50 protein-coding genes, 3 tRNA genes and 1 pseudogene (1 of these 54 running past the window's edge) are annotated in these 57,671 nt (G+C 68.4%); 18 read left to right on the forward strand and 36 right to left on the reverse strand.

From position 1 onward, the window contains the following. Positions 1-306: 306 nt before the first annotated feature. Both RZO50_RS10000 and rpsT read left to right on the forward strand, forming a co-directional pair. Positions 307-1,053, forward strand: coding sequence for an alpha/beta fold hydrolase (locus tag RZO50_RS10000; protein WP_322599593.1), 747 nt, complete (start codon positions 307-309; stop codon positions 1,051-1,053). Positions 1,054-1,163: 110 nt separating this feature from the next. Then, positions 1,164-1,424: a 30S ribosomal protein S20 gene (gene rpsT, locus RZO50_RS10005; protein ID WP_322599594.1), complete on the forward strand. Its 261-nt coding sequence runs from the start codon at positions 1,164-1,166 to the stop codon at positions 1,422-1,424. Positions 1,425-1,508: 84 nt separating this feature from the next. Here rpsT and holA read toward each other — a convergent pair whose 3' ends face one another. From holA to RZO50_RS10030, 5 genes and pseudogenes are all read right to left on the reverse strand, one after another. After that, on the reverse strand, positions 1,509-2,546 hold the full coding sequence (gene holA, locus RZO50_RS10010) for a DNA polymerase III subunit delta (protein ID WP_322599595.1): 1,038 nt from the start codon (positions 2,544-2,546) through the stop codon (positions 1,509-1,511). A 519-nt stretch (positions 2,547-3,065) separates the two neighbouring features. Continuing rightward, a pseudogene (locus RZO50_RS10015) lies at positions 3,066-4,883 on the reverse strand (ComEC/Rec2 family competence protein); the annotation flags it as partial. After that, the gene (locus tag RZO50_RS10020; protein WP_322599597.1) at positions 4,883-5,482 is read right to left on the reverse strand and encodes a ComEA family DNA-binding protein; all 600 of its coding nucleotides are present in this window, start codon (positions 5,480-5,482) and stop codon (positions 4,883-4,885) included. The pseudogene RZO50_RS10015 and the gene RZO50_RS10020, both read right to left, overlap by 1 nt. A gap of 87 nt (positions 5,483-5,569) precedes the next feature. Further along, positions 5,570-8,164 carry a leucine--tRNA ligase gene (leuS, locus tag RZO50_RS10025; protein WP_322599598.1) on the reverse strand — a complete coding sequence of 865 codons (2,595 nt, stop codon included), beginning with the start codon at positions 8,162-8,164 and terminating at the stop codon, positions 5,570-5,572. Positions 8,165-8,224: 60 nt separating this feature from the next. Beyond that, positions 8,225-9,535: an anthranilate synthase component I family protein gene (locus RZO50_RS10030; protein WP_322599599.1), complete on the reverse strand. Its 1,311-nt coding sequence runs from the start codon at positions 9,533-9,535 to the stop codon at positions 8,225-8,227. 36 nt (positions 9,536-9,571) lie between these two features. Here RZO50_RS10030 and RZO50_RS10035 point away from each other — a divergent pair, with 36 nt between their 5' ends. Genes RZO50_RS10035 through RZO50_RS10050 form a run of 4 tightly spaced genes read left to right on the forward strand, consistent with a single transcriptional unit; the run spans position 9,572 to position 12,898 of the window. After that, a complete protein-coding gene (locus RZO50_RS10035; RefSeq protein ID WP_322599600.1) occupies positions 9,572-10,258 on the forward strand; it encodes a DedA family protein in 687 nt (228 codons plus the stop codon). A gap of 5 nt (positions 10,259-10,263) precedes the next feature. Beyond that, positions 10,264-11,301 (forward strand): App1 family protein, encoded by a 1,038-nt coding sequence (locus RZO50_RS10040; RefSeq protein WP_322599601.1) that lies wholly within the window; start codon positions 10,264-10,266, stop codon positions 11,299-11,301. Between the two features lie 32 nt (positions 11,302-11,333). Continuing rightward, the gene (locus RZO50_RS10045; protein WP_322599602.1) at positions 11,334-12,047 is read left to right on the forward strand and encodes an SOS response-associated peptidase; all 714 of its coding nucleotides are present in this window, start codon (positions 11,334-11,336) and stop codon (positions 12,045-12,047) included. Next, a complete protein-coding gene (locus RZO50_RS10050; protein ID WP_322599603.1) occupies positions 12,044-12,898 on the forward strand; it encodes a 3-methyladenine DNA glycosylase in 855 nt (284 codons plus the stop codon). The genes RZO50_RS10045 and RZO50_RS10050 overlap by 4 nt, the downstream gene beginning before the upstream one ends. An 8-nt stretch (positions 12,899-12,906) precedes the next feature. Here RZO50_RS10050 and RZO50_RS10055 read toward each other — a convergent pair whose 3' ends face one another. Further along, on the reverse strand, positions 12,907-14,097 hold the full coding sequence (locus RZO50_RS10055) for a glycoside hydrolase family 3 N-terminal domain-containing protein (protein ID WP_322599604.1): 1,191 nt from the start codon (positions 14,095-14,097) through the stop codon (positions 12,907-12,909). Between the two features lie 516 nt (positions 14,098-14,613). Here RZO50_RS10055 and RZO50_RS10060 point away from each other — a divergent pair. Both RZO50_RS10060 and RZO50_RS10065 read left to right on the forward strand, forming a co-directional pair. Then, on the forward strand, positions 14,614-16,347 hold the full coding sequence (locus tag RZO50_RS10060; protein ID WP_322599605.1) for an AAA family ATPase: 1,734 nt from the start codon (positions 14,614-14,616) through the stop codon (positions 16,345-16,347). Positions 16,348-16,771: 424 nt separating this feature from the next. Then, positions 16,772-17,278: a hypothetical protein gene (locus RZO50_RS10065; RefSeq protein WP_322599606.1), complete on the forward strand. Its 507-nt coding sequence runs from the start codon at positions 16,772-16,774 to the stop codon at positions 17,276-17,278. A 218-nt stretch (positions 17,279-17,496) separates the two neighbouring features. Here the strand turns inward: RZO50_RS10065 and RZO50_RS10070 are convergent, their stop codons facing one another. The 12 genes from RZO50_RS10070 to rplU form a co-directional block, all read right to left on the reverse strand. Next, positions 17,497-17,736, reverse strand: a complete 240-nt coding sequence (locus RZO50_RS10070; protein WP_322599607.1) for an excisionase family DNA-binding protein — start codon at positions 17,734-17,736, stop codon at positions 17,497-17,499. A gap of 648 nt (positions 17,737-18,384) precedes the next feature. Beyond that, complete coding sequence (locus tag RZO50_RS10075; RefSeq protein ID WP_322599608.1) at positions 18,385-19,629, reverse strand: tyrosine-type recombinase/integrase; 1,245 nt, start codon at positions 19,627-19,629, stop codon at positions 18,385-18,387. 112 nt (positions 19,630-19,741) lie between these two features. Then, positions 19,742-19,817, reverse strand: a tRNA-Ala gene (locus RZO50_RS10080). 103 nt (positions 19,818-19,920) lie between these two features. Next, the gene (gene rsfS, locus RZO50_RS10085) at positions 19,921-20,298 is read right to left on the reverse strand and encodes a ribosome silencing factor (RefSeq protein WP_322599609.1); all 378 of its coding nucleotides are present in this window, start codon (positions 20,296-20,298) and stop codon (positions 19,921-19,923) included. Then, positions 20,298-21,263 (reverse strand): hypothetical protein, encoded by a 966-nt coding sequence (locus RZO50_RS10090; protein ID WP_322599610.1) that lies wholly within the window; start codon positions 21,261-21,263, stop codon positions 20,298-20,300. Before RZO50_RS10090 ends, rsfS begins: the two co-directional genes overlap by 1 nt. Continuing rightward, on the reverse strand, positions 21,260-21,856 hold the full coding sequence (gene nadD, locus RZO50_RS10095; protein WP_322599611.1) for a nicotinate-nucleotide adenylyltransferase: 597 nt from the start codon (positions 21,854-21,856) through the stop codon (positions 21,260-21,262). The genes RZO50_RS10090 and nadD overlap by 4 nt, the downstream gene beginning before the upstream one ends. A 10-nt stretch (positions 21,857-21,866) precedes the next feature. Continuing rightward, positions 21,867-22,091, reverse strand: a complete 225-nt coding sequence (locus tag RZO50_RS10100) for a hypothetical protein (protein ID WP_322599612.1) — start codon at positions 22,089-22,091, stop codon at positions 21,867-21,869. Between the two features lie 57 nt (positions 22,092-22,148). Next, positions 22,149-23,408, reverse strand: a complete 1,260-nt coding sequence (locus RZO50_RS10105) for a glutamate-5-semialdehyde dehydrogenase (RefSeq protein WP_322599613.1) — start codon at positions 23,406-23,408, stop codon at positions 22,149-22,151. A 9-nt stretch (positions 23,409-23,417) separates the two neighbouring features. Beyond that, on the reverse strand, positions 23,418-24,251 hold the full coding sequence (gene proB / locus RZO50_RS10110) for a glutamate 5-kinase (RefSeq protein WP_322599614.1): 834 nt from the start codon (positions 24,249-24,251) through the stop codon (positions 23,418-23,420). After that, positions 24,248-25,756, reverse strand: coding sequence for a GTPase ObgE (obgE, locus tag RZO50_RS10115; protein ID WP_322599615.1), 1,509 nt, complete (start codon positions 25,754-25,756; stop codon positions 24,248-24,250). The genes proB and obgE overlap by 4 nt, the downstream gene beginning before the upstream one ends. 82 nt (positions 25,757-25,838) lie before the next feature. Then, positions 25,839-26,096, reverse strand: coding sequence for a 50S ribosomal protein L27 (gene rpmA, locus RZO50_RS10120; RefSeq protein ID WP_194424704.1), 258 nt, complete (start codon positions 26,094-26,096; stop codon positions 25,839-25,841). A 20-nt stretch (positions 26,097-26,116) separates the two neighbouring features. Next, a complete protein-coding gene (rplU, locus tag RZO50_RS10125) occupies positions 26,117-26,425 on the reverse strand; it encodes a 50S ribosomal protein L21 (protein WP_322599616.1) in 309 nt (102 codons plus the stop codon). A gap of 180 nt (positions 26,426-26,605) precedes the next feature. On the opposite strand from rplU, the gene RZO50_RS10130 reads away from it, so the two are divergent. Then, positions 26,606-26,878, forward strand: a complete 273-nt coding sequence (locus tag RZO50_RS10130; RefSeq protein ID WP_322599617.1) for a DUF4031 domain-containing protein — start codon at positions 26,606-26,608, stop codon at positions 26,876-26,878. A gap of 21 nt (positions 26,879-26,899) precedes the next feature. On the opposite strand, the gene RZO50_RS10135 is transcribed toward RZO50_RS10130, so the two are convergent. After that, positions 26,900-29,410, reverse strand: a complete 2,511-nt coding sequence (locus RZO50_RS10135; RefSeq protein ID WP_322599618.1) for an Rne/Rng family ribonuclease — start codon at positions 29,408-29,410, stop codon at positions 26,900-26,902. Positions 29,411-29,717: 307 nt separating this feature from the next. On the opposite strand from RZO50_RS10135, the gene RZO50_RS10140 reads away from it, so the two are divergent. Continuing rightward, positions 29,718-30,335 (forward strand): vitamin K epoxide reductase family protein, encoded by a 618-nt coding sequence (locus tag RZO50_RS10140; protein ID WP_322599619.1) that lies wholly within the window; start codon positions 29,718-29,720, stop codon positions 30,333-30,335. Between the two features lie 52 nt (positions 30,336-30,387). Here RZO50_RS10140 and ndk read toward each other — a convergent pair whose 3' ends face one another. Genes ndk through ileS form a run of 4 tightly spaced genes read right to left on the reverse strand, consistent with a single transcriptional unit; the run spans position 30,388 to position 35,877 of the window. Beyond that, complete coding sequence (ndk, locus tag RZO50_RS10145) at positions 30,388-30,801, reverse strand: nucleoside-diphosphate kinase (protein WP_322599620.1); 414 nt, start codon at positions 30,799-30,801, stop codon at positions 30,388-30,390. Next, positions 30,802-31,200 carry a DUF4233 domain-containing protein gene (locus tag RZO50_RS10150; RefSeq protein ID WP_322599621.1) on the reverse strand — a complete coding sequence of 133 codons (399 nt, stop codon included), beginning with the start codon at positions 31,198-31,200 and terminating at the stop codon, positions 30,802-30,804. Next, a complete protein-coding gene (locus RZO50_RS10155) occupies positions 31,193-32,548 on the reverse strand; it encodes a bifunctional folylpolyglutamate synthase/dihydrofolate synthase (protein ID WP_322599622.1) in 1,356 nt (451 codons plus the stop codon). The genes RZO50_RS10150 and RZO50_RS10155 overlap by 8 nt, the downstream gene beginning before the upstream one ends. Next, complete coding sequence (ileS, locus tag RZO50_RS10160; RefSeq protein WP_322599623.1) at positions 32,545-35,877, reverse strand: isoleucine--tRNA ligase; 3,333 nt, start codon at positions 35,875-35,877, stop codon at positions 32,545-32,547. Before ileS ends, RZO50_RS10155 begins: the two co-directional genes overlap by 4 nt. Positions 35,878-36,199: 322 nt before the next feature. Here ileS and valS point away from each other — a divergent pair, with 322 nt between their 5' ends. Both valS and RZO50_RS10170 read left to right on the forward strand, forming a co-directional pair. After that, positions 36,200-38,764: a valine--tRNA ligase gene (gene valS, locus RZO50_RS10165; RefSeq protein WP_322599624.1), complete on the forward strand. Its 2,565-nt coding sequence runs from the start codon at positions 36,200-36,202 to the stop codon at positions 38,762-38,764. 80 nt (positions 38,765-38,844) lie between these two features. Then, positions 38,845-39,012 (forward strand): hypothetical protein, encoded by a 168-nt coding sequence (locus tag RZO50_RS10170; RefSeq protein WP_322599625.1) that lies wholly within the window; start codon positions 38,845-38,847, stop codon positions 39,010-39,012. A 10-nt stretch (positions 39,013-39,022) separates the two neighbouring features. Here the strand turns inward: RZO50_RS10170 and RZO50_RS10175 are convergent, their stop codons facing one another. Then, positions 39,023-39,235 carry a hypothetical protein gene (locus RZO50_RS10175; protein WP_322599626.1) on the reverse strand — a complete coding sequence of 71 codons (213 nt, stop codon included), beginning with the start codon at positions 39,233-39,235 and terminating at the stop codon, positions 39,023-39,025. Then, a complete protein-coding gene (locus RZO50_RS10180; RefSeq protein ID WP_322599627.1) occupies positions 39,232-39,858 on the reverse strand; it encodes a helix-turn-helix domain-containing protein in 627 nt (208 codons plus the stop codon). The genes RZO50_RS10175 and RZO50_RS10180 overlap by 4 nt, the downstream gene beginning before the upstream one ends. 91 nt (positions 39,859-39,949) lie before the next feature. Between RZO50_RS10180 and RZO50_RS10185 the strand changes: the two genes are divergently transcribed. Further along, positions 39,950-42,001 carry a M3 family metallopeptidase gene (locus RZO50_RS10185; RefSeq protein WP_322599628.1) on the forward strand — a complete coding sequence of 684 codons (2,052 nt, stop codon included), beginning with the start codon at positions 39,950-39,952 and terminating at the stop codon, positions 41,999-42,001. A gap of 47 nt (positions 42,002-42,048) precedes the next feature. Here the strand turns inward: RZO50_RS10185 and clpX are convergent, their stop codons facing one another. From clpX to RZO50_RS10210, 5 genes are all read right to left on the reverse strand, one after another. Beyond that, positions 42,049-43,317, reverse strand: coding sequence for an ATP-dependent Clp protease ATP-binding subunit ClpX (gene clpX / locus RZO50_RS10190; protein ID WP_322599629.1), 1,269 nt, complete (start codon positions 43,315-43,317; stop codon positions 42,049-42,051). A 159-nt stretch (positions 43,318-43,476) separates the two neighbouring features. Beyond that, complete coding sequence (locus tag RZO50_RS10195; protein WP_322599630.1) at positions 43,477-44,148, reverse strand: ATP-dependent Clp protease proteolytic subunit; 672 nt, start codon at positions 44,146-44,148, stop codon at positions 43,477-43,479. A 29-nt stretch (positions 44,149-44,177) separates the two neighbouring features. Continuing rightward, positions 44,178-44,765, reverse strand: coding sequence for an ATP-dependent Clp protease proteolytic subunit (locus RZO50_RS10200; RefSeq protein ID WP_071043308.1), 588 nt, complete (start codon positions 44,763-44,765; stop codon positions 44,178-44,180). A 147-nt stretch (positions 44,766-44,912) separates the two neighbouring features. After that, positions 44,913-46,289, reverse strand: a complete 1,377-nt coding sequence (gene tig, locus RZO50_RS10205) for a trigger factor (protein ID WP_322599631.1) — start codon at positions 46,287-46,289, stop codon at positions 44,913-44,915. Positions 46,290-46,355: 66 nt separating this feature from the next. Beyond that, a tRNA-Pro gene (locus tag RZO50_RS10210) sits at positions 46,356-46,429 on the reverse strand. Between the two features lie 132 nt (positions 46,430-46,561). On the opposite strand from RZO50_RS10210, the gene RZO50_RS10215 reads away from it, so the two are divergent. Then, positions 46,562-46,635, forward strand: a tRNA-Gly gene (locus RZO50_RS10215). A 20-nt stretch (positions 46,636-46,655) separates the two neighbouring features. Here the strand turns inward: RZO50_RS10215 and RZO50_RS10220 are convergent. Next, complete coding sequence (locus RZO50_RS10220) at positions 46,656-47,189, reverse strand: gamma carbonic anhydrase family protein (protein WP_322599632.1); 534 nt, start codon at positions 47,187-47,189, stop codon at positions 46,656-46,658. A gap of 161 nt (positions 47,190-47,350) precedes the next feature. On the opposite strand from RZO50_RS10220, the gene RZO50_RS10225 reads away from it, so the two are divergent. Then, on the forward strand, positions 47,351-47,836 hold the full coding sequence (locus tag RZO50_RS10225; RefSeq protein WP_322599633.1) for a Dps family protein: 486 nt from the start codon (positions 47,351-47,353) through the stop codon (positions 47,834-47,836). Between the two features lie 57 nt (positions 47,837-47,893). Here RZO50_RS10225 and RZO50_RS10230 read toward each other — a convergent pair whose 3' ends face one another. The 4 genes from RZO50_RS10230 to RZO50_RS10245 all read right to left on the reverse strand — a co-directional run bounded on the left by RZO50_RS10230 (position 47,894) and on the right by RZO50_RS10245 (position 52,251). Continuing rightward, entirely contained in the window at positions 47,894-49,390 is a 1,497-nt protein-coding gene (locus RZO50_RS10230; RefSeq protein WP_416211591.1) for an amidohydrolase, read from the reverse strand. An 82-nt stretch (positions 49,391-49,472) separates the two neighbouring features. Continuing rightward, a complete protein-coding gene (locus RZO50_RS10235) occupies positions 49,473-50,471 on the reverse strand; it encodes an Fpg/Nei family DNA glycosylase (protein ID WP_322599634.1) in 999 nt (332 codons plus the stop codon). Next, positions 50,471-51,016: a ribose-5-phosphate isomerase gene (locus RZO50_RS10240; RefSeq protein WP_322599635.1), complete on the reverse strand. Its 546-nt coding sequence runs from the start codon at positions 51,014-51,016 to the stop codon at positions 50,471-50,473. The genes RZO50_RS10235 and RZO50_RS10240 overlap by 1 nt, the downstream gene beginning before the upstream one ends. Positions 51,017-51,039: 23 nt before the next feature. Then, positions 51,040-52,251: a ferrochelatase gene (locus RZO50_RS10245; protein ID WP_322599636.1), complete on the reverse strand. Its 1,212-nt coding sequence runs from the start codon at positions 52,249-52,251 to the stop codon at positions 51,040-51,042. Between the two features lie 126 nt (positions 52,252-52,377). Here RZO50_RS10245 and pepN point away from each other — a divergent pair, with 126 nt between their 5' ends. The 3 genes from pepN to RZO50_RS10260 all read left to right on the forward strand — a co-directional run bounded on the left by pepN (position 52,378) and on the right by RZO50_RS10260 (position 57,160). After that, complete coding sequence (gene pepN, locus RZO50_RS10250; RefSeq protein ID WP_322599637.1) at positions 52,378-54,924, forward strand: aminopeptidase N; 2,547 nt, start codon at positions 52,378-52,380, stop codon at positions 54,922-54,924. Between the two features lie 81 nt (positions 54,925-55,005). Further along, complete coding sequence (locus tag RZO50_RS10255; protein ID WP_322599638.1) at positions 55,006-55,473, forward strand: globin; 468 nt, start codon at positions 55,006-55,008, stop codon at positions 55,471-55,473. A gap of 25 nt (positions 55,474-55,498) precedes the next feature. Beyond that, positions 55,499-57,160 carry an FAD-binding dehydrogenase gene (locus RZO50_RS10260; protein WP_322599639.1) on the forward strand — a complete coding sequence of 554 codons (1,662 nt, stop codon included), beginning with the start codon at positions 55,499-55,501 and terminating at the stop codon, positions 57,158-57,160. A gap of 6 nt (positions 57,161-57,166) precedes the next feature. Here RZO50_RS10260 and RZO50_RS10265 read toward each other — a convergent pair whose 3' ends face one another. Next, a protein-coding gene (locus tag RZO50_RS10265) for a hypothetical protein (RefSeq protein ID WP_322599640.1) crosses the window boundary here: on the reverse strand, positions 57,167-57,671 show its 3' portion. Its footprint extends 164 nt past the window's final position; the window shows 505 of its 669 coding nt (coding positions 165-669); its start codon lies beyond the right edge, outside the window — the gene reads right to left on this strand; its stop codon occupies positions 57,167-57,169.

Consider the following 57,671-nt stretch of genomic DNA (forward strand, 5'->3'; position numbering starts at 1 on the left):
GATCGGCGGCACCCTCGCCATCACACGCCGCCGCACCACCACCGCATAACCCCGCACCACCCACACCCCCAGGGCCCCGGCCTCCCACAAGGAGACCGGGGCCCTCCCACACCCCCACCCCCCACACCCCCCGGAACCATGTCCCACAAAACGCCGGCAACGCACCCCTCAGCCGACACAAACCGGGACACACCCCCACACCATCCAGAACCATGTCCCACAAAACGTCGACATAGACCTCTATCACCGCAGAAAAGGGGACATGCCCCGGGACCGCCCGGCCAGGGAGCGGCCTAGGCTGAGGACATGGCGGTTCAGGTCGTGCTGGTGCACGGGATCCGGACGTCCGCGACCATGTGGCGCGCGCAGGTGGAGCACCTGGAGCGACGCGGCATCCCGGTGACCGCCGTCGACCTCCCCGGGCACGGTTCGCGTATGCACGAGGTGTTCACCCTCGACGAGGCCTTCGCCACCATCGACCGGAGTGTGCGCGCCGCCGCTGCGCATGGTCCCGTCCTTCTCGCCGGCCACTCGATGGGAGGCCTGCTGTCGATCGACTACGTCGGCGCAGAGGATCCCCCGCCGGTAGCCGGGTTCATCGCAGCCGCGTGCACGGCGATCCCCCGCGGAGCAGGCCTGGCCACGTACCGCATGCTGGCGCGAGGGTTCGACGCTCTCCCAGACCGCGGGATGTGGCTCACGAACCGGGTGCTCGACGCGACCCTCCCCGCCGAAACCCGCTACGACTTCGGCGCGGGCGGATACGCCCTCGCCGCGCAGGACGTCGCCCTGCGCACCCTGTCGGTGCTGGACCTGTTGACCGCGCTCGATCGCATCTCCGTGCCGATGTGGTTCATCAACGGCCAGTACGACCAACTGCGGATCAACGAGCGCCTGTTCACCCGGATCGCCTCCCACGCGGAGTTGATCGTCGTCCCGCGGACCACGCACCTGGTGACTGCGATGCGTCCTCGCGTCTTCAATGCCCTGCTCGATCTGGCCATCGCGACCCTCGAGAAGCCGAGGTCAGAGGAATCCGCACAGACCTGGTAAGATAGGTGTTTGGCTTGCGTGTGGGTTCCCACCCTCACGACCGCCGTGCGGCATCCCTCTCCTGCCACTCGGCATTCCACCGATCACTCCGAACGAAAGATACGTCGAACGTGGCGAACATCAAGTCGCAGATCAAGCGCAACAAGACCAACGAGAAGGCGCGCGAGCGCAACAAGGCCGTCAAGAGCGAGCTGAAGACCGCGGTGCGTCGCACCCGTGACGCCGTCGCCTCGGGCGACAAGGCCGCGGCGACGAAGGCCCTCGGTTCGGCGACCAAGAAGCTCGACAAGGCCGTGAGCAAGGGCGTCATCCACAAGAACCAGGCGGCGAACCGCAAGTCGGCGATCGCCAAGCAGGTCGCTTCGCTCTGAGCGAGCCTCCGCTCGTCGAAGGCCCGTCCCGGATTCGGGGCGGGCCTTCGACGTGTGTTCCGGCCCACCGCGCGTCGATGAGAGTCAGTCGCCGAACGGCGCTCGCGTGGCGATCACCGTCACGAGCCGCTCCACGGCGAAGACCGGGTCGCGAGAAGCCCCTTTGACCTCGGCGTCCGCCCTCGCGGCCGCCTGAATCGCGATCTGCAGGGCCGCCTCATCCCATCCCGCAAGGTCGCGGCGCGCGCGATCGACCTGCCAGTCCTTGAGACCCAGCCGGGCCGCCAGAGCGCCGGAGGACTCACGCACGCCATAGACGCGCGCCATCGTCCGCAGCTTCGACGCGATGGCCGCCACCAGCGGCACCGGGTCCGCGCCTGAGGCGATCGCGTGTCGCAGCGACACCAGCGCGTCGCCATAGCGACCGGCGATGGCTGTGTCGGCCACGGTGAACGCCGACGTCTCGACTCGTCCGCCGTAATAGCGCTGCACGACCTGTTCGGTGATGTCTCCCGCCACGTCGGCGATCAGCTGCTGACACGCGGCCGCCAGCTCGGTGACGTCGTCGGCGAACGCCGAGGTGAGTGCGCGCAGGGCAGCCGGCTGGATGCGGCGACCGGCGGTGGAGAACTCGCCCGCGGCGAAGTCGTATCTCTCGGCATCCCTCTTGATCGCGGGACACGCGACTTCCACCCCACTGCCCTGGCCGGAACGGACCGCCTCGAGCAGCTTCTTGCCCCGAACGCTCGCGCCGGTGTGCCGCAACACCACGGTCGCACCGTCCTGGGGGGTCTGGAGGTACGCGAGCGCCTCGACGAGGAATGCATCCGAGCATCGTTCGACCCCGCTGACGCGGACCAGGCGCGGTTCACCGAACAGCGAGGGCGACGTCATCGCAAGCAGCGTGCCCGCCTCGTAGCCGTCGGCACGGATATCGGAGACCTCGAGACTTGCGTCTTCGGCCTTCAGGTAGTCGCGTATGCCGGCGATCGCGCGCTCGGCGCAGACCTCTTCCGGCCCCGACACCAGCACCACGGGTGCGGGCTGGGGCGATCGCCACGACAGTTGCGGAATCGCCGACTTCGGCGCCGACGATGATCGGCGGCGGGGGGACGGCGGCATGGGTCCAGCCTATCCGCCGGCGCCGACGTCGCCCCGCTCACGCCACACGACCAGCCGGTCATCCTCGCGCCACACGGCGACGATCCCGTGCCGGTCGGTCCGGGCGATGACGCCTCCCCCGTCGGCGACGAGCGCGAGGGCCTCCGCCCGCGGATGCCCGAACGGATTGTCAGCACCCACGGTGTACAGACCCACCCGCGCGGCGACACGGTCGTACAGCGTCGCACTTTGATCCGCACTGCCGTGGTGTGCGACCTTCACCACGTCGAACCGAGACCCGATCGCGGGCAGCAGACGTCGCTGCGGGTCTTCGGAGAGATCCCCGAGCAGAAGCGTCGCAGGAAGCCCTCCACCCGTCACGGCGAGCACCACGCTGGCGTCGTTCCCCGGGACGCCGACCGACTCCGTCGGCCACAGGACCTGCCACCGGGCGGAGCCGACCGCGCCGGAGTCCCCCTCCTGCACCTGCCGGATCTGCGCACCGGCAACGCTGAGAGATGAAAGCATCTCGGCATCCTCCGCGGTGTCGGGTGGGCCATGGATCACGACGGCCGCGCGGCCGCGCACGACCTCCCACGCCCCGACGTGGTCGTGGTCGAAGTGCGTGAGCACGAGAAGATCGAGACGGTCCACTCCTGCTCGGTCCAGACATCGGCGGAGCGCGTCCGGATCGGGCCCGGTGTCGACGAGGACGATCCGTTCGTCGGACCGAAGGAGGATCGCGTCCCCCTGGCCCACGTCGCAGGCGAGGATCTGCCATCGCGGCGGCACGGTCAGCGGGCCGAGCAGCCCCGCGAGCGCGACGGTACCGGCGAGGATTCCCCCCACCGCCGCGAGGAGGCCACGGCACGCCGCGCGCACCCGACGCCTACGCACATCGTCCCCCCGCAGACCGAGCGCGAGACCTGTCGCCGCCGAGAGCGCCGCGAGCAGCAGCGCTCCGCCGGCCCCGCCGATCCAAGGAAGCTGATCGCCCGGGAGTGCGCTGACCGTCGCTGCCGTCGCGGCGATCCAGGCCGCGGGGAGCCAGGCGATCGCGGCCAGCCCCGCGGCCAGCACCGGGATCGGCGCGGCCAGACAGGCCGTCAGACCGAGCACGGTCACCGCCGGCGCCGCCGGCGCCGCCAGCACGTTCGCGGCGACGCCGTAGACCGGCACCGAGGGCGAGATGAGGATGAGCAACGGCCCGCACGCCAGCTGCGCGGCCAGCGGAACGGCCACGGTGAGGGCCAGAACCGGCGGCATCAGCCGCTCGAGTCCACGAGCCAGCGCACGCGCGAACAACAGCAGGGAGGCGGTGGCCGACGCCGACAGGGCGAACCCGAGCGACCCCGCCAGCCACGGATCCACCGCCAGGCAGGCGCACACCGCGGCGGCGAGGACGGCGATACCCTGCGCGGGACGTCCGAGCAGGAGCGCAAGCATGGCCACAGCCGCCATGCCGGCGGCGCGCACCACACTCGGCTCGGGCGTGACCAGCACGACGAAAGCGGCGAGGGCGATCATGGCGACGAGGATGCGGGCCACGCGGCCGGCCCCTGCCGCCGCGGCGATCCCGAAGGCGATGCCCACCACCAGCGCGCAGTTCGCACCGGATACCGCCGTTAGGTGCGACAACGACGACTCCTTCATCGCGGCGTCCAGTGCCTCGTCCACCAGCAGGGTGTCCCCGACGGCGAGGCCGGGGACCAACGATGCTCCCGCGGTGGGCAACCCCTCGACGGCGTCGAACAGCCCCCGTCGGAGGTCGCTCGACACCCGCAACATGCCCGTCGCGGGCTCTCGCACCGTCAACCCGCCGCTCGCGTGCAACCGCATCACGGCGCGCGTGCCGGGATCGCTCGGTCGCGCGGAGCCGACGGCCTGGATGCGCGCGCCGACATCCAACTCCGCGGCTCCGACGATGTCCTCGGGGTCCGCGATGATCTGTATCGGCGCCGAGACGCGCTGCTCGCCCGCACCGGAGTCGACCCGCACCGACACCGCGTCGAAGGCGAGCTGGTCGCCACCCCATCGTTCGAGCTTGCCGGTGACGGTCGCCACGACGTCCACGGGGCCCGGTGCCCTCGTCGCCTCGAGGGCTCGCTCGCGCGGCTCGATCGCCGCCCACGAACCCGCTGCCGCGATCATCGACGCGAGGGCGGTGAGAACGACCACCGCCGCCGCTCTCCTCACCCGTGCTCGCGCTCGCTCGCGCCGCGTGAGAGTGGTCGCCAACGCGACCGCGGCAACAGCCGCACCGACCACGACGGGTGCGGCATCGGGGTGAACGATCACGAGTCCGGAGACGGCCCAGGTGACCGCCGCGGCAGGAACGAGCGTCCACCCGCGCGCCATCACACGACGACCAGGTCCCGAAGCCCCGCGAGCACCTTCTCCCCGATGCCCGCGACGGCCAGGAGATCCTCGACGCTTTCGAAGGGGCCGTTGGCCTCTCGCCACGCGACGATGCGGCTGCCGAGTGCGGGCCCGATGCCCGGCAAGGTCTCCAGTGTCGTGAGATCAGCGGTGTTCAGGTTGATCGACCCGCCGGCGACCGCGCCCGGTGTCCCGGGCACGTCGCGAGGCGTCTCCCCCACCTCGGGAACGTGGAGCTGCTCGCCGTCGGTGAGCGGCCGCGCCAGATTCACCGCCGCGGCGTCAGCCTTCTCGTCGAGGCCCCCCGCCGCGGCGATCGCATCCATCACACGCGACGCGTCGTCGAGCACATACAGGCCCGCGACGGCGACCGCGCCGGAGACGTGCACGTACAGCTTGGCCGACGACGGCTCCGGCTCCGCGTGGGACGACGCAGCGACCGGGACCTTCTCGATCGGAGCGGACGCGGTGCGCACGATTCCGATCACCACCGTCACCGCGAGCGCGCAGAGGACGAGCATCACGAGGCCGCCCAGGCCCCACCTCCGCGCGGTCGGCGTCTCGATCGGTGTGGGCACGACCCCACGCTAGGCGCGGCGCCCGGACCGACCGACGCATCGGTCCGGGTCCGTGGAGGGCCATCTCGCAGGCCCCCTTGGGGAGGATCAGTTCGCGCTGAAGCTGACGACCTTCGGTGCACGCACGACGGCGCGCGTGATGGTCATGTCGCCGAGTGCGCGGATGACCCGGGCATCCTCGCGGGCGAGCTTTTCGAGGGCATCGGGCTCGATGCGTGCCGGCACCTCGAGCGTCGCCCTGACCTTGCCGTTGATCTGCACGACCGCGGTCACCGAGTCCTCGACGAGGAGCGTCGGGTCGGCCGTGCGCCACGTCACAAGGCCCACGAACGGCTCGTAGCCGAGCGTCTCCCACATCTCCTCGGCCGTGTGGGGGGCGAACAGGTCGAGGATCATCGCCGTGGCCTCCGCGGCCTCGCGAACAGCCGGGTCGGCGGCACCGGCCCCGGTGTCGATGACCTTGCGGGTCGCGTTGACCAGCTCCATGAGGCGGGCCACGACGACATTGAACTTCGTCTGCTCGACAAGAGTCGGTGCGTCCGCGAGGAGACGGTGGGTGATGCGGCGCAGCGCGGGGTCGCCGTCTTTCCACACGACATCGCGCTCGCTGGCGACATCCTTCGCGACCCGCCACGCCCGCGAGAGGAACTTCTGCGCGCCGGTGGTCGACACGTCGTTCCAGTCCTTGTCGTCTTCCACGGGACCGGCGAAGGCGAGCGCCACGCGCAGCGCATCCGCGCCGTGCGCGTCGAGCTCGTCCTGGAAGACGACGAGGTTGCCCTTGCTCTTGGACATCTTCGTGCCGCCGAGGATGATCATCCCCTGGTTGATGAGGCTTGAGAACGGCTCAGTGAAGTCGACGAGACCCATGTCGTACAGCACCTTGGTGATGAACCGCGCGTAAAGGAGGTGCAGGATCGCGTGCTCGACGCCACCGATGTAGAAGTCGACCGGCGCCCACTTCATCGCCTCCGCCGAGGAGAAGGCTTCGTTCGGGTCGCCGGGCGAAAGGAAGCGCAGGAAATACCACGAGCTGTCGACGAACGTGTCCATCGTGTCGGGGTCGCGTCGGGCGGGTCGCCCGGTCTCGGGGTCGACGGTCTGCACCCAGTCGGTGGCTGCGCCGAGCGGGGACGTCCCCTTGGGAGCGAGGTCGAGGCCCGCCGCGTCAGGCAGGACGAGCGGCAGCTGGTCACCGGGAACGGGCACGATGCGCCCGTCGTCCGTGTGGATCATCGGGATCGGGGTGCCCCAGAATCGCTGGCGCGAGATGAGCCAGTCGCGCAGTCGATAGGACTTCGAGGCGCGACCCGACCCCTTCGCCTCGAGCTCGTCGATCATGCGCGCGATGGCGTTCCGCTTGGACAATCCGTCCAACGATCCGGAGTTGACCATTCGTCCTTCGCCGGCCAGCGCGACCCCGGTACGCGCCGGGTCGATGTCATCCAGCGACGGGTCGTCGGCGAGCGGGTCGATCGGATTGCCGTCGTCGTCGAGCTCGATCACCGGCATCGCACCCGTGATCGGCGCCGTCGTGTCGACCACGACCTTGACGGGCAGATCGAATGCACGCGCGAAGTCGAGGTCGCGCTGATCGTGCGCGGGGACGGCCATGACGGCACCGTGGCCGTAGTCGGCCAACACGTAGTCTGCCGCCCAGACCGGCAGACGCTCACCGTTGGCCGGGTTGACCGCGTAGCGCTCGAGGAAGACACCCGTCTTGGGTCGATCTGTCGCCTGACGCTCGATCTCGGTCTGACGGCCCACCGACTCGACGTACTCGGCGAAGGCTGCCTGCACCTCCGGGGATGCACCGGCGGCGAGGTCGGCGGCAAGGTCGCTGTCGGGGGCGACGACGAAGAAGGTCGCTCCGTGAAGCGTGTCGGGACGCGTCGAGAAGACGGTGACCTTCTCGGGGTGCCCCTCGATCTCGAAGTCGATGTCGGCGCCCACCGAACGACCGATCCAGTTCCGCTGCATGCGGATGACCTTCTGCGGCCAGCGTCCCTCGAGCTGGTTGAGGTCATCGAGCAGGCGGTCGGCGTAGTCGGTGATCTTGAAGTACCACTGTTCGAGCTTCTTCTTCACGACCACGGCGCCACTGCGTTCGGATGTCCCATCCGGCAGCACCTGCTCGTTGGCCAGCACCGTCTGGTCCACCGGGTCCCAGTTCACCGACGCGTCCTTGCGGTAGGCGAGGCCGCGCTCGTGGAGGCGCTGGAACAGCCACTGATTCCACTGGTAGTAGTCGGGGTCGCTCGTGTGCAGCACCCGGTTCCAGTCGAACGAGACGCCGTAGGACCGGAAGCCGCTCTTCTGCTGGGCGATGTTGTCGTAGGTCCACTCGCGGGGGTCCGCGCCACGCTTGATGGCAGCGTTCTCGGCGGGCAGGCCGAAGGAGTCCCAGCCGATCGGGTTCAGGACGTTGTAGCCACGGTGACGCCAGAAGCGCGCGACGATGTCGGAATAGAGGTAGTTCTCGGCGTGACCCATGTGCAGGTCCCCGGACGGGTAGGGGAACATCGCGAGGACGTACTTGCGGGGGCGCGTGTCATCGGCGCCACCCGCCTTGAAGGGATCGGCCTGCTCCCAGCGCTGCTGCCACTTCGCTTCGACGGCGTGGGCGTCGAAGCCCGATCCGTCGTGGGGTGCGGCGCTGTCGGGGGTGGGGGTGTGTGACACAGGGGAACCAATCGAGGAGTACCGGGGCGCGCGGAACGCGTCTTTCAGGTTACCGGAACCTCACCAGCCCGCCGCGTCCCGCCAGGCAGGGGGGAGTTCGGCACCCATCGCGGCAAGCGGGGCGCGGGCCTTGACCGCCACCTCTGCGACCTCTGCCGCAGCACGCGATCCCCAGGTGATCCCTCCGCCGGCGCCGACCACGGCTCGTCCGTCTCCGATGAGGACCGAGCGGATCACCATCGCGAGGTCCATTCCGCCGTGCTCGCCGATCCATCCGAAGCAGCCCGCGAACACCCCGCGCGGGGCGTTCTCGAGGCGCTGCAGAATGGTCATCGCCGCGAGCTTGGGGGCACCGGTCATGCTGCCCGCGGGGAACGTGGCCCCGAGCAGGTCGCGCGTGGTCACCTCGGGCCGCAGCCGGCCGACGACGGTACTGACGAGCTGGTGCACCGCCGGATAGGACTCCACCTCCAGCAGGCTCGGCACGCGCACCGAGCCCGGTTCGCACACGCGGGACAGGTCGTTTCGCATGAGGTCGACGATCATGACGTTCTCCGCACGTTCCTTCCCGCTCTCGCGCAACGCCTCGGCGAGGGCGCGGTCGTGGAGGACGTCCGTCGCGCGCGGCCGCGTTCCTTTGATCGGATGAGTCGCCACCGTTCTGCCACGGACCTCCAAGAAGCGTTCGGGGCTGGCACTGGCCAGCGCGAGGTCACCGGCCCGGATCAGGCCCCCGTGGTGCGAGTCGGTGGCGGCGCGCAGCCGGCGGAACACCGTGACCGCGTCGGGCGGATCGGTCACCTCGAATCGGGTGGTGAGACACAGCTGGTAGGCATCGCCGTCGCGGATCGCCCGCCGGCATGCGGCGATGAGGTCGGCGTACCCCTCCGGGTCGTGTCGCGCCGTCGCGGCGCGTCTGCCCACCGTCTCCGGACGAGGCGCCCCCCGCACCGCCCCGAGAGACCGGATCAGCCGTTCCGCCTCGTCGCGGGCGGCCTCGACCACGACCGACCGTCGTGCGTGATCGAAGCCGATGCACCACCGGACCCGCATTCCGCGCTCCCCCGCCGTCGGCGGCCACGCGGGAGAGCCTGCGCGCGCAGCGGCCGCGTCGTAGTCCAGCCAGCCGACCCAGCCGCCCGGCGCCGGTCCCCACCGGCCCGGTGCCCCGGCGCCGCCGACGGCGGGGACGTCGGGTGCGGTGTCGTGCGTTCGTCCGGAGTGGCCGACACCGACCCAGCTCCTCCCGTCGGCGGCGGTCCGGCCCGCGTCCAGCCAGAAGGAGTTCTCCGACTCGGCGCACAGCGTCGTGTAGACATCCTCCGGGTCGACCCACCCGGGGTACTCGATGTGGACCGACGGGGTTTTCACATCTCCAGGCTAGGCGGCGCACGTAGTGTCGACCGGGTGAACGATGTGCTCACCTGGATCCTCGACGCGGTGCAGTCGGTCGATCCGGTGCTACGGACCGTGCTCGCCGGGGTGGCCATCATGTTGGAGACCAGCGTGCTCATCGGCCTGGTCGTTCCGGGCGACACCGTCGTCATCGTCGCCGCGACCGCGGTGTCGAGCGTCTGGGAAGGGCTGGTCCTGGGCGTCGTCGTCGTGTTCGGCGCCCTGGTCGGGGAGAGCATCGGGTTCTGGCTGGGCCGTGTGCTCGGGCCGAGGATCCGCCACTCGCGGTTGGGTCGGCGTATCGGCGAGGCGAACTGGGTGCGTTCCGAGCGCTACCTCCGCCGTCGCGGCGGGCCGGCGATCTTCCTGTCGAGGTTCCTGCCGGTGCTGCACTCCCTGGTCCCCCTCACCGTCGGGATGAGCGGCTACCGCTACGCGCGATTCCTGGCATGGACGACGCCCGCCTGCGTCCTGTGGGCGGCGTTGTATGTCTCCGTCTCTTCCGCGGCAGCAGGCACCTACCGGGAGTTGGCGGATCGGCTCCACTCGGCCGGGTACATCTTCGTCGCGGTCATCATCGTCTTCCTCCTCCTCGTCCTCGCGGCCAAGAAGATCATCGAACGGGTCGAACGCAAGCACCTCGACGAAGACGCTTCCGCCTCGTCGACGGGCCACGGACCCACCGCCGTGGAAGACTGAGAGGCATGGCCACCCCGACCGACGATCTCCCGCGCCCGAAAGTGCTGTGGTTGGCACGGTGGGAACGCCGATTCCATGCGTGGCGCGAGCGGCGCGCGCGCAAACGGGGTCTCCTTCCGACGGTGACGGCTTTCCCGGGGTACGGCAGCACCGAGTGGGTGCGGGTCCTCGGCCGCGTGCTCATCGTGCCACCGTCATCCCCCCGCGGCGGCGGAGAGTACGGCAGCGTCCGGGGGTGGCGAAGCTTCGTCGCCGTCCCCGTCGGGTTCGCCCAGGTGAGTGTGACGATCGGCGGGGTCACCCACGAGGTCGTGTCCGACCGCGGTGGTGTCGTCGACACGGTTCTCCCGGCCGCGCTGGAGCCCGGTTGGCAGACCTTCTCGGTCTCTGTCGAGGGCGGCGCACCGGTTGAGATGCGGGCGTTCATCGTCGCCCCGGACATCCGTTTCGGCGTCGTCTCAGATGTCGACGACACCGTGTGGGTCACCGCCCTCCCGCGCCCCCTGCTCGCCGCATGGAATTCCTTCGTTGTGGACGAGCACGCGCGCCAGCCCGTCGCGGGCATGGCCGTCCTCCTGGAGACCCTGGTCCGTGACCGGCCGGGGATCCCGGTGGTGTACCTGTCGACGGGGGCCTGGAACATCGCCTCGACCCTTACCCGTTTCCTGCGTCGGCACCTCTACCCGGCCGGCGCCACCCTGCTGACAGACTGGGGCCCCACGCACGACCGCTGGTTCCGGAGCGGGCAGCTGCACAAGGCGGCGAATCTCCAACGCCTCGCGGCGGAGTTTCCCGAGATCACCTGGCTCCTCATCGGCGACGACGGCCAGCACGACGACGAGATCTACACAACCTTCGCCAGCGAGCATCCCGAGAACGTCGCCGCGGTCGCGATCCGACGCCTCTCTCCCGCCGAGGCGGTGCTGGCCGGCGGCCGGACCGCTGTCAACGACCACACTGCCGCCTCGGTCCCGTGGGTGACCGCCTCTCACGGCGCGGGCCTGCTCCGGCGATTGCGTGAGGAAGGCGTGGTCGGAGACTGAGAAGGGTCGCGACCGCCGCGTAGGCTGGGAGCATGTGCGGAAGGTTCGTCGTCGCAAACGTCGGCTCCGAGCTCGTCGGCGTGCTCCGGGTCGATCTCGAAGGCGATGATCTTCCTCTGCCCTCGTTCAACATCGCTCCGACCGATCCCGCGTCCATCGTGCTGGACTCGGCCAAGACTGAACCTCCCACGCGACGGCTCGAGCGTGCCCGATGGGGGCTCGTGCCCGGCTGGGCCAAGGATCCCTCCGTCGGAACGCGCGCGTTCAACGCACGGTCGGAGGAGCTCGAGGACAAGCCCATGTTCCGCGGCGCACTCCAGAAGCGCCGCGCGGTCGTCCCCGCCTCCGGCTACTACGAGTGGCAGCGGGCGGGCGGTGGCAAAGTGCCCCACTACATCCACCCGATAGACGACGCGCCACTGTTCTTCGCCGGCCTCTACGAGTGGTGGAAGGACCCGGCCAAAGCCGCCGACGATCCGTCCCGCTGGATGCTGAGCTTCACCATCCTCACGCGCGACGCGCACGGGCCGCTCGCGTCCGTCCACGATCGCATGCCCGTCTTCATGGACCCCGACCACGCCGATGCCTGGCTGGACCCGACCGCCGAGAATGCGCGCGACATCCTGGATGCGGCAGTCGACGCGGCGGAGGAGGTCTCCGACGGTCTCGAGGCGCGCGTGGTCTCGTCAGCCGTGGGGAACGTCCGCAACAACGGCCCCGAGCTCATCGCCCCGATCTCCTCGTGAGCGCACACCTCCGCCTCCGGTCCGAACAGTGGCGGGAGCGGGAAGCCCACCACAGAGCGCTCGCCGATGAGCTGACGGCCGACTACCGGGCCCGCGCTGCGCGGCGGCAGAAGCATCCCGTCGAAGACTTCCTGTTCACCTACTACTCCTACAAGCCCTCGGTCCTGCGGCGTTGGCACCCCGGTGCGGGCGTGGTGCTCGAAGACGCGGCGGCCACACCCCGTTCCGGTTGGCGCGGTTACGTCCCCACTCATCCGGAGGGGTCCTTGGTGGTCGACGCGGACCTCTACCGCGCGCAGCGCGGAGCCATGCTCGCCAACGTCGTGCGCATCCTTCGCGCCACAGCCGGTCGCGCGCCCTCGTACGGCTGCTTCGGGATGCACGAATGGGCGATGCTCTATCGCGAACCTCGGCCGCGGCACGACCTCCCGCTCCGTTTGGGAGCCGCAGGAACCGACGCCGTGGTGGAGCGCCACGATCTGCGATGCACCCACTTCGACGCGTACCGGTTCTTCACCCCCGATGCCGCTCCGCGCAACCGGGCTACGCTCACCCGCGAGACCTCCCCGGAGCAGCCCGGGTGCCTCCACGCGGGAATGGACCTCTACAAGTGGGCGGTGAAGGCCGGCCCGCTGGTGCCCGGAGAGCTTCTCCTTGATACCTTCCGGCATGCCCGGGCCATCCGCGCGCTCGATATGCAGGCGTCCCCCTATGACCTGCGCGAGTGGGGGTACGCTCCCGTCGCCGTCGAGACCCCCGAGGGGAAGGCGGAGTACGTCCGTCGCCAGCGGGAGTTCGCCGAGGCCGGGACTGTTCTGCGAGCGCGCCTTCTCGACGCGATCGGTGTCTGAGAGGCGGCTCAGCCGACGCCCACGCACGTATCGCACGGGATGAGACCCGCCGACGTCGAGAGTCGCAGCGCGGTCACCCGCTCCGACGCTTCCACCAGCCGCTCACGGTCGAGGGCCCCGGACTCGACGGCGGCGACGATGCCGTCGACCATGCGCCGAGCACTGTCGGCATCGCTGTACAGGACGGTGAGGACCATGTCGTTGCCTGCGACGAGGGCCGCCACGCCGTTGGCGACCGGGTCGGCGTACTCAGCGATCCCCGAGGCTTGGAGCATCCCCAGATCGTCCGTGATCGTCACCCCGTCGAAGCCGAGCTCCTCCCGAGCGATCGAATGCCAACGGGCGGACAGTGACGCTGGCGCGGCGTCCACTTCGCTGTACGTCAGATGACCGAACATCAGCAGGTCCGCACCAGCCTCGATGCCAGCCACGAACGGCGGCGCCTGCGTCGCCAGCCATTCCTCTCGCGGCATGTCCGTTGTCGGGATGCCCACGTGCGAGTCCCCCGGGGCCGCGCCGTGCCCCGGGAAGTGCTTCAGTGTGGAGGCGGTGCGCCCTGCCTCTCCCCGCACCGCGGCCGCGACGTGCGCGGCGGCGATGTCGGGTTCGGTACCCAGCGCGCGGCGGTAGATGAACATCGCGGGATCGGATGTCACGTCGGCGACGATCCCGAAATTGACGGACGCACCCCCACGCTCGACGAGCGCCGCGCGCGCTGCGAACGCCGCCTCGACCTCGGCCGGCGAGGAACTCTTGAGGGTACTCGCGGCCGGCAGGTCGTCCCAGGGCAGCCTCGAGACATCGCCGCCCTCCTGGTCGATCGCGACGAGAGGCGGCAGCTCGTCGTCGACCGTGAGGGCCGCCGTCACCTCCCGAAGCCCGTCCTCGGTTGCGGGAACGTTCGCCCCCATGAGGATGAAACCGCCGATCCGGTCGGTCGCCATGTAGTCACGCAGCACGGTGTGATCTGTGGTCGGAAGGTGGCCCATGACGACACTCGCCGCTTGTTCCCGCAGGGTCATGGTGCCCACGATCGCGGCTGCCGTCGCGGCGCGATCGCTCGCGTCGGCCGCGTGGACGGTCACGGGCGCGCCGCCTGGTGACGGGGCCTGACGAACTGCCCCGGCGCCGAGAGGAAGCGAGCCGAGAAGTCCTGCCAGCCCGACCGCGACGACGACGGCGCGAAGGAGGCCAGGCATGCCACCACCGTACGCGACAGGTCGACCCCGGGGACACGAAGAAAGCCCCGGGTGCTCCCGGGGCTTTCTTCGTGTGGTGGACCTGAGGGGACTCGAACCCCTGACCCCCTGCACGTTATGTGCCCGTGGCTGTTTGCTTGAAATCTCGGGGCAAACCGCCCTCTGACCTGGTATTAGCCTAGCGGATCTCTAACCGCTCTTTACCGCTGTTCACCGCACCGGAGTGCCCGTGAGTGCCGCCCAGCTCGGCCATGAGTGCCCAACGAGTGCCCGGCCGCACCAGCGATGCCCCATTGCGAACAGCCACCAACCTGTCTGGACCGTGATCACGCATGCCGTGACCTACTCGGCAGTCTCTTTGCAGATCGTGCTCGATTGGTGCCGTTCTCCTGGGCCGGGAGCGCTTACTCGTTCGGTACTGTAACGAATATGCCGTTGCACTGGATACGCTGAACGCGCGCGGTTCAGGGGGCCGCGGTGCCGCGCGCCTGCGGACTGACGATTAGGAGCAACGCAATGCTGTGGCAGCTGCAAGATTTCAAGGGCATTGTCTCGGCAGCACTCGACATCAGAGGCGGCAAGACCACGATCTTGACCGGGGTGAACAGTAGCGGCAAGTCGTCAACGATCCAGTCGCTGCTGCTCATCGCGCAGAGCCTCTACAACGACGGGTCAATTGTGCTGAACGGCCCCCTAGTGCGACTTGGGGACGCGCACGATCTTGTGCGCGAGGGCGCGAACAGTGGCAACACGCAGTTCAGCCTGGGCTTCGACCCGACCTCGCACGACGGCGGCTCCCAAGACGACGTTCGCATCGACTACGAACTAGTGGCAACAGAGGATCGGTCGTCGCTCCGCGCCCGTCAGGTGACGGTGAATAGCGCTGAGCACGGCGAACTACCTCTGGTGATGGCACGTCAGAACTCTCGCGGGAGCGACGTAGAACTCGCGATGCACGCCACCCGCCACCTCGGACAACGCGATGCGTTACATCTAAAGTCACTGCTCGGCAGCGAGAAATTACAGCTGCGGACTTACGTCATCCTGCAAGGCTTCCGTCCCGTGGCCGTCGTGCAGCTGCTTGATCCCGATGTGCTCGAACGCCGGTACGAATCGACGCTGACGGCGTTGTTCGCTGACGGTGGACGTCAGAAAAGCGCGCGAGTAACCACGGGGCCATTTTCGCAGTACGTCCGGGAGTTCGTTCATCTGCTCAGAGAGGCCGCCCTAGAGGACGAGAGCCTGCGACCACTCGCGGAAAACTTCCGTCAGATACGCGCGGGCAACGCTTACTCGTTCGAGCGTGTGTGGGAGACCTTCGACGCGGCAGTCCAAGCCCGAGCAATCTCGGCGGCCGCCGCTCAGAGGAAGCAACGAGCCTACGCGTTCCTTCCGATTCGCGGCTCGGTGTGGAGATTCGGCACAACTATCGGCCTCCTTGAGGGTCAGCTCGAACTGAAGCTCGGCGCAACCTATGAAGTGCTCTGCGCGGTCAGCGATGTTCTCGATCGGCTGGCACAACGCGTGCAGTATCTCGGACCGCTCCGTGATGAGCCGCGGGTTGTGTGGAACCACTGGAATGAGCTGGCTCGCGGTCTGCCGGTTGGGACACGAGGCGAGTACTCGGCTGCCGTCTTGTCGCGCTCCGGCAACAATCCCGTTCAGTACCGACCGCCGGAGGGCACTCGCACCGGCGGTCTTCTCTCCACCGCCGTGAATGAGTGGCTGACCTACCTTGAGATCGGAGAAAATGTCGCAGCACGCTCTCGCGGAAAGCTTGGTGTGGGGTTCGATCTGCGCCTTGGAGGATCTGTCCGGGACCTGACGTCAGTCGGAGTTGGAGTGAGCCAGGCGCTGCCGCTCTTGGTAGGGCTTCTCTCGGCGCCGCACGATTCGATATTCATCGTTGAGCAGCCGGAGTTGCACTTGCACCCCGCAGTGCAGGCTCGGCTTGCAGATTTCCTCCTGCTGGCGCGGCCAGACGTTGCGCTGGTTATCGAAACGCACAGCGAGGCATTCATCACGCGCGTTCGTAGGCGCGCAGCAGAGGGAACCATTGGTATCGAGGATGTCGATATCACTTTCGTAGAGCCACGCGAGAACGGGTCCGAAGCTCGCACCCTCCAACTCAGTGAGTTTGGAGACCTTAGCGAGTGGCCCACGGGCTTCTTGTCCTCGGCAGAAGAGGACGTTCGCGCAATTCTAAAGATGAATATCCAGCGCAGTAGCGGGTCTGCGACGAATGGTTGACCTCACCTGGCTACTCGATCCTGAGATTGTGATTCCGTCACCCGAGGGTGCCGCAGGGGCAGTGTTTTGGGAAAGAATGCTTGCGCGCGCGGAAGATCGAACTCCACGACTCGGCGTCGCGACCCTCCAAGCTCTGGGCAACCTCGCGGACAGCCCTCCGAGTCCAATGCTCCTCGCCGAGCGAGACTTCTGGGCCATCCTCGGCCAGTACATGTCGAGGGGCTTCCCCGCAATCGAGGCAAAGCGAGTTACTTGCGCCGACCACCTGCACGCCGACTACACACCCTTCCTGGGCGAGGCCTCCAACGCACGCCTCCTTCTAGATGACCTCGCGTCCTTGGGGCCAGACACTCATGTCGTCGTTAGCTCCGTGGATGAGTGCTGGACTGAAACGCCGCGCAAGTGTGCCCGGTGCGAGGCCGCCATGCTGCACGTCGTCGGCTCGGCCAGCGACTCGGAGGGTGCGATCAGCGCCACTGCCCAGATCTGGCGCCAGGCCTACCTGTCTGAGTGTCCGTCAGATCTAGGAGGTATGTCGGCGCTCGCCGACAAGATGTTTCCCTCCCTTGAGTTTCACCCCGACGCTTGGGAGCGAGTGGGATCTCTCGTGGGGCCGGCGGAGGAGAACGTGCCGCTCCTTGTGCACCACCTCGGCGTGCTGAATGATCACGCGTCGCGTATCTGGGCCGACTTCTCCGTGCGCGAGGATCGTCAGTCAGCTATGGGCGCGCTCGGTGTTACGTGCTCACCTGACAGTCCCCAAACTCACAAGTACAAGGCCGCCATGCGCGAACGGGATTTCACCTTCGGGTCTTCGGTGGTGCGCTGCGAGTGGCACACCAAGCTCCGTCCCACAAAGAATCGGATCCACTTCAATGCCGATGGTGGCACGGTCCGAATTGGAACGATCGTCGATCACCTGACTATTTAGCCAAGCTGCCGATATCCATCATCTGTCGGACTGCGCATTTACTGACGTGGCCACGCTGGCCTCGCGTCGCCTTCCACCCAGAATATTTCGGACTACTCCTGGTGAAAATGAAGACTGGGGCGGGCTGCGCAGGTGTTGTTCGGGTGAAGATGGACATCCTGTGTATTCCTTCTCGGGATCGGGTCCTGGCGGGTGGCTACGTAGTCGGGTGCTCGCGATCAGACGCGGGGCACGACCGGCTCTCGGGTGTTAGCTGCCACATACTCGTCGAGCGCGGGGCGCGGGATGCGGACGTGCTTGCCGAGCTTGACGACCTGCACGTGGCGGTCAGAGACAAGCCGGCGAGCGAATCGCTCCGACGTGTTGATGTTGGCGGCAGCTTCGGCCACTGTCAACAGGTCGGGTCGCGTCTCGGCGGGGGGTGCCGCTGCGGTGGCGGTGGTCGGGCTGGCGTTCATGGTGGTATTCCTTCCATCGGGGCGTCGTGTCTGCCCCTCTTCGGTATGGGGCGGGCTGTTGCGGTCAATGTTGCGGGGCTGTTTGTGACTGTCGCAATGCGCGAATCGCGCGAGATGTATAGGTTCTTCCGGAAATTCGGCCCAGAAAGTTGCTCGCGACGGGGCGTCGGGGTCCGCCGGGATGAGCATCCTCGTTCGGCGAGATCGCGGCAGCCTGCGGGCATCAAGCTGCGCCCCGGTCGGGATTGTCAGACCCGCCTCTGACGGCGTTGACAGGTCCTAGACATGCCAACGGACCCGGCGCGGTGCGGGCCCTACGCGACGACAACAGCCCCCGCACGCGATTGTGCGGGGGCTGTTGTCCGGGTCGGCTAGGTGGCCGGGTCGCTGGCGAGCTGGCGCAGGTGTGCGGCGGTGGCATCGAGCATTGCGGCGAAGTGGTCGGATGACGCCACTTCGGCTTCGACATGCTCTGACGTGTGCAGAGTTCACTACGCGGAATCCAGCGCCTCGACTGGGCGCTGCATGGCCATGGCTCCGGCAGGGTGATGCTGGGACTTTCGTGCGGCCATTAGTCCGGCATGGCGTCGTCGCCTTGCGGCCAGCTGAGTCCCTCCCACCAGGGCACCGGGGAGGTGAATCGGCCCATCAGTTCAGGTTTGATCGCGGTGAGCCTTCCCCGAGCGTCGCGAGCGCCTCGCGCATATCCGGCGCGAGCGTACGTCGCTTCGCGTAGTGCTGCTCAGTCACTCGCGAGCGGGAATGTCCCAGGGTGAGAGCGGCGGCATCCAACCCCCCGCTTTCGTGATCAGCGATCGTCGTTGCCACGGTCTTGCGGAACACGTGTGGAACCAGCTCGGACGACAGCCCCGCCCATTCGCGGACGGCGCGCAACTGCCGGTGTACCGAGTGCGAGCCGGTCGGCAGCCCGCTGCTCGTGTGGAACAGGAAATCAGTGCCGTGCAGGTTCGCTGCCCGCGTCAGCCGTTCCAGGGTGGGCACGACCCACTCGGGGACGATGATCGAGCGCATGCCGGCCTCGGTCTTCGTCGCCGGCTGCCAGTGCTTGCGCTGCCCGTGACCTTCGATGAGCGTCCCGGCGATCGTGACGACGGTACGGGCGTGCCCGAGATCGACGTCTTGCACGCGCAACCCTAGCGCTTCACCGATCCGCGCAGAAGTCGCAAGCATGACGTCCGTCACGTCAATGAGCAGGCGCGACGGCTGCGGTCCGTGGCGGTCGGGGCGCTCGCGCCACTCTTCGATCGTGCGGCGGAACTGCGCCAGCTGCATTGGCGCTAGCGTAACGATCTCCCGATCGGGGCGCGGGTGCACGCGGATGCTGTCTGCCATGTCGAAGGTGAACACGTCGCGGCGTTTGCCGAGCTTGACCACTTTGCGCAGCGCGACCAGCGCGTTACGTGCCTGTGAGGCGCTGTGCGCGTGCCATTGCTGATAGGCAGCATCGAGCAGGCTCGGTTTCACCGCACCCAGTGGGACAGCGCCCAACGTCGGGATGATGACGCGGCGGATCAGTCGCGCCTGCTCATGCAGGTACGCCGGCCGCGCTTCTGCGAACACTGCTTCCTCTGCTATCAGCGCTTCGCACAGCGCCTCAAACGTGCTCGCCGGGGTGAGGACGCCGGCGGCGCCGGCAGGCGCCACAGACACGCGCTCAGGATCGATCCATGTCCCCGTCACGTGAGCGGCGCGCTCAGTCGCGAGCCAGGCCTGCGCCTCGGCCTCGCTGTCGAATCGGCGAGGGGCGCGCATCGTGCGCCCCTCCATGCGGTAGAACGCTTCGAATTTTCCAGACTCGCGACGGCGAATCGTGCCCCATGAGGCCGGACGCTTGCGCTTCGGGGATGCGGAACTGGACTTCGGATTGGCCATCTCGGCTGCCTCTCGGAACTCTCCAGGAGACTCACGAGTGCCCGTGAGTGCCGCCCGGATGCCACGGAGAGGTCTGAACTCTTCCCCGAAATCGCCAGTTACCTGGCTTTTTTGGTGGACCTGAGGGGACTCGAACCCCTGACCCCCTGCATGCCATGCAGGTGCGCTACCAGCTGCGCCACAGGCCCGGATGTTCTCCCGCTCGCGCGGGCAACTCGATCAGCTTACAACATCTTCGACGCGGAGACGAATTGCGCCGCCCTCCCGGGCGTGCCGTCGCGACGCGCTCGATCACTCCGCCGTCGGCGCTGGGACACGCTCGATCGGGACGACCGGACAGTCCTTCCAGAGCCGTTCGAGGCCGTAGTAGGACCGCTCTTCTTCGTGGAACACATGTGCCACGAGGTCTCCGAAGTCCAAGAGGATCCATCGGGATTCCTGCCGACCCTCACGACGAAGACGCTTGTGCCCGGCCTCCAGGAGCTTCTCCTCGATCTCGTCCGCGATCGCGGCGACGTTCCGCTCGCTGCGTCCGGTCACGACGAGGAACACATCGACGAGAGGGAGCGGTTCGGAGACGTCGAGAGCGACGAGATCCTCGCCACCGGTGGCCTCGGCGGCGGCCGCCGCGATCTGCAGCATGTCGCGCGATTGTTCCGTGGCCGCCATCAGATGGTGCCCGTCGCGAAGGCGATGATCAGCACGCCGACGAGTGCGAGAGCCAGCACACCGGCGGTGATCGCCAAGGTCAGCATCAATCGACCGCCCTTCTCGGGCGCCGGGGGCCTGATGACGTCACCCGGCGCCTTGTGGGTGCTGATCGCGGCGCTGGCGGCGATCGGGGTCGGCGAGGAGTGCGCGGGAAGCTCGCCGTCGACGAGGACCGCGTCGACTTCTTTCCCATCAGCGGTGCCGCGAGCGTGACCGGTCGAGCCATACCCCTCGGGAAGCTCGTAGGAACCGGTGAGGATCACTTCACCCGTTGAGGCGACCGGTGAGGAGATCGTCGAGGGCGTCTGCGACATGATGAGGGCATTCGGTGTGCTCACAGACCCGCTCGAGGAGCGCGACAGAAGCTGGTCGAACGACGCCGGAGCGCCGGCGGCGTCCGCCCCGCCTCCGGCGAGCAAGCCGGCACCGAAAGCCGGGTTCACCACGGGGCGCTCCGCTTCCGCGGCGCCGCCAACGTCGCCGAGCGCGTCGACATCGGGTGCAGGGACTTCCTCGGCCGACGCGGAGGGCGTCGACTCCCCCTTCGGCGCGGGGGCATCCGCCGGGGTGGCCGCGGGCTCGGACGAGGCGGCGTGCTTCGCCGCGACCTCCGGCGTGATCACCGGGACCGAGGCGGTTCGGATCTTCTCCTGCTGTCGCGCCTGCCGGCGCGTCAGCGGTGCTTCGCCGAGATTGACGCTGGAATCCGGGGCCGGCGTCGGCGAGACCTTGGCCGGCGGTGCCGGTCGCGGAAGACGAGGCGCCGCCGGAGCTTTCTGCTCGGGGGCCTCCGGTGCGGTTGCGGGGTCTGCATCGACGTCGGCGTCCGGGGGTGTCACGACGGGCGTCGAGCCGGTGTTGCGGATCTCACGCAGCTGACGACGCGTCAGCGGCTTGTCCGCGGGTTGCTCGGGTGTGCTCATTCCATGCTCCGGTAGAGGTGATGCTTGGCAATGTATTGGACAACCCCGTCGGGAACGAGATACCACACCGGGTGGCCCCGATGAACGCGATCCCGACAGTCGGTGGACGAGATCGACAGGGCGGGGATCTCCAGCTGACTGACGTTCTCCGTCGGCAATCCCTCTGTGCTCAGGACGTGCCCGGGACGAGAGACCGCGACGAAGTGAGCGAGGTGCCACAGCTCATCATGATCGCGCCAACTGAGAATCTGCGCCACGGCGTCGGCGCCGGTGATGAAGAACAGGTCCGCACCGGGGCGCTGCTCCCGCAGGTCCTTGAGGGTGTCGATGGTGTACGTGGGCCCTGCGCGGTCGATGTCGACCCTGCTCACGGTGAAGCGCGGGTTTGACGCGGTCGCGATCACCGTCATCAGGTAGCGGTGCTCGCTGGGGGTGACGCTCTGCTTCTGCCAAGGGCGGCCCGTGGGTACGAAGACGACCTCATCGAGGTCGAACGACTGCGCCACTTCGCTCGCCGCCACGAGGTGACCGTGGTGAATGGGGTCGAACGTTCCACCCATCACCCCGATCCGGGGCGTTCGCGCCGAGGACATGCAGGCGGGCCTAGTGCCCGTGTCCCGCCTTCTGCACGTCGTTCGCGTGGGCCTTTGCGTAGGCCTCGGCCTTGTGCGCGTGACGGTTGGCCACGTTGCGATATGACGCGGTCACGAGGGCGAGCAGACCGAAGACGGCCAGGGCCACCGCGCCGTACCAGAAGGTCTCGAGCGCGACGTTGCCGTGGTGCTCGGTCTCCTCCGCCGCGAGGACGAGGATCTCAGCCAGTGTCATTCGTGCTCCGTTCGGGGTCGGACCGGAAGACCCGGTCGCCGTCCAGTCTATTTGCGATCAGCCGCGGACGTGTCCTGCGCCTCGCCCGATCCACTTGATGCTCGTCAGTTCGGGGAGCCCCATGGGACCCCGCGCGTGCAGCTTCTGCGTCGAGATGCCCACCTCGGCGCCGAAACCGAACTCTCCCCCGTCGGTGAATCGCGTCGAGGCGTTGCGGAGGACCGCCGCCGAATCGACCTCCGCCAGGAAGCGCTCGGCGTTGCCGTGATCCTCGGTGATGATCGACTCGGTGTGGTGGGTCGAGTAGGTGCGGATGTGCTGGAGCGCCTCGTCGAGACCGTCGACGACGCGCATCGACAGGTCGAGGCTCAGGTACTCCGTGGCCCAGTCGTCATCGGTCGCCGGGACGACCTTCGGCGAGAGGGCGCACACGACCTCGTCCCCATGCACCGTCACACCCGCCGCATCGAGCGCATCCAGAAGCACCGGGATGAGCGGGAGCGCGTCACGGTGGACCAGCACGGTCTCGACCGCGTTGCAGACGCTCGGACGCTGCGCCTTGGCGTTGACGACGATCTCCCGCGTCCAGTCCGAGCGCGCCGTCGCATCGACGAAGATGTGCACGACGCCCGCACCGGTCTCGATCACCGGAACGGTCGACTCCGTGACGACGGTCTCGATGAGCTGGGCGCTGCCTCGCGGAATCAGGATGTCGATCAGACCGCGAGCCGTCATCAACTCGCGGGCGCCTTCCCTCCCGAAGGCGTCGATGGTCTGGATCGCCTCGGGGTCGATGCCGCGCCCGGAAAGGGCGGAGCGCATCGCCGAGACCAAAGCGGCGTTCGTCGCCTCCGCGGCAGTCCCGCCGCGCAGGACCACCGCGTTGCCGGAGCGAAGCGCGAGCGCGGCGATGTCGACGGTCACATTGGGGCGCGCTTCGTAGATCGCGCCGACGACTCCGAAAGGAACCGAGACCTTGGTCAGTTCGACCCCACCTCCGATGGTGCGTCGATCGAGCACTCGGCCGACCGGGTCGGGAAGTCCGGCGACCTCGCGGACCGCCGCCGCGAGGGCTGCGACGCGGGGGCCGTCGAGCCGCAGCCGATCCAGGAGACCTTCGGCGAGTCCGGTACGCGTGCCCCGCTCGAGGTCCTCGGCGTTCGCCGCGACGATCTCATCGGTCGCCGCGTCGAGGGTGTCGGCGATCGCGTGGAGCGCATCCGCCTTCTCCTCGTCGCTCAGCAGGCCGATGCGGCGCGCAGCGTCCTTGGCCAGGCTCATGCGCTCGCGCGCGGACGTCTCCGTCACGATGCTCATCCCTTCAGCCTAGCGATCCACGGCCGCCCGGACGGCGCCGGTGACGGGGGCGCGATCCACATCTGGATCGGGCTCGAACCAGGTGCCGACGTGTCGCCCCTCCAGGGCATCCGAGACGAGGTCGGCGCTGGTGACCAGGACGCCGATGCCGGCCGCAGAGGCAAGCTTGGCGGCGGATGCCTTGGTCGCCGCTCCCCCCGTCCCGACGCTGTTGACCACGGTCGCGCCGAACTCGAACTCCTCCAGGTCGTCGCCCCACGCCACGCGGTCGATCGGACGGGCGCCCGGCTCGCTCGGGGGCCGGGTGTACAGGCATTCGATGTCGCTGAGCAGGACGAGTGCGTCCGCGCCGATGAGGCGGGCGACGAGGGCAGCGAGCCGGTCGTTGTCGCCGAAGCGGATCTCGTGCGTCGCCACCGTGTCGTTCTCGTTCACGATCGGCAGGATGCGCAGACCCAGCAGACGTTCCATGGCCCGGCGCGCGTTGGAGCGGGGCGTCGCGTTCTCGAGGTCGCCCGCCGTGAGAAGAACTTGCCCGGCCACCACACCGAACGGCCGCAGAGCGTCCTGGTACCGGTAGATCAGGACGTTCTGACCGACCGCGGCGGCGGCCTGCTGGGTGGCGAGATCGGTGGGGCGCTCGTCGAGGGTGAGGTAGGGCATGCCGGTCGCGATGGCGCCGGATGACACCAAGACCACCTCGGTGCCCCGCGCGTGCGCGGCGGCGAGAGCGTGGACGATCGGGCCGATCTTGTGCCGGTTCTCACCGCTGATGGATGAGGACCCGACCTTCACCACCACGCGACGCGCGCCCGGCAGCTGTGTCCGATCGTCGACACTCACGCGTCGTCCTCCTGATCCCATCCCGACGAGGCGAGTCGCTCGGCCTCGAGGTCGGCGCGCGCCTGGGCCTTGGCGTCCATGCGCTCGTGATAGCGCTCGCGCCGTTGGGAGGTCGTGCGTCGGGACGACGGATCGATGCGAGGGTCGGTGCCGCGGGGCGCGGTCATGAGCTCGGCCGCAGAACTGAGCGAGGGCTGCCAGTCGAAGACGACACCGTCGCCTTCGCCGATGACGACGGTCGCACCGGGGGCCGCCCCGGCGCGGAACAGCTCGTCCTCCACGCCGAGTTTGTCCAGGCGGTCCGCGAGGAATCCGACCGCCTCCTCGTTCTGGAAGTCGGTCTGCTGCACCCACCGCTCGGGCTTGGTCCCCAGAATCCGATAGACGTTTCCGTACGTGCCGCCCTCGACGCGCACCGAGAAGTCCTTCTCCGAGCCGCGGGGACGAATCACCACGCGCTCCTGCGGGCCGTCTTCGACGCGGGCGGTGCGGTGGGCGGAGATGATCTCTCCCAGAGCGAAGGTGAGCTCGCGAAGCCCCGAGCGCGCCACCGTGGAGATGTCGAACACGCGGAATCCGCGCGCCTCCAGCTCGGGGCGGACGAGGTCGGCGAGGTCTTGCGCCTCGGGGACGTCCAGCTTGTTCAGGGCGACCAGCTGCGGTCGTTCGATCAGCGGCACCTGTCCGTCCGCGACGGGGTACGCCGCGAGCTCGCCGAGGATCACATCGAGATCGCTCAGCGGGTCACGCCCGGGGTCGAGGGTCGCGCAATCCAGCACGTGCACCAGCGCGGTGCATCGCTCGACGTGGCGGAGGAACTCGAGCCCGAGCCCCCGCCCCTCGCTGGCGCCCTCGATGAGACCGGGCACGTCGGCGACGGTGAAGCGCAGGTCGCCCGCTTGGACGACGCCGAGATTCGGGTGGAGCGTCGTGAACGGGTAGTCGGCGATCTTGGGCCGCGCCGCCGACACCGCCGCGATCAGGCTCGACTTGCCCGCGGAGGGGAAACCCACCAGGGCCACGTCGGCGACGGTCTTGAGTTCGAGAACGACATCGCCCTCCCACCCCAGCGTGCCCAGCAGCGCGAATCCCGGGGCCTTGCGCTTGGGCGAGGCGAGAGCGGCGTTGCCCAGGCCGCCGAGTCCTCCGGGCGCCACGACGAAGCGCATGCCGGGATGGATCATGTCGACCAACGTCTCGCCGTCGGGCGATTTGACGACCGTGCCCACCGGGACCGGAAGTTCGCGATGCTCTCCTGCCGCGCCCGACCGGTTGTCGCCCATCCCGAAGCCGCCGTTGTCGGCGGCTCGGTGCGGGGAATGGTGGTACGACAGCAGCGTCGTCTCCTGCGGGTCGGCGACCAGCACGATGTCACCGCCGTTCCCACCGTTGCCGCCATCGGGGCCTGCGAGCGGCTTGAACTTCTCACGCCGCACCGACACGCAGCCGTTGCCGCCCTTTCCTGCACGCAGGTGAAGGGTCACCTGATCGACGAAGGTGACCATGTCATTCCCCTCAAGGATGTGGATACAGATGAGGGGCGAGCCGTAGCCCGCCCCTCATCGAAGACTTCTCGCGAGCTTCGGATCACTCCGCCGCTGCGACGATGTTGACGACCTTGCGGCCGCCCTTGTTGCCGAACTCCACGGAGCCACCGGCGAGGGCGAACAGCGTGTCGTCGCCACCGCGGCCGACGTTGGCGCCCGGGTGGAAGTGGGTCCCACGCTGGCGGACGATGATCTCGCCAGCGTTGACGACCTGACCGCCGAAGCGCTTCACGCCGAGGCGCTGCGCGTTGGAGTCACGACCGTTGCGGGTGGAGCTTGCGCCCTTCTTGTGTGCCATCTCAGCTTCTCTTCCTGGAGTTACTTGATGCCGGTGACCTTGACGCGCGTGAGGTCCTGACGGTGCCCCTGACGCTTCTTGTAGCCGGTCTTGTTCTTGAACTTCTGGATCACGATCTTGGGGCCACGCTCCTCACCGAGGACCTCGGCGGTCACGGAGACCTTCGCAAGCTTGTCCGCGTCGGTCGTGACGGCGTCGCCGTCGACGAACAGGACGGCGGGGAGCTGGACCTTGTCGCCGATCTTCGCGGCGAGGCGATCGAGAACGACGATCGATCCGACCTCGACCTTCTCCTGCCGGCCACCGGCGCGCACAACTGCGTAAACCACTTCACACCTTGTTTCGTCTTGGGGAGCGCTCGGCTCCGATTGTCTTGAAAGACGGGTATCGGTGCGGAAGCCACGCTCTCGGCGTGTCGCCGTAAGCCAGCGGCACGCTACGCACCAAAGGAATACTTTACCGGAAGCCCCCGCCCGACGCAAAGCGGGCGCCCGACATAGGATCACGGGATGGCGATCCTCATCGACGACCCCCGATGGCCCGCGCATGGTCGCCTGTGGTCGCACCTGGTGAGCGACTCCGACCTCGAGGAGCTGCACCGCTTCGCGTCTGCACAGGGCATACCGCGCCGGGGGTTCGACGTGGACCACTACGACGTCCCCGACTCCGCATACGACGATCTCGTCGCCGCCGGCGCGGAGCCGGTCGGCGGACGCGAACTGGTCCGACGCCTGATCGCCTCGGGCTTGCGCGTGACGGCGCGTGAGCGGCGCGGGCGTTGACCCGCACCGCTCACGGCGCCGTCAGTCCTCCGCGGGCGCCGGCGGCACCACCGTACTGACCGGCGTGCCGGTCAGCGCGGCCGTGGTCACGCGGCGTCGGCCCCGCCCCTGCCCCGGCGCTTTCGGCTCGGGTAGGGCTTCGAGCACGGAATCCAGCAGCACATCCGTCTCGGTGCGCGGTTTCTTCGAGCCTTCGGGCTTCTTGCGGCGCGGCTTCTTCGGCCGCTCGGGCTGCTCGGACCCGGCCTGACCGCGTCCTTCCCCGGGTGCCGGGGCGCCGTCCTTCGGGGCGGGCAGCTCCACCTCGACCTGGACATCGCCGGAGGCGACCGCATCGGCCTGCGAGGGCGGAATGGTGGAGGCGGCGATCTGCGCGAGGGCCGACTTCACGCCCTCGGTGATGGTGTGGGTTCCACTGCCGGAGGCCGCGGTCGACCCGCCGCCGTTCGAACCGCCGTTGTTGTTCTGACGTTGGCGCCGGCCCCCGGAGGAGGACCCCTGCGAGCGGTGCTTGACGACGGGGTCGTGGTGGACGATCACGCCGCGCCCGGCGCACACGGCGCACGCCTCGCTGAAGGTCTCGAGCAGGCCCAGGCCGAGCTTCTTGCGCGTCATCTGCACGAGTCCGAGCGACGTGACCTCAGCCACCTGGTGCTTGGTGCGGTCACGACTCAGGCATTCGACCAGCCTCCGCAGCACGAGATCGCGGTTGGATTCGAGCACCATGTCGATGAAGTCGACGACGATGATGCCGCCGATGTCCCGCAGGCGCAGCTGTCGGACGATCTCCTCCGCCGCTTCCAGGTTGTTCTTGGTGACCGTCTCTTCGAGGTTGCCACCGGACCCGACGAACTTCCCCGTGTTGACGTCGACGACGGTCATCGCCTCGGTGCGGTCGATGACCAGCGACCCTCCCGAGGGCAACCAGACCTTGCGGTCCAGCGCCTTCTCGATCTGCTCGGTGATGCGGAAGCGATCGAACGGATCCCGATCTCCCTCGTATGCCTCCACACGCTCCAGCAGGTCGGGGGCGACGCCCTCGAGGTAGGCGGTGATCGTGTGGTGGGCGTCTTCGCCCTGGATGAGCATCTTGGAGAAGTCTTCGTTGAAGACATCCCGGACGATCTTGACCAGCAGGTCCGGCTCGGAGTGCAGCAGAGCGGGAGCCTGCTGAGACTCGACCTGCCGCCCGATGTGCTCCCACTGAGTGGTCAGCCGGTTGACATCGCGGGTGAGCTGCTCCTCGGTGGCGCCTTCGGCGGCCGTCCGCACGATGACACCGGAAGACTCGGGGAGGACCTCCTTGAGGATCTTCTTCAGTCGGGCCCGCTCGGTGTCCGGAAGTTTCCGGGAGATGCCGTTCATCGCCCCGCCGGGCACGTAGACCAGATATCGACCGGGCAACGAGATCTGACTCGTCAGGCGCGCTCCCTTGTGGCCGACGGGGTCTTTGGTGACCTGCACCAGAACCTTGTCGCCGGACTTGAGAGCGAGTTCGATGCGTCGAGGCTGATTGCCCGTCTCGACGGCGTCCCAATCCACCTCGCCCGAATAGAGCACGGCGTTGCGACCGCGACCGATGTCCACGAAGGCCGCTTCCATGCTCGGCAGGACGTTCTGGACCCGCCCGAGATACACATTGCCGATGAGCGACGAGTCCTGGTTCCGCGCCACGTAGTGCTCGACGAGGACGTCGTCCTCGAGGACGGCGATCTGGACGCGACCGTTCTTCGAGCGCACCACCATCACCCGGTCGACCGCTTCGCGGCGAGCGAGGAACTCGGCCTCCGTCACGACGGTTCGGCGTCGGCCCGCCTCACGACCATCCCGACGGCGCTGCTTCTTGGCCTCCAGCCGAGTGGAGCCCTTGATGCGCTGCGGCTCGTTGACGACCTCGACCGCCCGCTTGCGGCTCGACTGCTTCGGCGCGTCCCCACCCGAATCGTCTGGTCGATCGTTCTGGGTGGCGCCGCCGCGTCGGCGACCGCGTCGACGCGATCCGCCCGAGCCCTGCTCTCGCTCCTCCTCCTGATCGGCACGAGGCAGGGGCGGCAGAGCAGTGATCTCGGGAGCATAGAAGTGCAGTTGCGTGGAGACGGCCGAGACGAACTGCTCGGGCAGAAGGCCGAGACTGACCGCCGTGGGCTTCTCGGGGTCCTTCGGCGTCTCCTCGCGCGCCGCAGCGGGAGGGGTGTCCGCACCGGGCGCGGCGTCGGCCGTCGACTCGGAGGCGTTCCCGGCGCGTCCCGCCCGGTCGGCGTCCTCGGCGGGCGCCGTCTCCTCACCCGGGGGCGCAGGAGCCGCCCCGGCAGTGGGCGCCGCGGAAGGCGCGGACTCCCCAGAGGGCAAGGGCGCCACCGAAGGCGCGGGCTCCCCGGAAGGCGCCGGCGCGACATCGGCGACCGGAGCCTGCTGCGTCGCGTCCGACCCGGTCGATTCTTGTTCGGCGACGGCGCCGTCTTCTACGGTCGCATCGCCCGCCCCCTCCGAATCGGAGTGGGTGTCGACGTGTGCATCGTTTCCATCGGCCATCTCTGGCGTACTCCCCGCGGGTGACACCGCGCGTCACCCGTCGAAATCTCATGCGTCCCGCTCGCCCACCGGGGACGAGTCGTTCCGCGAACTCACTCGGTCTGCCGTCGTCCCCGCTTCGGCGGGTGCTGCGACGGCGATAGGGCGTTCGTCGCCCGAAGTCTTCTGTCGATGCCCGTGGCGGCGCGGCCGCCGTGCATCGACGATCATTATCGCACTTCCGCCCAGATAATGTGCGAACCGCGCGCGACGGCCGCCGTCGCCCCCTCCACAGCAGACCCATAGCGGACGATGGAAGGCTCGACTCATGGCTTCGCCCTCGTTGCACACGCGCCCCACGGGGCTGGCGGTCTGGCTCATCGTGGCCGGCGCGATCGGCTGGTTCGCCGCCTTCAGCCTGACCGTCGAGAAGCTCGATCGACTCGCCGACCCCACCGCGTCCGCATCGTGCGATTTCAGCGTGCTCGTGCAGTGCAGCGCGAACCTGGATTCGTGGCAGGGCAGCGTGTTCGGCTTCTCCAACCCGATCCTCGGCCTGACCGGCTGGATGGCACCGATCGTGGTCGGGATGGCGATTCTGGCCGGCGCGCGGTTCGCACGGTGGTTCTGGTGGGCTTTCTGGGCGGGGATGGCCTTCGCGTTCGGTTTCGTCGTCTGGCTCATCGGGCAGAGCATCTTCGACCTGGGCACCCTGTGCCCGTGGTGCATGGTGACCTGGGCCGTGACGATCCCCTCGTTCTATGCGGTGACCGTGCACCTGTTGCGCTCGGGCGCCGTGCCCGTTCCCACGCGCGTTCGTCGAGCGGCCGCCGGGCTGATGGCATGGGTGCCCCTCATGGCGATCATCAGCTACGCGGTGATCGTGCTGCTCGCGCAGGTGCAGCTGAACGCCCTGCCCAATATCTTCCAGACGATCTTCGGCTGACCCCCGACACGGGAGAAGGCGCCGCCCGACGGGGCGGCGCCTTCTCAGCGGTTCAGAACCAGATCGACAGTTCCCGAGCCGCCGATTCGGGGCTGTCGGAGCCGTGCACCAGGTTCTGCTGAACCTTCAGGCCCCAGTCTCGGCCCAGGTCACCCCGGATCGTCCCCGGGGCCGCCGAGGTCGGGTCTGTCGTTCCGGCCAGCGATCGGAAGCCTTCGATCACGCGGTTGCCGGCGAGACGGATCGCCACGGAGGGACCCGACATCATGAATTCGAGCAGCGGCTCGTAGAACGGCTTGCCTGCGTGCTCCGCATAGTGCCGCTCGAGGCGCTCACGGTCGGGCTCGACCAGGCGCAGGTCGACGAGCGCGTAGCCCTTGGCCTCGATCCGGGCGAGGATCGCTCCGGTCAAGCCCCGGGCGACGCCGTCCGGCTTGACGAGGACGAGGGTTTCTTCGGTGGCCATTCAGTCTCCGTTCGTGGGGTCCGCGTCTGCGGCGTGCGCGGCGTTCCGGCGGTCCAAAGCCGCCCCCTTGATGGTCGCATACGCCCACATCGCACCGAAAATGAGCCCGACGACCGCGAGTGCCGGAACGAGCAGTCCCCCGAGAACCACGACACCTTGGAGCACCCAGCCCGCCACGATCCCCGCGCGGTATCGCAGCACTCCGGCGGTGACCACCATCGCCGACGCGACGACGGTTCCCACGATGATCCCCCACCAGGGCGGGATCGGATCCGGCAGGACGCGCAGTCCGAAGATGACGAGCCCACCGAGGAAGACGATGATCGACTCGAAACCCAGGACGACCGCTCCCAGGGACTCCGCGGCTCCACGAGCTCGCCGCGGCCGCCGCTCACTCATCACCGGAGCCCCGCTTCCAGCCCTCGGCGCGCGCCAGCCCGATGGCCTCACCCGCCAGGACGACGGAGCCGGCGACGACCACCGCCCGCTGGGACGACTCACCCGCCCATGCCCGCGCCTCCTCCGCGGCCGCGGCGAGGTCGACATGCACGGTCACATCCAGGCCGGCGGCCTCGGCGATGTCCGCCAGCGCGTCAGGGTCGGCGGCGCGGTCCGATGCCGGCGCGGTGAGGAACACGCGCGCTGCCGCCGGCGCGAGGGCCGCGATGATGCCCTCGGCATCCTTGTCTCCGAGGACGCCGAGGACCAGCCCCCACTGTTCGAAGGCGAACGACTCCCGAAGGGCCGATGCCAACGCCGCTGCGCCGTGCGGGTTGTGGGCGGCGTCGACCAGCACCGTCGGATCGGTTCCGAGCAGCTGGAGGCGACCGGGCGTCGAGACGACGGCGAACGCCTCCGCGAGCACCTCTGCCGATACCGGTCGCTCCCCCGCACCGAGCAGCATCTCGACCGCGGCGATCGCCAGCGCGGCGTTCTGGCCCTGGTGGGAGCCGTAGACGGGAAGGTACGCCTCGTCATAACGCCCGGCGAGCCCTTGGACGGAGAGCTGCTGCCCGCCGACGGCCAGGCGCGCCTCGGTGAGTCCGAAATCACGTCCCTCGAACGCGACACGCGCACCGCGGTCGTTCGCCGCGGCACGGATGACCGCCTCCGCGTCGGGATTCTGGCGCGCCGACACCACCAGCGCTCCGTCCTTGATGATCCCGGACTTGACCGCGGCGATCTCGGCCAGGGTTCCTCCCAGACGGTCCGCGTGGTCGATACCCACCGGAGCGAGCACCGCCACGTCGCCGTCGGCGGTGTTGGTCGAATCCCATGACCCGCCCATGCCCACCTCGATCACAGCCACGTCGACCGGAGCGTCGGCGAAGGCGACGAAGGCGAGCACCGTCAGCAGTTCGAAGAACGTGAGGGGGTCCTGTCCGTCTGAGGCCAGCTCCGCATCGACCATGTGGACGAATGGGGAGATCTCCTCCCAGGCTTCGACGATCGCCGCGTCCTCGATCGGTTCGCCGTCGATGAGGATGCGCTCGGTGAAGCGCTCGAGGTGCGGGCTCGTGAACACCCCGGTACGCAGACCGTGGGCGCGCACCAGGGCGTCGATCATCCGTGCGGTGGAGGTCTTGCCGTTCGTGCCCGTGATGTGCACCACGCGGTACGTGCGCTGCGGGTTGTCCAGAAGATCGAGCACGCGCTGCGTCCGCTCGATCCGCGGCTGAACCCATCGCTCCCCCGCCCGCTCCAGGAGCGCGGCGTAGACGGCGTCGGACCTGTCGCGATCACTCATGCCGACACCCCCTCCCTGGTCACCCGGACGGTCACATCACCCGCATTGGCGTAGGTGCCGGCGGTGACGGTGTGGTCGAACTCCGCCACCGCAGCCGACTGCGCGTCTGCGAGGACGTAGGCGACGGCCAGGGTCTCGCCGGCGACGTCGGCGATGTCGAACGCGGACTCGACCGCCGCGCGGTCGGCCGGGTCGGCGAACACCAGCTCCAACCGAATGCGGTCGCTCACATCGAAACCGGCGGCCTTGCGGGTGTCCTGCACCGCGCGGATCATGTCGCGAGCGAGGCCTTCGGCCTCGAGCTCCGGTGTGGTCACGGTGTCCAGAAGCACGAAGCCACCGTCCTCGAGGAGCGAGATCGCGACACCGTCGGCGACGCCCCCGGCCTCGAGGGTGAGGTCGTACTCCCCCTCCGCCAGCGCGATGCCGTCGACGACGACGACGCCCTCGCGCTCCTCCCAGACACCCGCCTTGGCTCCCTTGATCACATGCTGCACCTGCTTGCCCAAGCGCGGACCGGCCGCCCGAGCGTTCACGCTCAGTCGACGGCTGATGCCGTACTCTTCGGCCACGGTGTCGTCGAGCTCTACCAACCGCACCGCCTTGACGTTGAGTTCTTCGCGCAGGATCGCCTCGAACGGAGCGAGCCCCTCGGCATCGCGCACGACGACGGTCAGCGTCGCCAGCGGCAGGCGCACGCGACGCCCCTCCCGCTTGCGAAGCGCGTTGGCGACGCTCGAGACCTCCCGCACGGCGTCCATGGCCGAGCGGATGTCGGTCGCCGGTGCGAAGTCTGCGGGGTCGGGCCAGTCCTGCAGGTGCACGCTGCGGCCACCAGTGAGCCCCTTCCAGACCTGCTCCGTGATGAGAGGAAGCAGCGGCGCCGCCACCCGCGTGAGCGTCTCCAGCACGGTGTAGAGCGTGTCGAAGGCCTGACGGCTGGCGGGGTCGTCCGTGACGCCGACCCAGAACCGGTCTCGGGAGCGACGGATGTACCAGTTCGTGAGCACCTCGACGAAGTCGCGCAGGCGTGCCGCGGCGGTGGTCGAGTCGAGACCCTCGAGGTCGGCGGCCACGTCGCGGACGAGGTCTCCCAAGAGCGCCAGGATGTAGCGGTCGAGCACATCCGGACTGTCCGTCCGCCATGCCGCCGCGTACCCGCCGTCACCGCTGGCGTTGGCGTAGGTCGCGAAGAAATACCACGAGTTCCACAGCGGGAGGAGGAACTCACGCACTCCCGCACGGATCCCCTCCTCGGTGACGACGAGATTGCCGCCGCGAAGCACGGGACTGGACATCAGGAACCAGCGCATCGCATCCGAGCCATCCCGGTCGAACACCTCACTGACATCCGGGTAGTTGCGCAGCGACTTGGACATCTTCTGTCCGTCGCTGCCCAGCACGATGCCGTGGCACGAGACCCCGGTGAAGGCCGGACGGTCGAACAGGGCCGTCGAGAGCACGTGCATGACGTAGAACCAGCCGCGTGTCTGACCGATGTACTCGACGATGAAGTCTGCCGGCGAGTGCTCGTCGAACCACTGCTGGTTCTCGAACGGGTAGTGCACCTGCGCGTACGGCATCGAACCGCTGTCGAACCATACGTCGAGGACGTCCTCGATACGGCGCATCACCGAGCGGCCGCTCGGGTCGTCGGGGTTCGGGCGCGTCAGGTCGTCGATATAGGGCCGGTGCAGGTCGACCTCGCCGCGCTCGTTGCGAGGGAGCACCCCGAAGTCGCGCTCGAGATCCTCGAGCGAACCGTAGACGTCCACGCGCGGATACTCGGGGTCGTCGCTCTTCCACACGGGGATCGGCGTTCCCCAGTACCGGTTGCGGCTGATGGACCAGTCCCGCGCACCCTCAAGCCACTTGCCGAACTGACCGTGCTGGACGTTGTCGGGCACCCACGAAATCTGTTCGTTCCCGGCGAGCAGACGGTCCTTGATGTCGGTGACGCGGACGAACCAGCTCGAGACGGCCTTGTAGATCAGGGGGTTCCGGCACCGCCAGCAGTGGGGATAGGAGTGCTCGTAGCTCGCTTCCCGCAGGATGCGGCCGTTCCGGGCGAGCAGGCGGATGAGTGGACGGTTGGCATCCATCCAGAGTTCACCGGCGACGTCGGTCACCTGCGGCAGGAATCGACCGCCGTCGTCGAGGCTCATGATCAGCGGAATGCCCGCCGCGGCGGTGACGCGCTGGTCGTCCTCACCGTACGCCGGCGCCTGGTGCACGATTCCGGTGCCATCCCCGGTCGAGACGTAGTCGTCCACCAGGATCCGCCACGCGCTTCCCGTCCCCCACGTCTCGGCGTCGGCGTAGTAGTCGAACAACCTGTCGTAGGAGACGTCGGCGAGGTCGCGGCCGAGGAGCGTCTGCGTCACGGCATCCCGCGCGGCCTCCGCCGACTCGTACCCGAGCTCCTTGGCGTAGCCGCCGAGCAGCTCCTCGGCCAGCAGGTAGCGGTGCGATGTGGCCTCGAGAGGGTCGTCCCCGCCCCGCACGTCACGCGCACCGTCGGGGCCGGCGGGCAGCACGACGTAGCGGATGTCGGGCCCGACGGCGAGCGCCAGATTCGTCGGCAGGGTCCACGGCGTCGTCGTCCAGGCCAATGCGCGCACGCCGGTGAGGCCGATCGATTCGGCCTTCGCGCCCACCAGGGGGAACGTGACCGTGACCGACGGGTCCTGCCGCATCTTGTAGACGTCGTCGTCCATGCGCAACTCATGCGCGGACAGAGGGGTTTCGTCGCGCCAGCAGTAGGGCAGCACCCGGTGCCCCTCGTAGGCGAGACCGCGCTCGTGGAGGGTCTTGAAGGCCCACAGCACCGACTCCATGTATCCGGTGTCGAGGGTCTTGTAGCCGCGCTCGAAGTCCACCCATCGGGCTTGACGGGTGACGTAGTCCTCCCACTCACGGGTGTACTCGAGGACGGACGACCGCGCTTTGTCGTTGAAGGTGGCGACGCCCATCGCCTCGATTTCGCTTTTCTCGGTGATCCCGAGCTGCTTCATCGCCTCGAGTTCGGCGGGGAGGCCGTGGGTGTCCCACCCGAACACGCGATCGACCTTCTTGCCGCGCATGGTCTGGAAGCGCGGGAAGAGGTCCTTGGCGTACCCGGTGAGGAGATGGCCGTAGTGGGGCAGGCCGTTGGCGAACGGCGGCCCGTCGTAGAAGACCCACTCGGGTGCACCCTCGCGGCGCTCGATCGAGGCGCGGAAGGTGTCGTCGTCGGCCCAGAACGCGAGCGTCTGCTGTTCGAGGTCGGGCAAGCGCGGGCTCGGCTGCACGTCGGCGGCGGGGCCGAAGGAGGATCGGGGGTAGGTCATCGCACTCTCGCAGGTTCGTCGTCCTGCGGGGACGACCCTCCCGTCGGGAGAGCCGCGGTACCACCCCGCGTGCCTCGCGCGTCCGTTCGGATGCGCGGGACCTCTCTGGCTGCGGCTGTGACGGGCCTGCCCCGCTCGGTTCTACTTGTCCGCCCCTGCCGAGACGGACGTTCTTCCGAGGACTCCCCGGTGATGGCCGGATCGATGTCGATGCCCCCATTCTACGCGCCCAGCGACGCGTCGAGCACGTCGGTAGACTGGGCCTCACCACGCACATTCAGGCACGCTCACACAGTGCCGCCCATACCGCGCAAGGAGCACCATGGCCGAGATCCCCGACAAGCCCGCCCTCGAAGGACTCGAAGCGAAGTGGGATGTCGCGTGGAAGGACGCGGGTACCTATCGTTTCGACCGCGCGGCAGCCGAAGCGAGCGGCCGCGACGGGGTCTACTCCATCGACACTCCCCCACCCACGGCCTCCGGAAGCCTGCACATCGGGCACGTCTTCAGCTTCACCCACACCGATATCAAGGCCCGGTACGAGCGTATGCGGGGGAAGTCGGTCTTCTACCCCATGGGCTGGGACGACAACGGGCTGCCCACCGAACGTCGCGTTCAGAACTACTACGGCGTTCGGTGCGACCCCTCACTGCCCTACGAGGAAGGTTTCACCCCGCCGTTCGAGGGCACCACGAAGACGATCAAGCCGGCCGACCAGGTGCCGATCAGCCGACGGAACTTCATCGAACTGTGCGAGCGGCTGACGGTCGAAGACGAGAAGCAGTTCGAAGCGGTGTTCCGTCAGCTGGGTCTGAGCGTCGACTGGGAGCAGACCTACCGCACGATCAGCGACGACACCATCCGAACGAGCCAGCTCGCCTTCCTCCGCAACATCGAGCGGGGTGAGGCGTATCAGGCACTCGCGCCGACCCTGTGGGACATCGACTTCCGGTCGGCGATCGCCCAGGCCGAGCTCGAGGACCGCGACCAGCAGGCGTCCTACCACCGCCTCGCGTTCCACAAGGCCGACGGAACCGGCGATGTGCACATCGAGACGACGCGGCCCGAACTGCTCCCCGCGTGCGTCGCGCTGGTCGCGCATCCCGACGACGAGCGCTATCGACCGCTGTTCGGGACGAATGTGCGCACACCGCTGTTCGATGTCGAGGTGCCGGTGCTTCCCCACCCCCTCGCCCAGCCCGACAAGGGGTCGGGCATCGCGATGATCTGCACGTTCGGCGATATGACCGACATCATCTGGTGGCGTGAACTGAATCTCCCCAACCGCACGATCCTCGGCAAGGACGGTCGAGTGATCGCCGACGCGCCGGACGTGATCGTCTCCGCGGCCGGACGGGAGGCGTATGCCGAGCTCGCCGGGAAGACCGTGTTCAGCGCGAAGAAGGCGGTCGTGGACCTGCTGCAGGCACGCGGCGAGCTGGTCGAGGTCTCCAAGCCGTTCACCCACCCGGTGAAGTTCTTCGAGAAGGGCGATCGACCGCTCGAGATCGTCTCGACCCGCCAGTGGTACATCCGCAACGGCGCCCGCGACGAGCAGCTGCGCGAGCGGCTGATCGCCTTCGGCCGGGAGATGTCCTGGCACCCCGACTTCATGCGGGTGCGGTACGAGAATTGGACGGAAGGCCTCACGGGCGACTGGCTGGTTTCGCGCCAGCGATTCTTCGGAGTGCCGATCCCCGTCTGGTACGGCTTGGACGATCGCGGCGAGCGGGACTATTCCCGTGTCATCGTTCCCGACGTCGCCGACCTTCCGGTCGACCCCACGGTCGACGTGCCGACGGGCTTCACCGAGGATCAGCGTGGCGTGCCCGGCGGCTTCGACGCCGAGCGCGACATCTTCGACACCTGGGCCACCTCCTCGCTCACGCCGCAACTGGTCGGCGGGTGGGAACGCGACGAGTCGCTGTGGAACCTCGTCTCGCCGTTCGATCTCCGCCCGCAGGGACAGGACATCATCCGCACGTGGCTGTTCTCCACGATGCTGCGCAGCGTGCTCGAAGATGACCGCGCCCCCTGGCGTGACGCCGCGGTCTCGGGCTTCATCGTCGACCCCGACCGCAAGAAGATGTCCAAGTCCAAAGGGAATGTGGTCACCCCTGCCGACATCCTGTCCACCCACGGATCGGACGCGGTGCGGTACTGGGCTGCCTCGAGCCGGCTGGGCGCGGACGCCGCTTTCGACCCGCAGAACCCGACGCAGGTAAAGATCGGTCGTCGCCTGGCCATCAAGATCCTGAACGCGGCGAAGTTCGTGTTGTCCTTCCCTGTGCCCGCGGATGCGGAGATCACTCACGCACTCGACGCGTCGATGCTCGTCACCCTCGACGGGGTCGTCGCCGAGGCGACGAAGGCTCTTGAGGGCTACGACCACGCACGTGCGCTCGAGGTGACCGAGTCGTTCTTCTGGACGTTCTGCGATGACTATCTCGAGTTGGTCAAGGAACGCGCCTACGATCGCACCGACGTGGGCCAGCCCTCGGCCGCCCTCGCTCTGCGCACCGCGCTGTCGACCTTGTTGCGCCTGCTCGCTCCGGTGGTCTCGTTCGCGACCGAAGAGGCGTGGTCGTGGTTCGAGGACGGGTCGATCCACACGGCGGCGTGGCCTGAGCCCGCCGGAGGCACAGGCGACCCGGCCGTGCTGAGCGCCGTCGGCGAGGCACTGGTCGGTATCCGACGCGCGAAGACCGAGGCAAAGGCTTCGCAGAAGACGCCGGTCGCGCGCCTGGTCCTCGGCGCTCCGGCGGACCGCTTGGCGGCCCTGCGCCTGGCCGAGGGTGACCTCAAGGCAGTGGGGCGGATCGCCGATCTGTCCTACGCGGAGACGGCCGCGACCGCGGTCGTCGAAATCGAGTTCGGGGAGGCCTGATGAGACTCGGAACACGATGGACTTCGGGTGAGGAGCCGCCGGCGGTGGTACCGGCCGCGCTCCGCGATGGAATCGCGGGGGTGGACGCCACCATCCCCGTGGACGTGCTCGGCGCGCCGCGGCCGCGATGGACCCTCACCTGGCTCGAGGGCAAGCCCATCGCCGAGCTGGCCACGGGCGTTCTCGTCGAGCTCGACGAGAACGGTGAGGCCGTCGTCCGTCACGCCCCGGACGACGATTTCGCCTGAGGCCGGACGCTTACGGAAGCATTCCGAGCGCGCCTCGAGACCGCTCGATGCCTCGTCGGGTGTCGTAGTGGATCGCGGCCTCGGCCGCACAGGCGCGCACAGCCTGCACGCGCCGTGTGACGCGGGCGGCGACATGGGCGGCAAGCACCTCGGAGACACGCAGGAGCGTGCGATCGAAAGCCGTTGATCCCGCCAGGTGCGAGGTCTGGCCGAGCGCGGTCATGAGGATTCCTCGAGCGTGGCGAGGGGAAACAGATCGGCCCGAATCGAGACGGGCCGCACCCGTTCGCCCTTCTGGTCGCGATGACGGTCGACGGTCTCGTCGATGATCGCCATGATGCGGCCGGAGAGCTCCTCGAGCTGTTCCGGGGTGAGGCGCGCGGTCGCCGTCGAGACCATCGCCCCTTTCGACCAGTCATCCTCTTCTGCTTCCTCGGAGCGCATCACGAAGTCGAGGAGGCGATCTTGGCGGTGGCGGAAGAACTCGCTCATGACCAGCTGGGTCGCCGAGCGCTCGGACGGCGTCCGGGCACCGGCCGGTCTGGTGAAGGAGACCCCGCCGACCGGCCGCTCCCACCAGCGTTCGCGGCCGCTTCCCCGATCGGCACACTCCTGGATCAGTGCATGTCTCGCCAGCGCGCGCAGATGGTAGCTGGTCGAGCCGCTGGATTCCCCGAGGTGCTCGGCGAGGGTGCTCGCGGTCTGCGGACCGTACTGACTCAAGATGTCGTAGATGCGCACACGCAGGGGGTGCGCGAGCGCGCGAAGCGCGCCGGCGTCCAGCACGCGATCGGCGGCATGGCGCGTCGCCGCCTGACCCGCGGCGTCGTTCTGCTGGTCGTCCATGGTGCGAGCATAGAACTGCAAAGACTTCTTTGCAAGCGTGTCTTTGCAAAGAACGTTCTGTGACCGCCCTGCCTCGGCATAGGCTGAGGGCATGCTCGACGCGAACCCCCTCCTCTCCCCCTCACCCCTGGCGTACGGACTTCCCGATTACGCCCGGATCCGACCCGAGCACTATCTGCCCGCATTCGAGACCGCCTTCGCACGTCACCGCGACGAGGTGGACCGCATCGCGACCTCTCCCGAGCCGGCCACCTTCGAGAACACGATCCTCGCCCTCGAAGAGTCAGGCTGGATGCTCGAAGACGTCGCTCACGCGTTCTACACCGTCTCCTCGGCGGACGCGACGGAGAAGATCCAGCAGATCGATGAACAGCTCGCTCCGCTCATGGCGGCACACGAAGACGCGATCCGGCTGGATGCGCGCCTGTTCGTCCGGGTGAAGGACCTCTTCGATCGGCTCGACGACCTCGATCTCGACGCCGAACAGCGCTACCTCGTGCAGCGTCACCATCGCGAGATGGCGCACGCCGGAGCGGGTCTCGACCCCCAGGAGAAGCAGACCCTTTCCGACCTGAACCGGCGGCTGTCGATACTGACGACCGCGTTCGAGAAGAACCTCCTCGCCGATACCAACGAACTCGCCGTCGTCTTCGACGACGTCGCAGACCTCGACGGTCTCACCGAGGGCGAGATCTCCGCCGCGGCGGCAGCTGCCGAACAGCGCGGGCTGACGAGCTCCTACGTCGTCGCGCTACCCTTGTTCACCGGGCATCCCTACCTGTCATCGCTCACCGACAGGCACAGCCGCGAGCGCATCATGTCGGCCTCGCGCTCGCGCGGCAGCCGCGGCGGCACGCACGATAACCGCGGCGTGCTCTTGGACATCGTGCGACTGCGCGCGGAGCGAGCGGCACTGCTGGGCTACCCTTCCCACGCCGCCTACGTCACCGCCGACCAGACCGCAGGTTCGCCGGAAGCCGTCGCGCAGATGCTGCGTCGCCTGGCCGCTCCGGCCGCAAGGAACGCCGCGCGAGAGCACGGGGAGCTGCAGCAGATCGCGTCAGGAGCACCGGCGCCGCACCTGGTCGAGGCGCATGACTGGGCCTTCTACACCGAGAAGGTCCGCGCCGACCGGTACGAGCTCGATCGCTCGGCTCTGCGGCCGTGGTTCGAAGCCGAACGAGTGCTGCACGACGGCGTCTTCCGGGCCGCCGGCGAACTGTACGGGCTGACCTTCACCCCACGCACCGACCTTGTCGCCTACCACCCGGAGGCCCGCGTCTTCGAGGTGTTCGATGCCGACGGTTCGCCTCTGGGGCTGTACATCCTCGACCTCTACACGCGCGATAGCAAACGGGGCGGCGCCTGGATGAACCCGATCGTGTCGCAGTCCGCCCTGCGCGGAACAGCCCCGGTCGTGGTGAACAACCTGAACGTGTCCAAGCCGTCGGCCGGGAGCCCGACTCTGCTGACGCTCGATGAGGTCACGACGCTCTTTCACGAGTTCGGCCACGCCCTCCATGGCCTGCTGGCCAGAGTCACGTATCCGCACTTCGCGGGCACCAACGTCTTCCGCGACTTCGTCGAGTTTCCGAGTCAGGTCAACGAGATGTGGATCTATTGGCCGGAGGTCCTCGCGTCGTACGCGCGCCACATCGACACGGACGAGCCTCTCCCGGCCGACGTCGTCGAGCGCCTGCACGCCTCCGAGGCGTTCAACCAGGGCTTCGCCACCAGCGAGTATCTCGCGGCCGCATGGCTCGATCAGGCGTGGCACTCACTCGATGCAGCGGCTGCGGCCGAGGAGATCGATGTCGCGGCCTTCGAAGCCGCGGCCCTTCGGGAGATCGAGTTGGACCACCCCGCGGTCCCCACGCGATACTCGTCCGCCTATTTCGCGCACGTATTCTCCGGCGGCTACAGCGCCGGCTACTACTCGTACATCTGGAGCGAGGTCCTCGACGCCGACACCGTCGAGTGGTTCCGGGAGAATGGCGGCCTGTCCCGTGCGAACGGAGACCGCTTCCGAGTGCGGCTGCTCGGCGTGGGCGGTTCGAAGGATCCACTGGAGGCGTATCGCCACTTCCGCGGCCGTGACGCCGAGATCCGCCCTCTCTTGGAGCGCCGCGGACTCACGGACTGACCAGAAAGAGCCCCCGCCGTGCACCACGCGCGGGGGCTCCTCTGACATCAGGCGCTCTTGCGCTTCTCGCGCATGACCAGGGTCGGCGTCGCACCCTTCTCCACGGCATCGCGGGTGACGATCACCTTCTCCACGTTGTCGGCAGAGGGGATCTCGAACATGATCGGACCCAGCACGTCCTCGAGGATCGCACGCAGGCCCCGCGCGCCCGTCTTGCGCTCCACGGCGAGGTCCGCAATCGCCTCGAGCGACGAACGGTCGAACTCGAGTGCGACGCCATCGAGCTCGAACATGCGCTCATACTGCTTCACCAACGCGTTCTTCGGCCCGGTCAGGATCTCCATGAGGGCTTCGCGGTCCAACGGCGAGACGGCCGCCACGACCGGCAGGCGACCGATGAACTCCGGGATCAGTCCGAACTTGTGAAGGTCCTCCGGACGCACTTCGGAGAAAAGATTGAGGTCGTCGCCCTTGGTGTGAAGCGGAGCGCCGAACCCGACGCCGTGCTTGCCCACCCTCGACGAGATGATGTCTTCGAGACCCGCGAAAGCACCGGCGACGATGAACAAGACGTTCGTCGTGTCGATCTGGATGAACTCCTGATGGGGATGCTTGCGGCCGCCCTGCGGCGGCACGGACGCGACGGTCCCTTCGAGGATCTTCAGCAGCGCCTGCTGCACGCCCTCGCCCGATACGTCTCGGGTGATGGAAGGGTTCTCGGCCTTCCGGGCGACCTTGTCGACCTCGTCGATGTAGATGATGCCCGTTTCGGCGCGCTTCGTGTCGAAGTCCGCCGCCTGAAGCAGCTTCAAGAGAATATTCTCGACGTCTTCTCCGACGTACCCGGCCTCGGTGAGGGCGGTGGCGTCCGCGACGGCGAAAGGCACGTTCAAGCGCTTGGCGAGCGTCTGCGCCAAATACGTCTTTCCGCAGCCGGTGGGCCCCAGGAGCAGGATGTTGCTCTTCGCGATCTCGACTTCTTCGGCACGCTGTTCGGCCGACTGGATCGTGCCGTGCGCACGCACACGCTTGTAGTGGTTGTAGACCGCCACCGAGAGGGCTCGCTTGGCGTCGTCTTGCCCGACCACGTACTCCTCGAGGAACGCGAAGATCTCGCGCGGCTTGGGCAGATCGAAATCCGCCACCTCGTCCGACGAGGACTCGGCCATGCGCTCTTCGATGATCTCGTTGCACAGCTCGACGCATTCATCGCAGATGTAGACGCCGGGTCCGGCGATGAGCTGCTGCACCTGCTTCTGGCTCTTGCCGCAGAAGGAGCACTTGAACAGGTCGGCGCTCTCTCCGATGCGTGCCATCCGGCTCCTCCTCAAACAGCGGGTCTGCCCCGGGTGTCCTTCGAGCCTAACCTCTCCCTGAGACATCGGTGGGAATTGCGAGCACGGAATGTCCCGATCCGACGACCGACGACGGCGCCCCGCCTCCCGGAGGAGACGGGGCGCCGACGATGCTGCGCGTCAGGACGTGATCGCGGCGGGGGTGCGCTTGCGCGTGGTGAGGACCTGATCGACGACGCCGTACTCCAACGCCTCCGAGGCGGAGAGGATCTTGTCGCGGTCGATGTCCTTGTTCACCTGCTCCGCCGTGCGGTTGGTGTGCCTGGCCATGGTCTCTTCGAGCCAGGTGCGCATACGGAGGATCTCCGCAGCCTGGATCTCGATGTCCGAGGCCTGCCCGTGTCCTGCCTCGCCGACGGCCGGCTGGTGCATGAGGATGCGGGCGTTGGGCAACGCGAGACGCTTCCCGGGCGCACCGGCGGCAAGCAGCACCGACGCGGCCGAGGCGGCCTGGCCGAGCACCACGGTCTGGATCTCCGGCGAGACATACTGCATCGTGTCGTAGATCGCCGTCATCGCGGTGAACGAGCCGCCGGGCGAGTTGATGTACATGATGATGTCGCGGTCGGGGTCCTGGCTCTCGAGGACGAGCAGCTGGGCCATGACATCGTCCGCCGACGCGTCATCGACCTGCACGCCGAGGAAGATCACGCGATCCTCGAACAGCTTGTTGTACGGATCCTGCCGCTTGTAGCCGTAGGCGGTGCGCTCCTCGAATTGCGGGAGCACATAGCGGCTGCCGGGCATCGGCACGCCGGCGGGGGCGGGAACACCGTGGGTGGGGGTGTACATGTGCGCTTCTCTCTCTTTCGCCTGCGGACTCAGCTCGCGGTGCCGCCGCCGCCGGAGACGTCGGCGGCGTGCTCGCGGATGTGGTCGACGAAGCCGTACTCCAGCGCCTCGGCGGCCGTGAACCACCGGTCGCGATCACCGTCGGCGTTGACCTGCTCGACGCTCTTGCCCGTCTGCGAAGCGGTGATCTCCGCAAGACGCTTCTTCATGTCGAGGATCAGCTGCGCCTGCGTCTGGATGTCGCTGGCCGTCCCGCCGAAGCCGCCGTGCGGCTGGTGGAGCAGGACGCGGGCGTTCGGCGTGATGTAGCGCTTGCCCTTCGTGCCGCTGGTGAGCAGCAGCTGGCCCATCGAGGCCGCCATGCCGATGCCGACGGTGACGATGTCGTTCGGCACGAACTGCATCGTGTCGTAGATCGCCATTCCGGCGGTGATCGACCCACCGGGCGAGTTGATGTAGAGGTAGATGTCCTTCTCGGGGTCCTCCGCGGCGAGCAGGAGGATCTTCGCGCAGATCTCGTTCGCGTTCTCGTCGCGCACCTCCGACCCGAGCCAGATGATGCGGTCTCTCAGCAGCTTGTCGAAGACGCTCGTCGCGACAAGGGGTTCAGCGGCCATGTGTGCTCCTGATTCCTTGGGTCTGAAACGAATCTACCGGCGCTCGTCCGAGGGACCGGTCGTGTTCGCCGTGGGCAGATCGATGGCGTGGCGGGACGACGAAGGGGCGGATACCGCAGCATCCGCCCCTCCCTCACCCGAAGGCGATCACTTCTTGTCGTCGACGTCCTCAGCCTCAGCCTCAGCGGCCTCTTCGACGATCTCCTCGGCTTCCTCGACGACCTCTTCCTCGGCGGCCTCTTCGTCCTCGACGGCGATGAAGCCGGTGAGGTCGACGGCATTGCCGGCGGTGTCGACGACGGTGACCTTGCCGAGCGCCACCGCGAGCGCCTTGTTGCGGGCGACCTCGGCCACGATGGCCGGCAGCTGGTTCTGCTGCTGGAGGGCCTGCACGAACTCCTGCGGAGCCATGCCGTACTGCGCCGCCGACTGGACCAGGTACTGCGTCAGTTCCTCCTGGGACACCTGGACCTCAGCCTGCTCGGCGATCGCATCCAGCAGCATCTGCGTCCGGAACTGCTTCTCGCTCGCCTCGGTCACCTCGGCGCGGTGCTCGTCGTCCTCGAGGCGGCTCTCCTGTTCGAGGTGGGCGTGGACCTCGTCCTCGATGAGCTGCGGCGGGACGGCGATCTCGACCTGCTCGAGAAGCTGCTCGACGAGCTTGTCGCGCGCCGCCGACCCCTGCGTGAACACCGACTGCTGCGAGACACGCTCGACCAGGCTCTCGCGCAACTCGGCGATGGTGTCGAACTCGCTCGCGATCTGGGCGAAGTCGTCATCGGCATCGGGGAGCTCGCGCTCCTTGACGGCCTTGACCGACACCGCGACCTCGGCCTCCTGGCCGGCGTGGTCGCCCCCGACGAGCGTGGAACGGAACGTCGTGTCCTCACCGGCGGTGAGGGAGTCGATGGCCTCATCGATGCCCTCGAGCAGTTCGCCGGAACCGACCTCGTACGACACGCCCTCGGCGCGGTCGATCTCGGCGCCGTCGATGGTCGCGACGAGGTCGAGCTCGACGAAGTCGCCCTTCGCGGCGGGCCGCTCGACGGTCACGAGGGTGCCGAAGCGCGAGCGCAGCTTGTCCAGCTCCTCCTCGACCGCGGCCTCGTCGACCTCGACGGCGTCGACCTCGATCGTGAGCCCCTCATAGGCCGGAAGGTCGAACTCCGGACGGACGTCGACCTCGACGGCCACCTGCAGGTCGCCGGAGAAGTCCTTCTCGTTCGGCCACTCCAGCACGTCGGCGCTGGGACGCCCGAGCACGCGCACGCCCTCGGCTTCCACCGCCTGGCGGTAGAACGCGTCGAGTCCGTCACTCACGGCCTGCTCGAGCACCGGTCCGCGACCGATGCGCTGGTCGATGATCGGGGCGGGGACCTTGCCCTTGCGGAAGCCGGGGATCTGCACGTCCTTCGCGATCACGTCGTACGCGCGCTCGATGCTCGGCTTCAGCTCGTCGGGGGTGACCGTGATGTGCAGCTTCACCCGGGTGGGGGTCAGCTTCTCGACGGTGCTCGTGACCATGCCTGTTCGTTCTCCTCGGTGTCGACCGCGCTGACAGCGCGGCGGTTGACTCTTGGTCGGTGGATGTCGGGGCGACAGGATTTGAACCTGCGGCCTCCCGCTCCCAAAGCGGGCGCTCTACCAAGCTGAGCTACGCCCCGGATGGGTGCGCGCACGCGAACGTGCAGCGATCGGCCCCGTGAAGTCTAACCGACATGACAACCCGCCGCCTGCGCGTGGTCGGGACGACGACCGATGTCGTCTACACTGGTGACGCTGCGGTTCGCCGCTGCGGGGATGTAGCTCAATGGTAGAGCCTCAGTCTTCCAAACTGATGGTGCGGGTTCGATTCCCGTCATCCCCTCCATATCGTTCTGAGTCCGATGTTCACCCCGCCTGCGCCACGCGGTGCGCCTGGACATGAGCCCGATACGTATCGGCGTTACGACGGATCGCGGCACGCTCCTCCTCCGTCAGCTCGCGACGTACTTTGGCCGGCACCCCCGCGACGAGGGAATTGGGCGGGACCACCATGTCCTCCAGCACCACTGCGCCGCCGGCGACCAGGGAACCCGAGCCGATCTGTGCGCCGGAGAGCACGACGCTGCCCATCCCGATGAGCGTGCCGTCACCGATCGTGCACCCATGCACGACGGCGTTGTGGCCGACGGAGACGTTCTCACCGAGGACCACCGGCCGCCCGGCGTCGACGTGAACCGACACATTGTCCTGGAGATTGCTGCCTGCCCCGATCGTGATGGGGGCACTGTCGGCGCGGAGGACGGCGTTGTACCAGACGCTCGATTCCGCTCCCAGGGTCACCGCGCCGATGACGCGCGCCCCCGCGGCCACGAAGGCCGAGTCGTCGACGACGGGCCGTGCGCCCGAGACGGTCAGAACCGAGGAATCCGCAGAGATCATGTGGCGAGGCTACCGGTCGGCGTTCCGGCAGGTATGGATAGCCTCAGGAAAGCAAGCCCAGCCTGGGCTTGCTTGCGGAATACCGCGGGCTGAGTAGCGTTGTTCCCAAGAGGGCGAAGAGCCGGCGGACCGCCGGGAACCGCCCGAATGGAGGCGACACGATGACGAACATGCAGACCACCCCGACCACCGCCGCGGACCCGACCGTCGCAGCCGGCACGGCACAGTTCCTGACCCCCGTGGTGCTGGGCATGCAAGCGCTCGCGGTGAACGGCAAGCAGGCCCACTGGAACGTGCGCGGCGCCAACTTCATCGCCATCCACGAGCTCCTCGACTCGGTCGTCGAGCACGCGCAGGCCGGTGCCGACGAAGCCGCGGAGCGCATCGTCGCTCTCGGGCTGCCCGTCGACGCACGTCTGGGCACCATCGCGGACAAGACCGCCGCGACGGCCGTCCCGGCGGGGTTCACCCAGTGGCAGGACATCGTCCGCGCCGTGATCGCCGACATGGACTCGGTGATCGCCGACCTGCAGACCGCGATCGACGGGCTCGACGAGGTCGACCTGACCAGCCAGGACATCGCGATCGGCCTCAAGCAGTCCATCGAGAAGGACCGCTGGTTCCTCGTCGCGCACGTCGCCGAGTGAGGCGGGCCACCGCACACACCGAAGCCCCCGGGTCCAGCCCGGGGGCTTCGGTGTGTCTCACGCCAGGTGGGTGAGACGACCGGATAGCAGAGTGGCCGACACGACGGTGGCGCGCATCTCCCACTCGTCCGCCGTCAGCGGATCCCGGTCGCACAGTGCCAGGTCGGCCACCGCACCTGGGGCCAGCGACGAAGCGGACGTGGACCCGCCGCGGGTGGACGCAGCCAAGGCCGTGGCCGCATCCACCCGCTGGTCCGGCTGCCACGGATCGCGCCCGTCACGGCTGCGATGGACCGCCGACGCCATCGCGGCCCACGGATCGAGCCGCGCGACCGGTGCATCGGAGCCGAACCGCAGATTGGCGCCGGCGTCGGCCAAAGAGCGCAGCGGATAGGCCAGCGCGGTCTGGCCGCGCCACATGGCATCGGTCATGTCACGGTCATCGAGCGCATGCTCGGGCTGGACGCTCGCGGCGACACCCAGCCGTGCGAAGCGGGCGAGATCGCGGTGGGCGACGAGCTGGGCGTGTTCGATGGTGCCGGTCGCGCCCGTGACGGCGAAGGCGTCGAGTGCGGCAGTGTTGGCGACGTCGCCGATCGCATGGATGGCGCAGGTGATCCCGGCGCCGGTGGCGCGCGCCATCAGGTCCCGAACCGTGTCGAGGGGGTAGTTGAGCACACCGGTGTTCCCGGGCTCCCCCGTGTAGTGGTGCGAGCACGCCGCGGTACGAGTACCGAGCGAACCGTCGGTGATGATCTTCAGCGGGCCCATCCGGATCAGACCGCCCTCCCCCGCCACGGGATCGCCGGATCGCAGACCCGCCTCCATCGCCCGCTGAAGGTGCTCGGGGTAGACCCCGAAGTCGACGCGGAGGGTGTCGAATCCGCTCGCTGCGCGCCTCTCCCACGCCGAGGCGTTCCACGCCATGTCGAGGTCGATGATCCCGACGACCCCCCGGGACGCCGCATCCGCCGCCATGGCCTGCACGGCGGCGTCGCCCACGGCGGGGTCGACATCGTTCAGGCGCCGAGAGACCTCGAAAGCGGGCTCTTCGCGCACGACACCCGTCTCGTCCGCGGCCATCGCCTCGCGTTCGAAGGCGGCCGAGTTCATCCAGACACTGTGGACATCGGAGTTGATGAGGTACGTGGGAACCGCGCCGGTCGCCGCATCCAGCAGGCTCAGCGACGGCGCATCGGCCCACAGTCCGTCACGGAACCCGGTTCCCACTCGTCGGCCGTCCGAGAGCACCGGCGCCCACGCCATGATCTCCGCAGCGTGGGCCGCGGACTCCGCGATGTCGAGGTTCTGACGCTGCGCCACGAGGGACCACTGCATCACATGCACGTGATGGTCCCACAGCCCCGGAACGACGAAGGCTCCGTCGGCGTCGAGGACCTCGCCTCGCGGTCGCAACGCGCCCGTCGGCGCGATATCGACGATCCGACCTCCGGAGAGGAAGAGATCCACGGGGCCGGCCGGTGCGAGATGCGCACCCGGTCCGGTCAGCCTGCCGCCGACGACCGTGTCGACACGCGATCCCGGGCCGATCACAGCTCTCCCCGTACGGCGGCGATGCGGACGGTCGTCCGCAATGGGTTCTGACGCACCCCGCCAGCCTAGGGCGCCGCGACGGTCAGGCCTGACAACGGGGGCACCAGTAGAGCTTGCGTCCCGCCGCCTCCTCCATCACGATGTCGGTCCCGCAGACGCGGCAGGGCAGACCCGCGCGATGATAGACCCAGTGACGATCGTCGCGGCTGGCCATCGCCCGACGGAATTGTTCCGGGTCGAGATCGTCCATGGTCATCATCTGCCCGGTCTCGACTCCGATCGCGAGCAGCCGAGTCCAGTCGTGCCAGAGACCGCGCACGGTCTGCTCCGGAACGTCCTGCCCCGGCGTGTGCGGGTTCAGCCGGGCACGGAACAACATCTCCGCGCGGTAGACGTTGCCGATCCCGGAGACGACGGATTGGTCCATCAGCAGCAGGCCGATCGACGTGCGCTTGCGCCGCACGACGGAGGTGAACCGTTCCTCCCCCGCCGCCGGGTCGTCGACCAACGGGTCGGGTCCGAGCTTGGCGACGGTCACCGCCATCTCGTCACCGGTCTGCAGCGCGCACGCGGTCGGACCGCGCAGGTCGGCACACACCGCGTCGGTGAGCAGCCGGAGCCGCACCTGGCCGACCACCGGCGGCGGCCACTGGTCGTCGTCCTCACCGAGGCCGGTGGTCTGCTCCGACATGCGCACGTGCACCCGGGTCCTCCGCGGTGCTCCGATGGAGGAGAGCGAGTTCTCCCCCGCCTCGTCGTAGACCGCTTCTGCCAGGTGGGTGCCGCGCTGGTTCGTCTGCCCCATGCGACCGTTCGCCGAGGCGATCGTCGAATCGACCACGATGTCGCCGGCGAAGTCCCATGCGCCGTACATGCCGAGGTGCACACGCAGCCACAGGTCGTCGTCGAATCCCAGGAACATCTGCTTGCCGACGGCCCGCACCTCCCGCGGCACCCGCCCGTCGAGCACGGATGCGCCCTCGGCGAAGCGGCCCTGCGGACTGGACGCCGCCACACGGTTGCCGACGATGTTCCGGGCGAACTGCCGTGCGATGCGGTGGACGGAGTGCCCCTCCGGCATCAGCCGGCTTCGGGGTCGAAGGAGCTGTCGTCGGCGGCGAGGACGTCGGGGCTCTGCGCCGTCGACCGGGGGTCCGGCAGGAGCGACCCGTCGCTCTCGAACGACGCGATCTGCCCGATCCGGCGCACGTGACGGTCATCGTGGGAGAACGGTGTCGCCACGAAGCGGTCGATGAAGGCGACGGCCTCATCGAACGTATGCTGACGGGCCCCGATCGCGATCACATTCGCGTCGTTGTGCTCGCGGGCCAACTCGGCCGTCGCGATGCTCCACACCAACGCAGCGCGGATCCCGACGACCTTGTTCGCAGCGATCTGCTCGCCGTTGCCCGATCCGCCGAAGACGACGCCGAGGGCGGGAACACCCCGAGCCTGATCGGCGACGACGGCCTGCGCGGCGCGGATGCAGAAGGCGGGGTAGTCGTCGACCGGGTCGTACTCGAGAGGACCGTGATCGATCACCTGATGCCCGTGAGCGGCGAGGTGGTGCTGCAGCTGCGTGGAGAACTCCAGACCGGCGTGATCGGTGGCGATGTGGATGCGCATGCCGCCCATCCTATTGACGCCGATCACGGCGCGATGCCCGCAGCGGCGGGCTTGAAGCCGGCGCGGATGTTCTCACAGCATCCCGGTCGGCAGACGTCGTACCAGGGTCCGAGAGCGGTCGCGTGCGGGCGCTCCGCCTTCGTCGTACCGGCCAGCCGCTCCTCCACGAGGTCGACCAGTCCACTCACGTAGGCCGGGTCGACACCGGGCGTCTGCGAGCGGACGGCGCGCAGGCCCGCCTGCTCGGCGGCCTCCATCGCCTCCGTGTCGAGATCCCAGAGGACCTCCATGTGATCGCTGACGAATCCGAGTGGAACGATGACGACGGCCTCGGCACCCCGCGAGGGCAGGTCCTCGATCACGTCGCAGACATCGGGTTCGAGCCAGGGCTGCGTGGGCGGGCCCGATCGGGACTGGTACACGAGCTCCCACGGCACGCCGTCGGCGCCGGGCACCGCCGCGGCGACGGCGCCCATGACCACTTCGGCGACGGCGAGGTGCTGGGCGGCGTATGCGCCCCCGTCACCGAAGTCCCGATCGCGCGGTCCGGAGCGCTGGGCATCCGCCGTCGGGATGCTGTGGGTGGAGAACAGGACGTGGACCTTGGCGGGGTCGATCGCATCATCCACCACGAACCCCCGGACCGCCTCCTCGACGCCGTCGATGAAGGGCTGCACGAAACCGGGGTGGTCGAAGAACTGACGGATCTTGTCGATGGTGACCTGTCCGCCCAAGCCCGTATCGGTGAGCACACGCGCGAAGTCCTCACGGTACTGCCGGCAGCTCGAAAAAGAGCTGTAGGCGCTCGTGGCCAGGGCGAGCAGCGTGGTGTCGCCCGCGTCGGCGGCCTCCTGGACGGCGTCCTCGAGGTACGGCGCCCAGTTGCGATTGCCCCAGTAGACGGGCAGATCGATGCCGCGTCTGGCCAGCTCGTCCTCGAGAGCGGCCTTCAGTGCGCGGTTCTGCGCGTTGATGGGGCTGACGCCCCCGAAGTGGCGGTAGTGGTGTGCGACCTCCTCCAGCCGCTCATCCGGTATGCCACGCCCACGGGTGACGTTCCTCAGGAACGGGATGACATCATCCTGCCCTTCGGGTCCGCCGAATCCCGCGAGGAGCAAGCCGTCATAGGCGACCGGGACCTCGACGTGCGCAGGACCGGGCGCGGCGCAGGAGGAGGCGAAGGGGACTGGCTCAGTCGCCGCCGGTTCGTCCGGGGCGGGTGTCGAGGTGCTCACCGCTCCATTTTCGCACCGCCCGACGCCGCGGGATCCGCGTGTCGGTCTGGCGTAGGGTAGGAGGGTTGTCGCCGGCGCCAGCAGCGCCGGTCCGCGACATGAACCCAAACCCCGGGAGTAGACGCAGTGCCAGGAGAGAACCTCACCCGCCTCGAAGCGCAGGAGCGCCGCGCGGTCGTCGACACGCAGTCGTACGAGATCACGCTCGACCTCAACAAGGGCGCCGAGATCTTCGGCTCCCGCACGGTCGTCCGGTTCACCGCGACGGAGGGCGCCTCGACATTCATCGACCTCATCGCCCGCGACGTCCGCGAGATCACCCTCAACGGCCGCACCGTCGAGCCGTCGCTCGCTTTCGCCGACTCGCGCATCGCCCTGGACGGCCTGGCGTCGTCGAACGAGCTCGTCATCGACGCCGACTGCCTGTACACCAACACCGGGGAGGGTCTGCACCGGTTCGTCGACCCTGTCGACGGCGAGGTATACCTCTATTCGCAGTTCGAGGTACCCGACTCCCGACGTGTGTTCGCCGTCTTCGAGCAACCCGACCTGAAAGCGACATTCCAGTTCACCGTTTCGGCACCGGCGGAGTGGAAGGTCATCTCCAACTCCCCCACCCCCGCGCCGGAGCCGACCGCCGACGGCGTGGCGACCTGGACCTTCGAACCCACGCCGCGCATCTCGTCCTACATCACCGCGCTGGTCGCCGGCCCCTACGAAGCCACCTACTCCGAGCTGACCAGCGCATCCGGCCGCGTGATCCCCCTCGGCGTCTTCGCCCGGAAGAGCTTGTGGAAGTACCTGGACGCGGACTACGTGTTCGAGAAGACGCGTGAAGGATTCGCGTACTACGAGGACAAGTTCGACTACCCGTATCCGTTCGCCAAATACGACCAGATGTTCGTGCCGGAGTTCAACGCCGGCGCGATGGAGAACGCCGGAGCGGTCACCTTCACCGAGACGTACGTCTTCCGCAGCAAGGTCACCGATGCCGTGCGGGAACGCCGCGTGGTCACCATCCTCCACGAGCTGGCGCACATGTGGTTCGGCGACCTCGTCACCATGAAGTGGTGGAACGACCTCTGGCTGAATGAGTCGTTCGCCGAATGGGCCTCGACGATCGCCACCGCCGAGGCCACCGAGTGGACGGCCGCATGGACGACCTTCAACGCGATGGAGAAGACCTGGGCCTACCGACAGGATCAACTCCCCTCGACGCACCCCGTGGTCGCCGAGATCAACGACCTCGAAGACGTCCAGGTCAACTTCGACGGCATCACCTATGCCAAGGGCGGATCCGTCCTCAAGCAGCTCGCTGCCTGGGTGGGGGTCGAAGCCTTCTTCGCCGGTGTGGCGGCGTACTTCAAGAAGCACGAGTTCGGAAACACCGAGCTCACCGATCTGCTCGTCGAGCTCGAGGCCACGAGCGGACGCGAACTGACCGGCTGGTCGAAGAAGTGGCTCGAAACGGCCGGCGTCAACACGCTCTCACCGGCGATCACCGAGGGTCCCGACGGGAAGATCACCCGCTTCGCCGTGGTGCAGACCGCGCCCGCCGACTACCCCACCATCCGTCCGCACCGCCTCGGGATCGGTTTCTACACCCTCGAGGGTGACGCGCTCGTGCGCACCCGACACGTCGAACTCGACGTCGACGGCGACCTCACCGAGGTGCCGGACCTCGTCGGCGAACAGCGCCCGGACCTCGTGCTGCTCAACGACGACGACCTCGCCTACGCGAAGATCCGACTCGACGACCGGTCGCTGCAGACGGCGGTGGACCATCTGTCCCGGATCAGCGACCCGCTCGCGCGCTCCCTCGTCTGGGGCGCCGCGTGGGACCAGACCCGCGACGCCGAAGCGTCGGCGAGCGACTACGTCGACCTCGTTCTGCGCAACATCGGCAGCGAGACGGAGTCCACCACCGTGCGCACCACGCTGGCCCAGCTGCAGCTCGCCGCGGGCGCGTACGTCGCCCCGGAGAAGCGCGAGATCACCCGCATCAAGGTCGCCGACGCGCTGTGGGAACTCGCCCAGGAGGCGCCGGCCGGCAGCGACAGTCAGCTGCAGTTCGTGACCTCGTTCGCGGCCGCCGCGGCGACGCCCTCGCAGTGGTCGAACGTCCGGGCGCTGCGCGACGGAGAGACGGTACTCGACGGCCTCGAGATCGACACCGACCTGTCGTGGCAACTCCTGGTCTCCCTCGCAGCCGGTGGCGTCATCGACGTTCCCGACATCGAGAAGGCCCTCGCGCAGGACAACACCGCCAAGGGCGGCGAGTTCGCCGCCCAGGCCAAGGCGGCCCTGCCCACGCCGGAAGCCAAGCAGGCCGCCTGGGCGTCACTGGTGGAGCGCGACGACCTCCCCAACACCATCGTCCGCTTCGCGGCCATGGGGTTCGTCAACCCCTCCGGGATCGAGCTTCTTCGAGGCTTCATCGAGCCGTATTTCGCGATGCTCGACACCGTGTGGTCCAGCCGCACCTACAAGATCGCCGAGTACCTCATCACGGGGCTGTATCCGAGCGTCCTGGCCTCGACGGAGCTGCGCGATGCGACCCGTGCCTGGCTGGAGGCGAACGCCGACGCACCCGCGGCCCTGCGCCGGATGGTCTACGAGAATCTCGCCGGCGTCGAGCGTGCCCTGGCCGTTCAGGAGCGCGACGCGCAGTGACCTCGACCGACGCCCCGGCGCCCGCACTCCGCGGCGCGTGCCGGGGCGTCGTATCGTGAGGACCGTCGAGGAGAAGGACGGATGACCGAGCAGACACCGGTGAGTTTCTACGACGAGGTCGGCGGACACGAGACGTTCGCGCGCCTCGTCGAGGTGTTCTACGACGGCGTCGCCGGGGACGAGGTCCTCGCCCCGATGTACCCCGACGAGGACCTCGGGCCTGCGAAGGAACGGCTTCTGATGTTCCTCGAGCAGTACTGGGGCGGCCCCACGACGTACGGGGAACGCCGAGGACATCCCCGCCTGCGGATGCGCCACCGTCCGTTCCACGTCAATCCGGACGCGCGGGACCGGTGGCTCGCCCACATGCGCACCGCAGTGGACGCCCTCGACCTGTCACCGTTGCACGAGCAGACCCTGTGGGACTACCTCGAGCGAGCCGCCCACGCGATGGTGAACACTTTCGAGCCCACCGGCATCGGCACCGCCGCGGACGGGCGCGATCGTGGCAGTCTGTCTGTGACTGTCCGGGACGACGCCCGCCCCTGACGCACCTCGAGACGAAGGAGTCCCGATGACCGTCCGCGTACACACCGATGTCCTCGTGATCGGATGGGGATTGGCGGGTCTGGTGGCGGCGACGGAGGCGATCGCCGCCGGACGCCACGTGACCGTGATCGACCAGGAGCCGCGAACGAATCTCGGCGGACAGGCCTGGTGGTCCTTCGGTGGCCTGTTCTTCGTCGATTCGCCGGAGCAGCGCCGCATGGGCATCCGCGACTCGCCCGAGCTGGCCCGCCAGGACTGGTTCGGTACGGCCGGATTCGACCGGTCCGACGACGTGTGGCCCCGCCGCTGGGCAGACGCATACCTCGACTTCGCCCACCATGAGAAGCGAGCATGGCTCCGCGCGAAGGGCGTCGGCTTCTTCCCCGTCGTCGGCTGGGCCGAGCGCGGTGGCTACGGTGCGACGGGACCGGGCAACTCCGTTCCCCGATTCCACATCGCGTGGGGCACCGGACCCGCACTGGTCGCCCCCTTCCAGTCCGCTCTCGAGCAGGCGGAAGCCGTCGGCCGCGCCGTCGTGCTTCCTCGACACCGCGTGACGGAGCTGATCGTCGACAGCAAGACGGTCACCGGCGCCGCCGGTGAGGTCCTCGCTCCCTCGGGTGCCCCCCGAGGTGCGGTCAGCTCCCGCGAGATCGTCGGCGACTTCCGCATCGAGGCCGGCGCCACCATCGTCGCCTCAGGCGGGATCGGCGGCAACCACGACCTCGTCCGTCGGCATTGGCCCGAACGGCTGGGCACCGCCCCTGCGAGCATGGTCACCGGCGTCCCGGCGTACGTCGACGGATCCCTGCAGGCGGTCAGTGAAGATGCGGGGGCGCGCCTGATCAATCGCGACCGCATGTGGCACTACGTGGAGGGCCTTCGGAACTGGAATCCGATCTGGCCCGGGCACGGGATCCGCATCCTGCCCGGTCCGTCTTCCCTGTGGCTGGATGCGACGGGACGCCGACTTCCGGTTCCGCTCTACCCGGGGTTCGACACGCTGGGCACCCTTGCGCACCTGCGCACAACCGGTCACGACCACTCGTGGTTCCTCCTGTCGCAACGCATCGTGGAGAAGGAGTTCACCCTCTCCGGCAGCGAGCAGAATCCCGATCTCACCGGGAAGGACCCGTTGCTGCTCCTGCGGTCCCGGCTGGGCGGAGGCGCCAGCGGGCCGGTGCAGGACTTCCTCGACCACGGTGAGGACTTCGTGGTGCGCGACGACCTCGACGCGCTCATCCGGGCCATGCGGGATCTTCCCGGGGGCGGGGTGCTGGATGCCGAGCTCGTGCGGAGCGAGGTCGAAGCACGGGACCGCGAAGTCGGGAACCGCTTCACGAAGGATGCGCAGATCGCCATGCTGCGTGCGGCGCGGGCCTACCGCGGCGACCGGCTCATCCGCACCGCCGCACCCCACCGTCTCCTCGACTCCGCCGCGGGGCCGCTCATCGCCGTGAAGCTGCACGTCCTGACGCGCAAGTCACTCGGCGGCATCGAGACGGATCTGTCGGCGCGGGCGCTCGGCGGAGACGGCGCGCCCGTTCCCGGACTGTACGCAGCCGGCGAGGCGAGCGGCTTCGGCGGCGGCGGCGTCCATGGCTATCGCGCCCTGGAGGGCACCTTCGTCGGGGGGTGCCTGTTCAGCGGACGTGCCGCCGGTCGGGCCGCCGCCGAGGCGGTGTGACACCTGTCAGCCGGCGCCTGTGGCGCGCACCTCGGTGAGTCCGACGCGGACCGGCCCCCGCACGAGGACGTGTCCGCGGTCGAGCGTGATGCGGGTCCAGGGTCCGCTCTCGAAGACGCGAGCGGTCTCCTCGCCGACGATGAATCCCATCGCGAAAGCGGCGAAGGCAGCGCCCAGCGGCAGCTCCCCCAGGAGCGCGTCGGGCACTCCCCACACCGCGGCGCGCACCTCGCGCACCACCTCTTCGCCGGGATCCGCCGGCATCGCGCGGGCGACCTGCGCGATGCCGGACTGCGCGCGGGCGGCGAGCACGGCCGCGGCGATATCGCCCGCGACGCGCCACCCGCCGCGTGGCGGGGAAACGCCCGCCCACGGCGCCGATACCGCGGAGTCCGGCAGCGCCAGAGCGGTCTCGGTCTCGTCCAGGCCCAGGGCACCGGCGTCGACCACGAGATCGCACTCGAGTTCCGGATCGGCCGGCAGCATGCGCATGGCGAGCACCGTCGGCGTG

This window comes from Microbacterium xanthum, from assembly GCF_034531355.1.
Taxonomy (GTDB): Bacteria; Actinomycetota; Actinomycetes; order Actinomycetales; family Microbacteriaceae; genus Microbacterium; species Microbacterium xanthum.

Coding starts and splice junctions, on each gene's coding strand:
- RZO50_RS10000 (WP_322599593.1), top strand. CDS start 307: ATGGCGGTTCAGGTCGTGCTGGTGCACGGGATCCGGACGTCCGCGACC.
- holA (WP_322599595.1), bottom strand. CDS start 2,546: ATGCCGCCGTCCCCCCGCCGCCGATCATCGTCGGCGCCGAAGTCGGCG.
- RZO50_RS10040 (WP_322599601.1), top strand. CDS start 10,264: ATGGCCACCCCGACCGACGATCTCCCGCGCCCGAAAGTGCTGTGGTTG.
- RZO50_RS10045 (WP_322599602.1), top strand. CDS start 11,334: ATGTGCGGAAGGTTCGTCGTCGCAAACGTCGGCTCCGAGCTCGTCGGC.
- RZO50_RS10055 (WP_322599604.1), bottom strand. CDS start 14,097: ATGCCTGGCCTCCTTCGCGCCGTCGTCGTCGCGGTCGGGCTGGCAGGA.
- RZO50_RS10060 (WP_322599605.1), top strand. CDS start 14,614: ATGCTGTGGCAGCTGCAAGATTTCAAGGGCATTGTCTCGGCAGCACTC.
- RZO50_RS10065 (WP_322599606.1), top strand. CDS start 16,772: ATGCTGCACGTCGTCGGCTCGGCCAGCGACTCGGAGGGTGCGATCAGC.
- RZO50_RS10070 (WP_322599607.1), bottom strand. CDS start 17,736: ATGAACGCCAGCCCGACCACCGCCACCGCAGCGGCACCCCCCGCCGAG.
- RZO50_RS10075 (WP_322599608.1), bottom strand. CDS start 19,629: ATGGCCAATCCGAAGTCCAGTTCCGCATCCCCGAAGCGCAAGCGTCCG.
- rsfS (WP_322599609.1), bottom strand. CDS start 20,298: ATGGCGGCCACGGAACAATCGCGCGACATGCTGCAGATCGCGGCGGCC.
- RZO50_RS10090 (WP_322599610.1), bottom strand. CDS start 21,263: ATGAGCACACCCGAGCAACCCGCGGACAAGCCGCTGACGCGTCGTCAG.
- nadD (WP_322599611.1), bottom strand. CDS start 21,856: ATGTCCTCGGCGCGAACGCCCCGGATCGGGGTGATGGGTGGAACGTTC.
- RZO50_RS10100 (WP_322599612.1), bottom strand. CDS start 22,091: ATGACACTGGCTGAGATCCTCGTCCTCGCGGCGGAGGAGACCGAGCAC.
- RZO50_RS10105 (WP_322599613.1), bottom strand. CDS start 23,408: ATGAGCATCGTGACGGAGACGTCCGCGCGCGAGCGCATGAGCCTGGCC.
- obgE (WP_322599615.1), bottom strand. CDS start 25,756: ATGGTCACCTTCGTCGATCAGGTGACCCTTCACCTGCGTGCAGGAAAG.
- rpmA (WP_194424704.1), bottom strand. CDS start 26,096: ATGGCACACAAGAAGGGCGCAAGCTCCACCCGCAACGGTCGTGACTCC.
- RZO50_RS10130 (WP_322599617.1), top strand. CDS start 26,606: ATGGCGATCCTCATCGACGACCCCCGATGGCCCGCGCATGGTCGCCTG.
- RZO50_RS10135 (WP_322599618.1), bottom strand. CDS start 29,410: ATGGCCGATGGAAACGATGCACACGTCGACACCCACTCCGATTCGGAG.
- RZO50_RS10140 (WP_322599619.1), top strand. CDS start 29,718: ATGGCTTCGCCCTCGTTGCACACGCGCCCCACGGGGCTGGCGGTCTGG.
- ndk (WP_322599620.1), bottom strand. CDS start 30,801: ATGGCCACCGAAGAAACCCTCGTCCTCGTCAAGCCGGACGGCGTCGCC.
- RZO50_RS10150 (WP_322599621.1), bottom strand. CDS start 31,200: ATGAGTGAGCGGCGGCCGCGGCGAGCTCGTGGAGCCGCGGAGTCCCTG.
- RZO50_RS10155 (WP_322599622.1), bottom strand. CDS start 32,548: ATGAGTGATCGCGACAGGTCCGACGCCGTCTACGCCGCGCTCCTGGAG.
- ileS (WP_322599623.1), bottom strand. CDS start 35,877: ATGACCTACCCCCGATCCTCCTTCGGCCCCGCCGCCGACGTGCAGCCG.
- valS (WP_322599624.1), top strand. CDS start 36,200: ATGGCCGAGATCCCCGACAAGCCCGCCCTCGAAGGACTCGAAGCGAAG.
- RZO50_RS10175 (WP_322599626.1), bottom strand. CDS start 39,235: ATGACCGCGCTCGGCCAGACCTCGCACCTGGCGGGATCAACGGCTTTC.
- RZO50_RS10180 (WP_322599627.1), bottom strand. CDS start 39,858: ATGGACGACCAGCAGAACGACGCCGCGGGTCAGGCGGCGACGCGCCAT.
- RZO50_RS10185 (WP_322599628.1), top strand. CDS start 39,950: ATGCTCGACGCGAACCCCCTCCTCTCCCCCTCACCCCTGGCGTACGGA.
- clpX (WP_322599629.1), bottom strand. CDS start 43,317: ATGGCACGCATCGGAGAGAGCGCCGACCTGTTCAAGTGCTCCTTCTGC.
- RZO50_RS10195 (WP_322599630.1), bottom strand. CDS start 44,148: ATGTACACCCCCACCCACGGTGTTCCCGCCCCCGCCGGCGTGCCGATG.
- RZO50_RS10200 (WP_071043308.1), bottom strand. CDS start 44,765: ATGGCCGCTGAACCCCTTGTCGCGACGAGCGTCTTCGACAAGCTGCTG.
- tig (WP_322599631.1), bottom strand. CDS start 46,289: ATGGTCACGAGCACCGTCGAGAAGCTGACCCCCACCCGGGTGAAGCTG.
- RZO50_RS10220 (WP_322599632.1), bottom strand. CDS start 47,189: ATGATCTCTGCGGATTCCTCGGTTCTGACCGTCTCGGGCGCACGGCCC.
- RZO50_RS10225 (WP_322599633.1), top strand. CDS start 47,351: ATGACGAACATGCAGACCACCCCGACCACCGCCGCGGACCCGACCGTC.
- RZO50_RS10235 (WP_322599634.1), bottom strand. CDS start 50,471: ATGCCGGAGGGGCACTCCGTCCACCGCATCGCACGGCAGTTCGCCCGG.
- RZO50_RS10240 (WP_322599635.1), bottom strand. CDS start 51,016: ATGCGCATCCACATCGCCACCGATCACGCCGGTCTGGAGTTCTCCACG.
- RZO50_RS10255 (WP_322599638.1), top strand. CDS start 55,006: ATGACCGAGCAGACACCGGTGAGTTTCTACGACGAGGTCGGCGGACAC.
- RZO50_RS10260 (WP_322599639.1), top strand. CDS start 55,499: ATGACCGTCCGCGTACACACCGATGTCCTCGTGATCGGATGGGGATTG.